This is a genomic window from Streptomyces sp. GbtcB6, assembly GCF_019091475.1.
GTDB lineage: Bacteria > Actinomycetota > Actinomycetes > Streptomycetales > Streptomycetaceae > Streptomyces > Streptomyces hyaluromycini.
Window position 1 is genome coordinate 1 of sequence record NZ_JAGXJL010000040.1, and the last position, 57671, is coordinate 57671.

Below are 57671 nucleotides of genomic sequence, written 5' to 3' on the forward strand. Positions count from 1 at the left end.
GACGAGGGGTACGAGGACTTCGCGCGCCGCTGGAACCCGATCCTCGACGTCTTCGACGCCGAGGGCGTGCGCTTCGCCCACGAGGTCCACCCGTCCGAGATCGCCTACGACTACTGGACGAGCGAGCGCACCCTCGAAGCGATCGGCCGGCGTCCCGCCTTCGGCTTCAACTGGGACCCCTCGCACATGATCTGGCAGGGCGTCGACCCCGTCGGCTTCATCACGGACTTCGCCGACCGCATCTACCACGTGGACTGCAAGGACACCCGCGTCCGGCCGCCGTACGGGCGCGCCGGGATCCTCGGCTCGCACCTGCCCTGGGGCGACCCGCGCCGTCGCTGGGACTTCGTCTCCGTCGGCCACGGCGACATGCCCTGGGAGGACGCCTTCCGCGCCCTGGCCGCCATCGGCTACGACGGCCCGGTCTCGGTGGAGTGGGAGGACGCGGGCATGGACCGGCTGCACGGCGCGGCAGAGGCCGTCGGCCGGATCCGCGCCGCCCTCTGGCCGCTGCCGAAGGCAGCTTTCGACTCGGCGTTCAGCAACCAGTGACCCCACCCGGTCGCCCCCCGGCCCGGCGCCGGAGACGGATGCCTGGTGCGGGGTGCGATCGGCGGGTACTCGACGCCCTGCGCCTGGACGGCCCCTCCGCGCAGGCGGCGCCGGCCCGACGGACCATCAGCGCCTGAACGAACCGGCCGACGACGGGGCGCTGTCCCCGCTGACGGAGACGCGTGTTCCGCAACCGGCGTTCATCGCGTTCGCGGGCTTACTAGTTGATCCAATCAATATTGACAGTTATTCAGTCAATGATGGACAGTCGAATCATGTTCAAGGAGGAAAACGGAGGCAGGTCATGACCGTCAACAGGACCGGGTCGACCCTTGTCGAGGTGCCGCGCGGGCTCGCCGGTGTCGTCGTGACGGACACCGAGGTCGGCGACGTCCGGGGGAGCGAGGGCTTCTACCACTACCGCCAGTACTCGGCGGTCGAACTCGCCCGCACCCGTGGCTTCGAGGACGTCTGGCACCTCCTGATCCACGGTGAACTGCCGGACCCGGAGCGCGCGGCCGCCTTCGCCGCCGAGACCGCCGCGCTCCGGCGCCTGCCCGCCGAGGTCCGGACGGCCCTGCCCGCGGTGGCCGCGGCGAGCGGCACGTCAGGCCCGCTGGCCGGCCTGCGCACCGCCCTCTCGCTGCTCGGCGCGGCCAGGGGATTCCGGCCGGTGTACGACATCGCCGCGGACCGGCGCCGCGCCGACACGGTCGCCGCCTGCGCGGCCGTACCGACGCTGCTCACGGCGCTGTACCGGCTGGGGCAGGGGCTCGACCCGGTCGAACCGCGCGAGGACCTGTCGTACGCGGCCAACTACCTCTACATGTTGACGGGTGCGGAACCGGATCCGCGGCGGGCTCGTGCGGTCGAGCAATACTTGATCTCAACCATTGATCATGGATTCAATGCATCAACGTTCACCGCGCGCGTCATCGCGTCGACAGGCGCGGATGTCGCGGCCTGCCTCGTGGGTGCCGTCGGCGCCCTGTCCGGGCCACTGCACGGGGGTGCGCCGAGCCGCGCGCTGGACACCCTGGACGCTATCGCGACGCCGGACCGGATCGACCCGTGGATCCGCGCACGGGTCCTCGCCGGTGACCGCGTGATGGGCTTCGGGCACGCGGTCTACCGTACGGAGGACCCCCGTTCCCGGATGCTCCGCGAGATCGCCCAGGACTTCGGCGGCCCCCGGGTCGAGTTCGCCGTGGAGGTCGAACGCCACGTCGAGCGGATCCTCGCCGAGCTGAAGCCCGGCCGTGAACTCCACACCAACGTCGAGTTCTACGCGGGCGTGGTCATGGAACTGTGCGGCCTGCCCCGCGAGATGTTCACCCCCACGTTCGCGGCGGCCCGCGCGATCGGCTGGAGCGCCAACATCCTGGAACAGGCGACGGACTCGAAGATCATCCGACCGGTGGCACGGTATGTGGGGCCGGAGCCGGGGGCGGTCGACGCCGTCACCGCGTAGCCGGAACGGGTCGCGGTGTCCGGTCCGGCGGTTTCCTATCCTGGACCGGCCCGCCACCCCGCCCGCGCGAAAGAGGCCCCCGTTGGAGCACCACCCCACCCCCCGGCAGATCCCGGTAGTCGTCCTCGCCGGATTCCTGGGGTCCGGGAAGACCACGCTCCTCAACCACCTGCTGCACCGCAGCGGAGGCAGCCGGATCGGGGCGATCGTCAATGACTTCGGGGCCATCGAGATCGACGCGATGGCCGTGGCCGGGGCCCTCGGCGACTCGACCGTCTCGCTCGGCAACGGATGCCTGTGCTGTGCCGTCGACGCCAGTGAACTGGACGTCTACCTGGAGCGGCTCGCCAGCCCCGGCACCGGTGTCGACGTCGTAGTGATCGAGGCGAGCGGTATCGCCGAACCCCAGGAACTCGTCCGGATGCTGCTCGCCAGCGAGCATCCCGGGATCGTCTACGGCGGTCTCGTCGAGGTCGTCGACGCCGCCGAGTTCGACGGCACGCGCGCGAAGCACCCCGAGATCGACCGGCACCTCGCCCTGGCCGACCTGGTCGTCGTCAACAAACTGGACCGGGCCGGGGAGGGCGGCGAGCGCGTCCTCGGGCTCGTGCGGTCGCTCAGCGATCGGGGGGCCGCTGTCGTCCCGGCGACCTACGGCCGTATCGACCCCGGGTTCCTCTTCGACTGCCGGCCCGGCGAGGAGCGCATCGGACAGCTGTCCTTCGACGACCTCCACGACCGTCACGACGACGGCACGCACGAGGGACATCTGCACGCCGCCTACGACAGCCTGTCCTTCGCCGCCGCGCTGCCCCTCGACCCGCGTCGGCTGATGGCCTTCCTCGACAGCCGTCCCGAGGGGCTCTACCGGATCAAGGGGTACGTCGACCTCGGGCCGTACGACACGGCCAACCGGTACGCCGTGCATGCCGTGGGGCGGTTCCTGCGCTTCTACCCGGAAGCCTGGGGGAGCGGGGAGGAACGGCTCACTCAGCTCGTGCTGATCGGCTCCGGCATCGACACGGCCGCGCTGCGCAAGGAGCTGGAGGCGTGTACGAACGACGCCCCACACGCCGACGAGCACGGCATGTGGGGCGTCCTGCGCTATGTCCAGGGCCTGGCGGAGGACCCTGACGACGGCGTACAGGGCCTCGCGGAAGGCCCTGACGACGGGTACGAGGCCTAGACCGGGCCCGCCGTCACCGACACCGTCTTCGGCAGCGATACGCCGGAGCCGTCCCGGCGCGGGTCCAGCTCCGGGAGTTCGGCCGGGGAGCCGTCCTTCTGGGCCGCCTTCGCCGGGACCGGGCCCACCCAGGCGAAGGACAGGCAGTCCTCGCCCTTCAGGAACCGCTGGCAGCGCACGCCGCCGGTGGCGCGGCCCTTGCGCGGGTACTGGTCGAACGGGGTCACCTTGGCCGTCGTCTGGACCGAGTCGTCGAGCGTGCCGCGCGAGCCGGCCACCGTGAAGACCACCGCGTCGGCCGCCGGGTCGACCGCCGTGAAGGAGATGACCTTCGCGCCCTCCGTGAGTTTGACGCCCGCCATACCGCCCGCCGGACGGCCCTGCGGGCGCACCTGGGAGGCCTGGTAGCGCAGCAGCTGCGCGTCGTCCGTGACGAAGACCAGGTCCTCCTCGCCGGTGCGCAGCTCCACCGCGCCGACGATCCGGTCGCCCTCCTTGAGGGTGATGACCTCCAACTCGTCCTTGTTGGACGGGTAGTCGGGCACCACGCGCTTCACCACGCCCTGCTCGGTGCCGAGGGCGAGACCCGGCGAGGACTCGTCCAGCGTGGTCAGGCAGACCACCGACTCGCCGTCCTCCAGGGAGAGGAACTCGGAGAGGGGCGCGCCGCCCGCGAGGGTGGGGGCGGTCGCCGTCTCGGGGAGCTGGGGGAGGTCGACGACGTTGATGCGCAGCAGGCGGCCCGTCGAGGTCACCGCGCCGACCTCGCCGCGCGCGGTCGCGGGGACCGCAGAGACGATCACGTCGTGCTTGGCGCGCCTGCCGTCGGTGTCCGCAGGGAACGGCTCACCGTTCGTCGTGCGCGCCAGCAGGCCCGTCGAGGACAGCAGCACCCGGCACGGGTCGTCGGCGACCTGGAGCGGCACCACGGCCGCCTGCGCACCCGAGGCCTCCAGCAGGACCGTGCGTCGCTCGGTGCCGAACTTCTTGGCGACCGCGGCCAGTTCGGCCGAGACCAGCTTGCGGAGCTCCGCGTCCGAGTCCAGGATCCGGGTCAGCTCGGCGATCTCCGCCGTGAGCTTCTCCTTCTCCGCCTCCAGCTCGATGCGGTCGTACTTGGTGAGACGGCGGAGCGGGGTGTCCAGGATGTACTGGGTCTGGATCTCCGACAGCGAGAAGCGCTCCATCAGGCGCTGCTTGGCGTCCGCGCTGTTCTCGCTGGAGCGGATCAGACGGATGACCTCGTCGATGTCGACGAGGGCCGTGATCAGGCCCTCCACCAGGTGCAGGCGGTCGCGGCGCTTGGTGCGGCGGAACTCGCTGCGCCGGCGGACCACCTCGAAGCGGTGGTCCAGGTAGACCTCGAGGAGCTCCTTCAGGCCCAGCGTGAGCGGCTGGCCGTCCACCAGCGCCACGTTGTTGATGCCGAAGGACTCCTCCATCGGCGTCAGCTTGTAGAGCTGCTCCAGGACCGCCTCGGGCACGAAGCCGTTCTTGATCTCGACGACCAGACGCAGCCCGTGCTCGCGGTCGGTGAGGTCCTTGACGTCGGCGATGCCCTGGAGCTTCTTGGCGTTGACCAGGTCCTTGATCTTGGCGATGACCTTCTCGGGGCCGACCGTGAAGGGCAGTTCGGTGATGACCAGGCCCTTGCGGCGGGCCGTCACCGTCTCCACCGCCACCGTGGCCCGGATCTTGAAGGTGCCGCGGCCCGTCTCGTAGGCGTCCCGGACGCCCTCCAGGCCGACGATCCGGCCGCCGGTGGGCAGGTCGGGGCCCGGGACGTGCTTCATCAGCGTGTCCAGGTCCGCGTTCGGGTAGCGGATCAGGTGGCGGGCGGCCGAGATCACCTCGCCGAGGTTGTGCGGCGGCATGTTCGTCGCCATGCCGACGGCGATGCCCGACGAGCCGTTCACCAGCAGGTTCGGGAACGCGGCGGGCAGCGCCACCGGTTCCTGCTCCTGGCCGTCGTAGTTGGGCGAGAAGTCGACCGTGTCCTCGTCGATCGACTCGGTCATCAGGCTCGTCGCCTCGGCCATCCGGCACTCGGTGTACCGCATGGCGGCCGGCGGGTCGTCGTTGCCCAGCGAGCCGAAGTTGCCGTGGCCGTCGACCAGTGGGACGCGCATCGAGAACGGCTGGGCCATGCGGACCAGCGCGTCGTAGATCGACGCGTCGCCGTGCGGGTGCAGCTTGCCCATGACCTCGCCGACCACGCGCGCGCACTTCACATAGGCGCGGTCGGGGCGCACGCCCATCTCGTTCATCTGGTAGACGATGCGGCGGTGCACCGGCTTGAGGCCGTCGCGGGCGTCCGGCAGGGCGCGCGAGTAGATGACCGAGTACGCGTACTCGAGGTAGGAGCCGCGCATCTCGTCCACGACGTCGATGTCGAGGATTCTCTCCTCGAACGAGTCGTCGGGCGGCGGGGTCTTCGTGCTGCGGCGGGCCATCGCTGCCGGCTCCTTGCTCATGCGTGAACGGATCTGACGCTGACCATTGTGGACCGCGGTACTGACAACCCGGGCCAGGCCCCGGTCGCCGCGGCCCGCCCCGGTGCCGGTAGCCGTCACAGGGCGGGTGGGACGCAGGCTACGCGATCCGCTCTGGGCGTACGTCGTGCGGGAACTTCGCCGGGTCCCCGCGCGCTTGCATACAGTGGCAGGACCGGCAGAAAAACCGCGGTTCGAGACCGCTTCCGCGAGCGAAGGGACGTACATGCCCATGGGTCACACGACCACGGCCGAGACAGGCTCCGGAGGCCTGGCAGCGACCGAGCACCGCTTGGCCAACGGTCTGCGCGTGGTGCTCTCCGAGGACCACCTGACCCCGGTCGCGGCGGTCTGCCTCTGGTACGACGTCGGTTCAAGGCACGAAGTCAAGGGCCGTACCGGCCTGGCTCACCTTTTCGAGCACTTGATGTTCCAGGGCTCCGCCCAGGTGAAGGGCAACGGCCACTTCGAGCTCGTCCAGGGCGCCGGCGGCTCGCTCAACGGCACCACCAGCTTCGAGCGCACCAACTACTTCGAGACCATGCCCGCCCACCAGCTGGAGCTCGCCCTCTGGCTGGAGGCCGACCGGATGGGCTCGCTGCTCGCCGCCCTGGACGACGAGTCGATGGAGAACCAGCGGGACGTCGTCAAGAACGAGCGACGCCAGCGCTACGACAACGTCCCCTACGGCACGGCCTTCGAGAAGCTGACCGCGCTCGCCTACCCGGAGGGCCACCCCTACCACCACACGCCGATCGGCTCGATGGCGGACCTGGACGCGGCCACCCTGGAGGACGCGCGCGCGTTCTTCCGCACCTACTACGCGCCCAACAACGCCGTCCTGTCGGTCGTCGGCGACATCGACCCGGAGCAGACCCTCGCCTGGGTCGAGAAGTACTTCGGTTCCATCCCGGCGCACGACGGCAAGCCCGCCCCGCGCGACGGCTCGCTGCCCGACGTCATGGGCGAGCAGTTGCGCGAGGTCGTCGTGGAGGAGGTCCCCGCGCGGGCGCTGATGGCCGCCTACCGGCTCCCGGAGGACGGCACGCGCGTGTCCGACGCGGCCGACCTGGCGCTCACCGTCCTCGGCGGCGGCGAGTCCTCCCGCCTCTACAACCGCCTGGTACGGCGCGACCGTACGGCCGTCGCCGCCGGCTTCGGTCTGCTGCGGCTCGCCGGGGCGCCCTCCCTGGGCTGGCTGGACGTGAAGACCTCCGGTGACGTCGAGGTGCCGGTCATCGAGGCCGCCATCGACGAGGAGCTCGCCCGGTTCGCCGAGGAGGGCCCGACGCCCGAGGAGATGGAGCGCGCCCAGGCCCAGTTGGAGCGCGAGTGGCTGGACCGGCTCGGCACCGTCTCGGGCCGCGCGGACGAACTGTGCCGCTTCGCCGTCCTGTTCGGCGACCCGCAGCTCGCCCTGACCGCCGTCCAGCGGGTCCTCCAGGTCACCCCCGAGGAGGTCCAGGAGGTCGCCAAGGCCCGGCTGCGTCCCGACAACCGCGCGGTGCTCGTCTACGAGCCGCTGTCCGCGGAGTCCGCGGAGCACACCCAGGAGGCGGGGCGCGGCGAGGACCCGGAGCAGGAAGCCACCGTAGAGGCCGGCAACGAGAACGAGGAGACGGCCAAGTGACCGAGCTCGCCACCATGGACTTCCACCCTCAGCCGCAGCCGGGCGAGGCCAAGCCCTGGGCCTTCCCGGCCCCGGAGCGCGGCACCCTGGACAACGGTCTGACCGTGCTGCGCTGCCACCGCCCGGGCCAGCAGGTCGTCGCCGTCGAGGTGCTCCTGGACGCACCCCTGGACGCCGAGCCGGCCGGGCTGGACGGCGTCGCCACCATCATGGCGCGCGCCTTCTCCGAGGGCACCGACAAGCACTCCGCCGAGGAGTACGCCGCCGAACTGGAGCGGGCCGGCGCCACCCTCGACGCGCACGCCGACCACCCCGGCGTCCGCATCAGCCTGGAGGTCCCCGCCTCACGGCTCGCCAAGGGTCTCGGGCTGCTCTCCGACGCCCTCAGGGCGCCCGCCTTCGCCGAGAGCGAGGTCGAGCGGCTGGTCCGCAACCGCCTCGACGAGATCCCGCACGAGCTGGCCAACCCCAGCCGCCGGGCCGCCAAGGAGCTCTACAAGCAGCTGTTCCCGGCCACCGCGCGGATGTCCCGCCCGCGGCAGGGCACCGAGGACACCGTCGAGAAGATCGACGCGGCCGCCGTACGTGCCTTCTTCGACCGGCACGTCCGCCCCGCCACGGCCACCGCGGTCGTCGTCGGCGACCTGACCGGCATCGACCTGGACGAGCTGCTCGGCGAGACCCTGGGCGCCTGGCGCGCCGCCACCGGGCAGCCCCGCCCGGTCCCGTCCGTGACCGCCGACGACACCGGACGGGTCGTCATCGTGGACCGCCCCGGCGCCGTCCAGACCCAGTTGCTCATCGGCCGCGTCGGCTCCGACCGGCACGACCGCGTGTGGCCCGCCCAGGTGCTCGGCACCTACTGCCTGGGCGGCACCCTCACTTCCCGCCTGGACCGCGTCCTGCGCGAGGAGAAGGGCTACACCTACGGCGTCCGCTCGTTCGGGCAGGTCCTGCGGTCCGCCCCCGACGGCACCGGTGTCTCGATGCTCGCCATCAGCGGCTCCGTGGACACCCCGAACACCGGCCCGGCCCTCCAGGACCTGTGGACGGTGCTGCGTACGCTCGCCGCCGACGGCCTCACGGACACCGAGCGCGACGTGGCCGTGCAGAACCTCGTCGGGGTGGCGCCGCTCAAGTACGAGACGGCGGCGGCCGTCGCGGGCACCCTGGCCGACCAGGTCGAGCAGTACCTGCCCGACGACTTCCAGGCGACGCTGTACCGGCAACTGGCCGCCACCGGCACCGTGGAGGCCACCGCGGCGGTCGTGAACGCCTTCCCGGTGGACCGCCTGGTGACCGTCCTCGTCGGGGACGCGGCGCAGATCAAGGAGCCCGTCGAGGCCCTCGGCATCGGCGAAGTCACGGTCGTCGCCGCGGATTAGGGCACACGCGGATGAAGAGCCCTGGTGACCGTCGGGTCATCAGGGCTCTCGCATGTCCGAATTGAGGTGGAGGTTGCCTGTCTGCCCTGTGGGATGCGCTACAAAAACCGCGTTCCGTTTGGGCGGGGGAAGAGCGGCCTCGTAGGTTCTTCCGGGCTGTCCGTCAGGCAGTGCGCCGCATCCGCGGCACCGGACAGCCATCGCCGAGTCCCCGTACGGCGCGAGCCAGGGGAGCCGGGGACCCATGTAGTCCCTGGGGTGAATCGGGCGCCCGCGCGTGTCGCGAGGGGGCTCGTAGGAGACCTTCCTGCTCCGAACCCGTCAGCTAACCCGGTAGGCGAGAGGGAAGGAAAGGACCAGCCTCTACATGGCGTTCATGTGCGCCTCCGGGAAGCACCGTCGTCCCGGCCGGGTGAAGCGCACCACCGCGCAGGCCGCCGGTATCGCGGCCCTCACCACCACGGGTGTCGTCGGCACCGTCTCGGCCGCCCCGGCGCTCGCCGCCGAGAACTCCGTCGAGCAGACCGGCCTCACCCCGGTCATCACGATCAGTGACTCCGTCGCCGAGCAGATCGACGCCCAGGCCGCCGTGCAGAAGGCCGTCGCCGAGCGCAAGGCGGCCGAGGAGGCCGCCCGCAAGAAGGCCGCGGAGCAGGCCAAGAAGGAGCGCGCGGCCAAGGCGCGCGCCGCCCGCGAGGCCGAGCGCAAGCGCCTGAACACCTTCGTCGCGCCGATCAGCGACTCCTACGTCTCCACCGGCTACAAGACCGGCGGCTCCCTGTGGTCCTCCGGTGCCCACACCGGCATCGACTTCCATGCCGCCGGCGGCACGGTCGTGCACGCGGTCGGCACCGGCACGGTCGTCTCCACCGGCTGGGGCGGGGCGTACGGCAACGAGATCGTCATCAAGATGGCCGACGGCATGTACACCCAGTACGGCCACCTCTCGTCCATCGGCGTCTCGGTGGGCCAGAAGGTCACCCCGGGCCAGCAGATCGGCCTCTCGGGCTCGACCGGCAACACCACCGGCCCCCACCTCCACTTCGAGGCCCGCACCACCCCGGACTACGGCTCCGACGTCGATCCGGTCGCCTACCTCCGCAAGCACGGCGTGAACGTCTGACGCGAGCTGGACGCGGGCCCGCGCCGAGACCGACGTGGGGGTTGCGATGCGTGCGCCGGGCGCGGGTGCGTCGTGGCTGGTCGCGCAGTTCCCCGCGCCCCTGAAGGGGCGCTGCGCGTGACGCCCCTGAAAGGGGCGCGGGGAACTGCGCGAGCAACCCCCACGCACCCGCACCGACGACCAAGCGGCGACAACAACCCGTGAGATCTTCCGGAGCCCCGGCCCCCGTGCCGGGGCTTTCGTCGTTTTCGTGCACCTGGTGTCCAAAATATATCCCTGGATTCCGGCCCTCCGTCGGAAATTCCGGCTCATTGCAATAGAGTCACGGAACGGACGCCACTCGGCGGCGTTTCACGGGGATTAAGGCGGAGGTCGGTCATGCGTATTCCGGCGCACTCGGTATGCACAGCGATCCGGGACGACATCGTCGCGGGTGTCTACGAGCGCGGCAGCCGGCTCACCGAGGAACTCCTGGCCCGCCGCTACGGGGTCTCGCGCGTCCCCGTCCGTGAGGCCCTGCGCACCCTGGAGGCGGAGGGCTTCGTCGTGACGCGCCGGCACGCGGGCGCGTGCGTCGCCGAACCGACCGAGCAGGAGGCCGCCGACCTGCTGGAGATGCGCATGCTCCTGGAGCCGCTCGGCGCCTCCCGGGCCGCCCAGCGCCGCACCGAGGCGCACCTCAAGGTGCTGCGCGGACTGGTCCGGCTGGGGCAGGAGCGGGCCAGGCGGGGAAACAGTGAAGACCTGCGCTCCCTGGGCGGCTGGTTCCACGAGACGCTCGCCCAGGCCTCCGGCAGCCATGCCCTGACCTCCACGCTCACCCAGCTCCGGCACAAGATCGCCTGGATGTACACCGTGGAGACGCCCGCCAACCCCGTGGAGTCCTGGACGGAGCACGGCGCCATCGTGGACGCGGTGGCGCGCGGCGACGGCGAGCGGGCCCGGGCGGTCACGGCGCTGCACACCGAGCGCTCGATGGTCTCCCACCGGCTGCGCTTTTCCGGCAGCACGGAACGGGCGAACGGTGTGAGGACTTCGCAACACCCCGTAAACATGTCGGGCCTGCGGCATTAACACGCGCACCGTATACAAAGAGATGTTATTCGGCGGGGTCTGTTTTCGCTGCCCGAATTCACGCGCGCCGGGAATTCACGGTCGCGCTTCTTTCGTGTGCCCGCGGTAAAGCCGGGCGCCGGGGCCTTCGCAAACTCCCGGACGGGGCCGTCGTAAAACCGTGTGCGGCCCGGTCGTGAAGTCATGTGCGGCTGTCACGGAATTGCGGCACATGACGGGTGGCCCGGTCGGGTACGGGCCCCGGGTCGGGTGCGGCCCCCGGGTGGGGCGGCGGGGGAAACGGCGGGGCCGCGCCGACCCCCCGTGGGAGTGGCGCGGCCCCGGACGTGCGGGCGCCGGGCGCTCAGACGGTCTCGGGGAGCTCCTCGAGACCCTCGGCGACCAGCTTGGCCAGGCGGTCGAGGGCAGCGTCCGCGCCCTCGGCCTCGGAGGCGAGGACGATCTCCTCGCCGCCCTGGGCGCCCAGGCCCAGGACAGCCAGCATGGAGGCCGCGTTGACGGGGTTGCCCCCGGCCTTGGCGATCGTCATCGGGACGCCTGCGGCCGTGGCGGCTCGGACGAAGATGGAAGCGGGGCGGGCGTGGAGGCCCTCGGCCCAGCCGACGTTGACGCGGCGCTCAGCCATGTGATGCTGCCCTTCGGTGTTCAGGGTTGTCTAGACCAGTTTCCCATATCGTGAAGCATGCCCGGAGTGGACGTGAGTCCCCTCCGGGTGTGTCGTCGGACCGCGGCCTCGGCCCGACTTCCGTCCTCCACAGACTGCCTCGCGCCGTTGTCGGACGCGAGCCGTACTCTGGGGCCCATGCAGACCCCGGCGGACCCGCAGGACCGGCATGAGTACCCGTCCCACTGGGAGGCTGACGTGGTGCTGCGCGACGGGGGTACCGCGCGCATCCGGCCCATCACCGTTGATGACGCCGATCGCCTGGTCAGCTTCTACGAGCAGGTCTCGGACGAGTCGAAGTACTACCGCTTCTTCGCGCCCTACCCCAGGCTCTCCGCCAAGGACGTCCACCGCTTCACGCACCACGACTTTGTGGACAGGGTGGGACTCGCGGCCACCATCGGCGGCGAGTTCATCGCAACCGTACGCTATGACCGCATTGGCGCCGACGGGACGCCCGCCTCCGCGCCCGCGGACGAGGCCGAGGTCGCCTTCCTCGTCCAGGACGCCCACCAGGGCCGCGGCGTCGCCTCCGCCCTCCTGGAGCACATCGCGGCCGTCGCGCGCGAGCGCGGGATCCGTCGCTTCGCCGCCGAGGTGCTGCCCGCGAACAGCAAGATGATCAAGGTGTTCACGGACGCCGGCTACACCCAGCAGCGCAGCTTCGAGGACGGCGTCGTCCGTCTGGAGTTCGACCTGGAGCCCACGGACCGCTCGGTCGCCGTCCAGCGCGCGCGGGAGCAGCGCGCGGAGGCCCGCTCGGTACGACGGCTCCTCGCACCCGGTTCCGTGGCCGTGATCGGCGCCGGCCGCGCGCCCGGCGGGGTCGGCCGCAGCGTCCTCGACAACCTCCGGGGCGCCGGCTTCACCGGCCGCCTGCACGCCGTGAACCAGGCATTCCCGGACGACTTCAAGGAGATCGACGGGGTGCCGGCGCACCGCTCGGTGAGGGACATCGACGGCCCTGTCGACCTCGCGGTGGTCGCCGTACCCGCCGAGCACGTGCCCGAGGTCGTCACCGAGTGCGGCGAACACGGCGTCCAGGGGCTCGTCGTCCTCGCCGCCGGGTACGCGGAGAGCGGCCCCGACGGCCGTGAGAGCCAGCGCGCCCTCGTCCGGCAGGCGCGCACGTACGGCATGCGCATCATCGGCCCCAACGCCTTCGGGATCATCAACACCGCGGACGACGTCCGGCTGAACGCCTCCCTCGCACCCGAGATGCCCCGCCCCGGCCGGATCGGCCTGTTCGCCCAGTCCGGCGCCATCGGCATCGCCCTGCTGTCCCGGCTGCACCGGCGCGGCGGCGGCGTCACCGGCACCACGGGCGTCTCCACCTTCGTGTCGTCCGGCAACCGCGCGGACGTCTCCGGCAACGACGTCCTCCAGTACTGGTACGACGACCCCGAGACCGACGTCGTCCTCATGTACCTGGAGTCCATCGGCAACCCGCGCAAGTTCACGCGCCTCGCCCGGCGGACGGGGGCGGCGAAGCCGCTGGTCGTGGTGCAGGGCGCGGGCGCGCCGCCCGGCCACGCGGTACGGGCGACGCGGCTGCCGCACGCCACGGTGTCCGCGCTGCTGAGGCAGGCCGGGGTGATCCGCGTCGACACCATCACCGAGCTGGTCGACGCGGGGCTGCTGCTCGCGCGGCAGCCGCTGCCGGCCGGGCCGCGGGTGGCGATTCTCGGCAACTCGGAGTCGCTCGGGCTGCTCACGTACGACCGGTGCCTGGCCGAGGGGCTGCGGCCGGCCCGGCCGCTGGACCTGACGACGCGGGCGACCGCCGGGGACTTCCACCGGGCGCTGTCGCAGGCGCTGGCGGACGAGTCGTGCGACGCGGTGGTCGTCACGGCGATTCCGACCATCGGGGAGGGGGCCGTGGGGGACCCGGAGCTGGCGGAGGCGCTGCGGTCTGCCGCCGAAGAGGTTCCGGGGAAGCCGGTTCTCGTGGTGCACGTGGAGCTCGGGGGGCTGGCGGAGGCGCTCTCGGCTGCGGGCCGTACCGCACCTACGGCCGGTGCGATGGCACCCGGCGCTGGTGGCGGTGCCCACCCTCCCCCACTCTCGGCTTCGCTCGAGCGGGGGGACCCCCATCGCCCTGCGGAACGCCTGCCCACCCCAGTACAGACCGCAGTACAGGCGGCTGCCCAGCCCCCTAAGCCGCTCGCCCCTCAGGCCCCCCACCCTTACTCCCGTCTCATCCCCGCCTACCCCGCCGCCGAGCGGGCCGTCCGGGCGCTTGCCGAAGCGGTGAAGTACGGGCAGTGGCGGCGGGAGGCCGCCGATCCCGGGAAGGTGCCCGAGTACGACGACATCGACGAGCGGGGCGCCGCCGAGCTGATCGGCGGGCTGCTCGAACGCGGGGAGGGGCTCACCATCGGGGGCGAGGAGACCTGCCGGCTCCTCGGCAGGTACGGCATCGACGTGCACCGCGCGCTGCCCGCCCCCACCCCCGACGCCGCGGTCGGAGCCGCCCGCGACCTCGGCTATCCCGTCGCCCTCAAGGCCACCGCTCCCCATCTGCGCCACCGTGCCGACCTGGGCGGAGTGCGGCTCGACCTGGCGGACGAAGAGCAACTGCGCCGGGCGTACGACGAGTTGAGCGAGCTGTACGGGGCGCCCGAGGAGCTGCGGCCGGTGGTGCAGCGGATGGCGCCCCGGGGCGTGGACACCGTCGTACGGGCCGTGATCGACCCGGCCGCCGGGGCCGTGGTGTCCTTCGGCCTCGCGGGGGCCGCCTCGCAGCTGCTCGGGGACATGGCGCACCGGCTGGTTCCGGTCACCGACCGGGACGCCACCTCGCTGGTGCGTTCGATCCGGACCGCGCCCCTGCTGTTCGGCTGGCGCGGCTCCGCCCCCGTCGACACGCCCGCCCTGGAGGAGCTGCTGCTCAGGGTCTCCCGGCTGGTCGACGACCACCCCGAGGTCGTCGCGGTCACCCTGGAACCGGTCGTGGTCGCCCGGCAGGGCGTGAGCGTCCTGGGGGCCACCGTCCGCCTCGCGCCACCGCCGGCCCGTGACGATCTGGGCCCGCGCACACTGCCCGCCTACTGACCACCGGCCGACCGGGACGAACGCCCGCACCCGTCGGCGGCGTTCGACGCGGCCGCGCGCGACGGCGGCGGCGTCGGACGCGGCCGCGCGCGACTGGCCCGGGTCCCCTTGCCCACGGATTAGGATGGACGCCATGGCCAAGACCAGTACGACGACCCAGGGGCTGCGCGTCGCGATCGAGCGCAGCGGCTACTACCCGGCCCTCGTGGCCGAGGCGGTGGAGGCCGCCATCGGTGGTGAGCCGATCCGGTCGTACCTGGTCCACCAGGAGACGACGTTCGACCAGAACGAGGTGCGGCGGCATGTGACCGTGCTCGTCCTCACCGGCAACCGCTTCATCGTCAGCCACACCGACGAGCAGGCCGCCGACAGCACCTCCCCGACGCCGTACGCCACCACCTCGACCGAGTCGGTCAAGCTCGGCCGGATCTCGTCCGTCGTGGTCAGCCGGGTCGTGGCCAACCCGGAGCAGTACACGCCGGGCACCCTGCCCCGCGAGATCGTGCTGACCATCGGCTGGGGCGCCGTCTCCCGCATCGACCTGGAGCCCGCCGCCTGCGGCGACCCCAACTGCGAGGCCGACCACGGCTACACCGGCAACTCCACGGCGGACGACCTCAGCCTGCGGGTCAGCGAGGCCGGGGACGGCCCGGAGACGGTGCGCCAGGCGCTCGTCTTCGCACAGGCCATCTCCGAAGCGACCGCGGACGTCACCCGCTGATGGCTTACGCCGCCTGGGATCATCCGGAACCCCTCGCCCTCGGCTCCGCGCCGCTCCCCGAGTACGGCAGCGGCTCCCTCGCCGACCTGCTGCCCACCCTGGCCGCGGGCATGGCCGTGCCCGGAATGTCCGCGTCGATCACGGAGCTGACGCCCGCCGACCGCAACTGCGTCTTCCTGATCGACGGGCTCGGCTGGGAGCAGATCAAGGCCCATCCCGACGAGGCCCCCTTCCTCACCTCCCTGCTCGGCAGCTCGCGCGGCGGCACCGGACGGCCGATCACCGCCGGCTACCCGGCCACCACCGCGACCTCCCTCGCCTCCGTCGGCACCGGCCTGCCGCCCGGCGCCCACGGCCTGCCCGGCTACACGGTGCGCAATCCGGCCACCGGCCAGCTGATGAACCAGCTCCGCTGGCAGCCGTGGTCGGACCCGGCCGCCTGGCAGCCGTACCCCACCGTCTTCCAGCTCGCCGCCGACGCCGGGGTGCACTCCGCCCAGGTCTCCTCCCCGACCTTCCAGCACACCCCGCTCACCAAGGTCGCGCTGAGCGGCGGAACGTTTCACGGACGGCTGACCGGCGAGGAGCGCATGGACCTCGCGGCGGAGCAACTCGCCGCCGGCGACCGCTCCCTGGTCTACACGTACTACGCCGAGCTGGACGGCGCCGGGCACCGCTACGGCGTGGAGTCCGACACCTGGCGCGGCCAGCTGATGCATGTCGACCGGCTCGCCCAGCGCCTCGCCGAGCAGCTCCCGCCGCGCAGCGCCCTGTATGTCACCGCCGACCACGGCATGGTCGACATCCCGTTCGACGAGCAGCACCGCATCGACTTCGACGAGGACTGGGAGCTGAAGGCGGGCGTCGCCCTGCTCGGCGGCGAGGGCCGGGCCCGGCATGTCTACGCGGTGCCCGGCGCCTCGACCGACGTGCTGACCTGCTGGCGTGAGGTGCTCGGCGAACAGTTCTGGGTGGCCTCGCGGGACGAGGCGATCACGGCGGGCTGGTTCGGTCCGCCGGACCGGTTCGACGAGCGGGTGTACGACCGGATCGGCGACGTCGTCGCGGCCGCGCACGACGACGTCCTGATCATCGCCTCCGAGCGGGAGCCCAAGGAGTCGGCGATGGTCGGCAACCACGGCTCGATGACCCCCGCCGAGCAGCTTGTGCCGCTGCTCGAAGTACGCTCCTAGCGCCCTCGATCCCACCGCCCCCGAAAGGTGCTCAACTCCCCATGCCCGAGCTGGTGTTCTTCTCCGGAACGATGGACTGCGGGAAGTCGACGCTTGCTCTGCAGCGAATCTACAACCGGTCCGCAAGGGGTCTGCAGGGCGTGATCTTCACGCGCGACGACCGGGCGGGGGAGGGGAAGCTGTCCTCGCGGCTCGGTCTGGTGACGGATGCTGTCGAGGCGGCGCCGGAGATGGATCTGTACGCCTATGTCGTGGGTCGGATGTCGCAGGGCGACAAGGTCGACTATCTGATTGTGGACGAGGCGCAGTTTCTGGCGCCGGAGCAGATCGACCAGCTGGCGCGGGCCGTGGACGACCTGGGCCTCGATGTCTTCGCCTTCGGTATCACGACCGACTTTCGGACCAGGCTTTTCCCGGGCTCGCAGCGGCTGATCGAGCTGGCGGACCGGATCGAGACCCTTCAGGTCGAGGCGATGTGCTGGTGCGGGGCGCGTGCCACGCACAACGCCCGCACGGTGGGCGGCGAGATGGTCATGGAGGGTGAGCAGGTCGTCGTCGGTGACGTGAATCACCCCACCGCGGAAGTCGGCTACGAGGTGTTGTGCCGACGTCATCACCGCCGCCGCATGACGAGCGCTGCTGCGCGCGCCGGCGCGCTCTCGCCGGACGTCCTGCCGTTTGCCCCCTCCTGAGGCTCGGACCTGCCCGCAGCGCCGTTGACCGCGGCCATGGTGACCTGCACGGCTGCTGACAGCCGCGGTCCGGCGCCCGCCACCGCTGGAAGCGGCCTGTGCGCGGTCCGGGACCGGTGCCCGGCCGGCCGGGTCGCGGATGTGATCGGCTCAGCCGCCGCTCTTGCGCCGGAACGACCGCTGGTTCGCAGCCGGGCCGTGCGTCCCACGGACCTTCGACGCGTCGACGTTCGCAGCAAGGTCGGCGGCGTCCGCCTGCACACCGCGCTTGCGCGCCAGGGCTTCCCGGAACTTGCGCTTCAGGTCGTCCTGGCCGTCGCTGTCGGGCACCAGGGCGGACGTCTCGGGGTCGGTCGGCTCCGAACCTTCTTTGGATGCAGACTCTGCGGTCACGGCGACCTCCTGGGTTCGGGCAGTGGGAAGCACAGCTTGTCATGCCGGGCGCAGTGAGGTGCGCAAGCAACATCATCCTGTGCCGCCGCCACCTCCGCCGGATGACTGCCGCTTCAGCCCGTTGTTGCGCTGCCGGGCGGGCAGGCGTGGTTTCAAGCCATCTCTGAAGCGCTTGACCCTTCCGCCCAACAGGTGGCTTGACCTGTCTTCGTGCCGGTCGGGTAGGCCGGGGGGCGCACCCCGGCCTACCCGACCAAGTGGAGTTCACCCTGTTCGAGTCGGCGGACCGTGGTCTCACCTACGTGCTGCCGGTTCGAGACCTGGGCGCGGGCGCGAGGTTTCTGCCGCCTACACCGCCCGCGCCGTGAAGAAGCCGGTCATGGCAGTCGTCCCTGCCGCCGGAACGTCCTCGGGCGAGAGCCAGTCCGTGGCACCCGTCGTGGTCTCCCAGGCCGAGTGGCGGTCGGCGAGGGCTCCGATGAAGTCCTGGGCGAGCAGCGACGCTTCGTGGAGATCCTGGTCGGGGGTCTGGGCGCTGGCGCCGACTATCAGGCCGCGGACCTCGGCGGAGTGGCCGTAGCGGAAGGCGCCGTCGCCGCAGAGGTGGGGATCGGTGTGGACGGCCTCGCCGTAGTTGCGGCCGAGGCGGCGGTGGCCGGCGGCCTTCGCCGCCGCGTTCGGCAGGAAGCGATGGCCCTCGTCGCCGATGGTGATCGCGCCGAGTACGGCGTCCTCGTGCCGGACCCAGGGGTCGGCCGTCGGGTCCAACAGGACGAAGGCCATGGCCAGTCGGGGGTAAGGGTCCCGGGGCGCGGCGGCGGGGGAGGAGTGGTGGTGGCGCCAGATGCTCGCCGCGCGTCGCAGGCCGAGTTCGAGGAGGAGGGCGTCGAGGTCGGAGCCGGACAGCAGATAGCCGTAAGGGTTGTGGTGGTGGCGGGCGCGGACGTTGAGGCCGTCCGGGGATTCGGCCTCGGCGGGCCGTCCGAGAGGGCTGCGGGCGGGGGCGGGCGCGGTCACATGAACTCCTTCAACAGTATGACAAGTACGGGTAATTCGGGCCATGGGTCTGCTGTCCCGCCGGCGGGACAGCAGACCGCCCGAGCCCTCCGGGTCCGGAGCGCCGGAGGCCGAATCGGTGCGGTGGTATAGACCTTGCTGTGAGGCGGGGTCATGGTCAACATGGGCGGTGCCGGGCTCGTGAGAGCCGTGTCGATCGCTGGAGGTGGGGGATCCGTGGGTCGCAATGGGGCAGGGGTCAGGCTGAGCGGTGCGGTGATGGCGCACCCGAAGCGCTTGGAGGAGGCCCGTCGGCTGGCCGAGGCCGATCCGCAGGGACGCATCGTGGTGACCACGGACCCGGAGCCGGACGGACGGCCGACGGCACTGCGTACCGCCCTCGAGTCGTGGGGCTGTGTCGCGCCGGACGCCACGCACCACCTGGTGCTGCAGGACGACGTGGTGCTCGCCGAGGGCTTCTACCAGCACGCCGAACAGGCCGCGGCCGCCGCCCCCGCCGGTGAGGCGATCTCCTTCTACGGCGGCTGGGAGGCCCGCAACGGGGCGGTCGCCCGGCTCGCGGCGCTGACCGGGGCCACCTGGGCGTACACCCTCCAGGAGCATGTGCCGTGCCAGGCGCTGATGCTGCCCGCCGAACTGGCCCGGGAATACGGGGAGTTCCAGGAGAAGCACGGCGGCGGCTGGCCGTACGACGTGGTCGTGCAGCGGTTCCTGAACGAGCGCGGGGTGCCGGTCCGCTTCTGCACGCCGAGCACGGTGCAGCACGACGCGCTGCCGAGCCTCGCGGGCAACAGCTATCACGGCTTCCGGCAGGCGACCTGGTTCGACGCGGCGGTTCCCGAGGACGTCGGTGCGGGGGACTGCCCGCGGTTCGACGTGGTGCCGTTCTACCAGTACGGGGACGCGCGGTGTGCCGTGCGGAGAGCGGACACCGGCACCTGGGAGTACCTGGAGACCGAGCGCTGGCTGCGGCGGGCCGGGGCCCTCGACAGCGCTCTCGCGGCGTACGAGGGTGACGCGATCCGCGGCGTACGGGAGGAGCTCGGCGAGCGGATCGCCCGTGCCGTGTGGCTGACCGGATATGCGCTCGGGGTCGTGCTCGCGGACGCGGCCGAGCCCGACCGGCGCACCGCGGCAGCCGTGATGGAGACGCTGGGCCCCGGCGGGTTGTGCGAGGAGTACACCGCCGAGGAGCTCCTGGCGATGGCACCCGCCATCAGGGACCTCGCGCTCGCGGCGATGGACGAGGGGCGCCGGGCCGAGCACACGGGGCCGGTCGAAACCTCCGGCCCCTCGGTGCAACTGACCGGCGGGGACGGCGGGTTCGGGCGGCAGCTGGCCGGGACCCTCGGCGATCTGGGGCTCCGGGCGCGGTACGGAGACGGCGGTACGGACACGCGCGCGGAGTGCGCCGTCCACCTCGGCAGCGGCGACGGAACGGGGCTCGACGAGGCGCTGCGTGCGGCGCATGCGGCGGCGGCGGAGCGGTTCGTGTACGTCGGGTCCGCCGCCGTCTACCGGGGCAGCGGCCCCGGCGAGCAGACCGAGGACGCGGTGGGACCCGAGGCCCCCGAGGACGCCCTCGCCCGCGGCTGGTGGGAGGAGGAGCGGCGCTGCCGGGCGTGGGGCGAGGATGCCTCGATTCCCGTGCAGGTGCTGCGGATCGCCGATCCCGTCGGGCCGTACGCGCCCGCATCCACGGCCTGTGTGCGCTGGGTGGACCTGGCCTGGACGCGCCGCCCGCTACTGCTCGACTCGCACGGCGTGCACCAGATCCTGGACCACCGCGACCTCGCGGACGCCCTGCGTGTCGTGCTCGCCGCGCCGGCCGCCGAGGCCGTCCTCAACGTGGCCTCCGCCCGGCACGGCGAGGTGGAGCTCGCCGGGCTGCTCGCCGACGTGTCACGGCGTACGCCCTGGGAGTGGAGCCAGCAGCCGCTCTCCCCGCGCTGGTCCATGGCCACGGGCCTGATCGAGCGCGAGCTCGGTTGGCGGCCCACGGCCCCCGTCGTGGAAGCGATGCGCGCGCTCGCCCAGTGGTACGCCTGCGACATCCACGGCGACTACGATGAGACCGCCCTTACGGCCACCGGCTCCTGACCCTCCTCAACTCGCCAGCCGAAAGGTCTACTTGCATGTCTGCGATAGCCGGATGGGTCGACTTCGCCCGCACCTCCGGGGCCCACGACCCCATAGGCGTCATGACCTCGGCGCTCGCCGGGCGCGGTCCGGGCGGCGAAGGGGTGTGGCGGTCTGACCGTGCCGCACTCGGGCACCGGAGCACCTCGCCCGGCGGCGCACAGCCCCTGGCGAGCGGTGATGCCGCGGGCGGCCGCATCGTCGTCACGTACGCCGGACGCATCAGCAACAAGCAGGCTCTGCTCTCCCAACTGCCCTCTCTGGGGCGGGATTTCACCTCCGTTGATGATGCGGAGGCAGTGCTGCACGCATACCGGCAGTGGGGTGCGGGCTGCGTCGAGCGGATCGAGGGGACGTACGCCTTCGCCGTGTGGGACGAGCGGCGCGAGGAACTGCTGCTCGTACGCGACAGGATGGGTGTCAAACCGCTGTTCTACGCGCCGACCGCGCACGGCGTGCTGTTCGGCTCCGAGCCCAAGGCGATTCTCGCGCACCCCGAGTTCGCACCCGCCGTCGATGCCGGCGGGCTCCGCGACATCCTCTCCATCGCCCGCGTGCCGGGGCACGCCGTGTTCCGAGGCATGCGCGAGGTGCGGCCCGGCTGTGTGGTGCGGGTCGGGCGCGAGGGCGGGCCGAGCGAGCGGACGTACTGGGCACTGCGTGCCGGAGAGCACACCGACGGCCTGGACAAGACCGTCGCCACGGTGCGCGAGCTCCTGGAGACCGTCATCGGGGAACAGTTCGGGCCCGACGGCGAGCCGCCCGCCTCGCTGCTGTCCGGAGGGCTCGACTCCAGTTCGCTGACAGCGCTCGCCGCACGGACGGCGGGCACGCTCGGGACCGGTCCGGTCCGCAGCCTCGCGGTCAATGACCAGGCCGCGGACGGCACTTCGGGCAATGAGGACCACCTCTACGCCCGAGTGATGGCCGAGCACGCCGGTACGGACCACCACGAGATCTCCCTCGCCGGCCTCGACCTGCTCGACCCGCGGCTGCGCTCCGACGTCCTGGCCGCCTACGACATCCCGATCAACAAGGGCGACCAGTACGCCTCGCTGCTCAGCCTGTTCCGGGCCGCCCGCGCGCACGCGCCCGTCGCGCTCTCCGGAGAACTCGGCGACGACGTGTTCGCGGGCTACAACTGGCAGCGCTTCGACCGCTGGGTGCACTCCGACACCTTCCCCTGGGTGGCGGAAGGCCGCGCCCGCTTCGACGGCATGGACACCGTCTTCGACGCCGGACTGCTCGCGACCCTGGACCTGGCCACGTACGAGAAGGACTGCCACCGCGACGCGATCGCCGAGCTCGGCGCCCGGGAGGTCGTCGCCGACCCGGCAGAGGCACGGCACCGCGAGGTCACCTACCTCGCCCTGACCCGGCACTCGCGTGTGCTCTTCGACCGGCTCGACCGGCTCGGCATGGCCGCGGGCCTGGACATCCGGGTGCCGTTCGCCGACCCCCGGCTGCTCGCGTACGCCTTCGACATCCCCTGGTCGATGAAGTCGCACGACGGCCGTGAGAAGAGCGTGCTGCGCGCCGCCCTGCGCGACGTACTGCCCGAAGAGGTCGCGATGCGCGTCAAGACGCCCTACCCGAATCTGCGGGATGCCGCCTACGACCGTGTCCTTCGGGAGCGGCTCGCCGCCGTCGTACGCGCCGGGGACAGCCCGGTCCTGCCGCTGCTGTCGGACGGCCTGCGGCAGTCGCCCGACCTGACCGGGGTCGGCCGGGCCGTCCTGGAGACGGCGCTGCAGCTGGACGACTGGCTGCGGACGTACGGCGTCCGGGTGGAGGTCTGAGATGACCGACGTCGCGGCCACCGCGTCGGCCGCCCGACCACCGCTGTGGACCCGCAACTTCACGTTCTACTTCACGGCCCGGATCGCCTCGCTGCTCGGCGACGCGATGCTGCCCGTCGCGCTGTCGGTCGCGATGCTGGCGCTCGGGTACGGAGTGAGCGCCGTCGGGTACGCCCTGGGCGCCTGGATGGGCGCGTTCGCGCTGTTCGTGGTGTTCGGCGGCGTCCTCGCCGACCAGATCCACCCCCGGCCGCTGATGATCACGGCGGACGCCGTCCGGTGCGGCCTGATCGGTGCGACGGCCTTCGCCTTCGCGACCGGGCGGCCCGAACTGTGGTTCATCATCGGGGTGACGGCGCTCGGCGGGCTCGCCACCGCGATGTTCCAGCCGGGTGTGAACGGCCTGGTCCCGCAGGTCGCCGCCGACCCCCAGAAGGCCAACGGCGTCCTGCGGGTCGCCCAGGGCATCTCCACCATGGCGGGGCCCGCCCTCGCCGGACTGCTGGTCGCGGCGGCCTCGCCGGCCTGGGCGTTCGCGGCGACCGCCGGCACCTTCGCGGCCAGCGGTCTGAGCCTGTTCGCACTGCGCCTCGGCACCTACGCCATCGACCGTTCGGCCTCCACGCTGCAGAACCTCAAGACCGGATGGCACGAGTTCCGGTCCAGGTCCTGGCTGTGGTCGGTCATCCTGATCTGGTGGGTGCTCGGCGTGTTCGTCTGGGGCCCGGTGGTGCCGCTCGGCGCTGCCTCGGTCACCGGGGCCCACGGGAGCGCCGCGTTCGGTTACGCGGAGGGCGCGTTCGGTGCCGGGTGTGTGCTCGGTGGCCTTGTCGCGATCCTGATCCGGCCGGCCCGCCCGCTGTTCGGCGGGGCGGTCGCGATGTTCCTGTTCCCGGTGATGCCGCTTGCCGCGGGCCTCGCCCCGGACCTCCCACTGCCGGTGCTGCTCCTCGGCTACGCGGTCAGCGGCACCGGCTGGGCGTTCTGGGGTGTGCAGTGGGCGACCACCGTGCAGACCCAGATCCCGCAGGACCGGCTCAACCGGGTCTCCGCGTACGAGATCGCCGGCTCGATCCTCGCCGTCCCGCTCGGCCAGGTGATCGCCGGGCCGGCCAGCTCGGTCGCGGGCGTCCATGAACTGCTGCTGCTCGCCGCCCTGGTCAGCACGGGGTGTGCTGCGGCGCTCATCGCCACGGCCCCGATCCGGCGGCTGCGGCGTGTGACGTCCGGGGCTGGCGTCGAGTCCGCCCCGGTTCTGGAGCAGCCCGCCGAATCCCGGTAAGGCATTTCGCACTGCCGTCCGCCCCGTTCCGCAGCACGCGGGGGGGCGCACTCGGCACGGCCTTCCGCGGCCGCCAGTCCAGTTACGAGTCCAACGACCCTTCCAGCCACCACCGAAGGACAGGAACATGCCCCAGCTGTACCGCATGACGGTGATCGGGAGCGGATACCTCGGCATCACCCATGCCGCCTGTATGGCCGAGATGGGACACCAGGTCCTCGCCCTCGACATCGACAAGGAGAAGGTCGCCCGTCTGAATGCGGCCGAACTCCCCATCCATGAAAAGGATCTGGGCGACCTTCTGGAGCGCGGCGTGGCATCGGGCCGGCTTCGCTTCACCACCTCCTACGAGGAGGCCGGGGCATTCGGCGACGTGCACTTCCTGTGCCTCGGCACGCCGCAGCGTGCCGACGGCTTCGCGGCCGATCTGTCGCAACTCGATGCGGCGGTCGATTCCCTCGCCCCCCATCTCGTACGGGAATGTCTCGTCGTCGGGAAATCCACCGTGCCCGTGGGCACCGCGGAAAGGCTCGCCGCCCGCATCGCGCAGAAGGCGCCCGTGGGCGCCGGGGCGGAGCTCGCCTGGAATCCGGAATTCCTGCGCGAGGGATTCGCGGTGGCGGACACGCTGCGCCCCGACCGCATCGTGCTCGGCGTAAGGAGCGGGCAGGCCGAACGCATACTCCGCGAGGTGTACGCGCCCCTGGACTCGAATTCCCCGGAGCGGGAAATCCCTTACGTCGTAGCGGATTTCGCGACCGCGGAACTGGTGAAGAGCGCCGCCAACGCCTTTCTCGCCACCAAGATCTCGTACATCAACGCCATGGCGGAGCTCTGCGAATCGGCGGGCGCGGACGTCGTCCCGCTCGCCGCGGCGCTCGGCCTCGACGAGCGGATCGGCGGACGGTTCCTGCGGCCCGGGCTCGGCTTCGGCGGGGGGTGCCTGCCGAAGGACATCCGGGCGCTGTGGACGCGGGCCGAGGAGTTGGGCGCCGGGCAGGCCCTGGGCTTTCTGCGCGAGGTGGACGCGATCAATCTGCGCCGCCGGGAACGGGTGGTGGAGCTCGCCCGGGAGCTGGCCGGGGGCACCCTCGACGGGCGCAAGGTGGCGGTGCTCGGTGCGGCGTTCAAGCCGGACTCCGACGACATCCGGGACTCGCCCGCGCTGGCCGTGGCGCTCGCCCTGGAGCGGCAGGGCGCGGAGGTGTCCGTGCACGACCCGGTCGCGCTCGACCATGTGCGCAAGGCGTACCCCACACTGAACTGCGCCGCTTCGGCGCCGACGGCAGCGCAGGACGCGCAGGTGGTGCTACTGCTCACGGAGTGGCATCAGTACGCGCGGCTGCGGCCCGACGACCTGGACGCGGTCGTCGCCGAGCGGCGGATCGTGGACGCCCGGCATGCCCTCGACGGGGACGCGTGGCGCGCGGCCGGGTGGGCGTACCGGGCCCTGGGGCGGCCTTGAGCGCAAGGACCCGGCCCGGGCGAGGGTTTCACCGGATCGACCGCGCCCAGTTGGTCCATACCTTGTTGCGAGGCGGCGCGGACACCATGATCGGAACGAGTCGATCAAGGAGGTTGAATGCGAAGCCCTGCTGATCTCAGGCGCGTTGAGGAAGTCCCCGGCCGACCGGCGAGGGGGTCTTCGCCCGCCCGCCCCACACCCACCGCCATGACCGGAATCCGCCAGGGCCGCGCCCCGGCCGGTGCTCCGCCGCTGGGCACGGACCGGACCTCGCTGCGATTGCCCGCCCGGCTGCCCCTGGACGACTGGCTGCACATCGGCCACACCCTCAGGGAGGCTGCCGACTCCGCGGCCTGGTGGCTGGGCGACTGGCTGGTCTACGGCCAGGACCGTTTCCCCGAGCGGTACCGGCACGCCATCGACGGCACCGCCCTCGACTACCAGACCCTGCGCAACTACGCCTGGATTGCGCGCAAGTTCCCGCCGGGCCGCCGCCGGGCGGGCCTGAGCATGCAGCACCACGCGGAAGTCGCCGCCCTGCCGTCGGCTCTCCAGGATCTCTGGCTCGACCGTGCCGCGGCGATGACCTGGTCCCGCAACGAACTGCGCCGTCGTATCCGGGCCGGGGCCGTTTCCCCGTCCCCTGCCCGGAAATCCGCGCCGGAGGGGGAGGCGGAAAAGTCGGAACCGGCGGAATTGCGGCTCCCGGTCTCCGTGGAACGCCACCGCCGATGGGAGGCCGCCGCCGAGCGCGCCGAGCGCGACCTCTCCGACTGGATATTCGGGGCTCTCGATGCCGCTGCCGATCTCAACCGGCCGGCAGACCAAGGTCATTGACCATATCGAGGCCCTCTCACTACGTTTTCACCATCCTCTGAAGCAGCCAGTGGCAGCTCCCGCCGCATCCGCGGCCCCAACTGTCATTGCTCTGCCATGTCGGAAAGCAATGTTGGTTCACGCTCGAATGAGAGGCAGGTGTTACACGGTGACGACGGACACCGGAAACGATCGGGCACGAGTATTCAAGGAGGACGGTTTCACGGCGGTCGGCCGACTTCTCACCGGGGACGAGGTCGAGACGTACCGCGAGATCTACGACCGGTTCCTCAACGGCGAGATCGAGAGCGGCGACAAGCGCTCCGACCTCGGCAGCCATGTGGGGGAGCGGGACGGTGGCGGGGAGAACATCACCCAGATCATGTGGCCGTCCGCCCTCCATCCGGCGCTGCGCGAGATGCCGCTGCACGAGCGCGCCCTGGCGATGGCCCGCGAACTCATCGGCCAGGACGCGGTGCTGGACTTCGACATGCTGATCCACAAGGACCCGCACTCCGGCGTCGCCACACCATGGCATCAGGACATGGCGTACTGGGTCGATCTTCCGGACACCCGCGCCGTGTCGATCTGGATCGCCCTCGACGATGCCACGCTCGACAACGGCTGCATGTGGTACGTCCGCGGCTCCCACGAGCTCCCGCTGCGAACGCACCGCCCCACCAGCGACGGGCGCAACATCGAGTGCGACTGCTCGGAGGACGAGCCCGGCGCGACCGCTGTGCCACTGCCCGCCGGACACGGCGTCGCGCATGCCGGCGGCACGCTGCACTCCTCCCGCGGCAACACGACGGACCACACCCGGCGCGCGTACATCCTCAACTACCGCCCGGCCGCGATGGTCGAGTTCGAGCGGGCTCAGGGCGCCGACCACGGGCTGAACGAGAACGTCCGCAAGGTCCGCAACTCGGATGCGGCGACGGCCTGAGCGCATGGTCTGAGCGCGTGACCCGAGGTTCCATGCCCGGCGTGAACGCGGGGCATGGAACCCGGCGTTTCCCACAACGCCCGCACGGTCGACGGCGAGATGGTCGTCGAGGGTGCCGAGCGCTACGACGCGGGCGGCTGCCCTGTCGCCCGACGTTCTGCCGGTCACGCGGGGCCGCCCGCCGGCCACCGACGGCGTTTCGCGTGCCGCCAACCACCTCTGCGTTCCCTGGATTTAACCCACGACATCTTGGCGATCCGGCATCTACACGCGTAACTTGAGCCCGCCTCCCCCCACACGCCCGGTTCAAGCGCCGCCCGTCCGCGGTGTGTTGAAGCATCCGACGTCCGAGGAGACCGCCAGCGTGTCCAGACCCGCAGGGAGCAGATCCCGTATGCGCCGCGCCGCCTACCCGCTGATTTCCGTGAGCGTGGCGAGCGCCTTCGCGATGACCGCCCTTCCCGCCGCGTACGCCACGCCGTCCGCCACGGCGGTGATCGCCGAGGTGTACGGCGGTGGCGGCAACTCCGGCGCGACCCTGACCCGGGACTTCGTCGAGCTCGGCAACGCCGGGTCCGCGGCCTACGACCTGGCCGGCTACAGCGTGCAGTACCTGCCCGGTTCGCCGTCGGCGTCCTCGCAGTGGCAGGTGACCGCGCTCAGCGGCTCGGTCGCGCCGGGCGGCCGATTCCTGGTCGCCGAGTCGCAGGGCAGCGGCGGTACGACGGCCCTGCCGACCCCGGACGCGACCGGCACGATCGCGATGAGCGCGACCACCGGCACCCTCGCCCTCGTCTCCGGTACCACCGCGCTGACCTGCAAGACCGCCGCCGACTGCGCGGCCGACAGCCGCATCGTCGATCTGGTCGGCTACGGCACCGCGGTGGTCCGCGAGGGCAGCGGCCCGGTCACCGGCGCCTCCAACACCGCCTCCGTGGCGCGGGCCGGCGCCCTGGCCGACACCGACGACAACGCGGCGGACCTCACCGCCGGCACCCCTTCCCCGGTCAACTCGGCCGGTCAGAACCCGGGTTCGGGCGACGGGGACGGCGGGGGCGGCGACGACCCGACCCAGCCGGGCACCGTGCGCATCCACGACATCCAGGGCACCACCCGCAAGTCCCCGCTCGCCGGGCAGACCGTCGCCAAGGTGCCGGGCATCGTCACCGGCGTCCGTACGACCGGCTCCAAGGGCTACTGGATCCAGGACCCGACGCCCGACGCCGACCCGCGCACCAGCGAGGGCGTCTTCGTCTACACCGGCTCGGCCACCCCCACCGTGGCGGTCGGCGACTCGGTACTGGTCAGCGGCAAGGTCAGCGAGTACTACCCGAGCAGCACCAGCCAGTCGGTCACCGAGCTCGACGGCCCGACCGCGACCGTACTCTCCGGCGGCAACGCGCTGCCCGCCCCCGTCGCCCTGGACGCGGCCTCCGTACCGGACGCGTACATCCCCACCGCCGACGGCGGCAGCATCGAGTCGCTCGCACTCCAGCCGACCGTCTACGCCCAGGACTTCTACGAGTCCCTGGAAGGCATGCGGACGACGTTCGCCGACGCCCGCGTGGTCGGCGCGAGCGACGCGTACGGCGAACTCTGGGTGACCGTCAAGCCCGACGAGAACCCGACCACCCGCGGCGGCACCCTCTACTCCTCCTACGACCAGCCCAACACCGGCCGTATCGAGGTGATGTCCCTCGACACCACCAGTGCCTTCCCGGCGGCCGATGTGGGTGACGAACTGTCCGGCACCACCACCGGCCCGCTCGACTACTCCACCTACGGCGGCTACAACGTCCAGGCCACCCAGCTCGGCACGCTGGTCGCGGGCGGCCTGAAGCGGGAGGTGACCCGCAGGCAGAAGGGCGACGAGCTCGCGGTCGCCACGTACAACGTGGAGAACCTGGACGCGCTGGACGACCAGGAGAAGTTCGACCGGCTCGCCGAGGGCGTCGCGGTCAACCTCAACTCGCCCGACATCGTCGCCCTGGAGGAGATCCAGGACGACAACGGCGCGACGGACGACGGCACCGTCACCTCCGAGGCGACCCTGAAGCGGTTCACCGACGCCATCCGCGCGGCCGGCGGCCCGCGTTACTCCTGGCGCTACATCGCGCCCGAGAACGACCAGGACGGCGGCGAGCCCGGCGGCAACATCCGCCAGGTCTTCCTCTTCAACCCCAAGCGGGTCTCCTTCACCGACCGGTCCGGCGGCGACGCCACCACGGGCACGAGTGTCGTCAAGACCCGCAAGGGCGCCCGACTCACCTACTCGCCGGGCCGGATCGACCCGACCAGCGACGCCTGGGACGACAGCCGCAAGCCGCTGGTGGGCGAGTTCGTCTTCCAGGGCCAGACCGTCTTCGTCGTCGCCAACCACTTCGTCTCCAAGGGCGGCGACCAGCCCCTGCACGGCCGCTACCAGCCGCCGGCCCGCAGCTCGGAGACCCAGCGCGCGGCCCAGGCCACCGAGGTCAACACGTTCGTCAAGTCGCTGCTCGCGGCGGACAAGGACGCCAAGGCCGTCGTCCTCGGCGACCTGAACGACTACGAGTTCTCGCAGACGGTGACCGGGATGACGGACGGCGGTGTCCTGACCCCGCTGATCACCACCCTTCCGGCCGCCGAGCGCTACACCTACGTGTACGACGGCAACTCGCAGACCCTGGACCACATCCTGACCAGCCCGGCGGTGACCCGCTTCGACTACGACGTGGTGCACATCAACGCCGAGTTCGCCGACCAGGCCAGCGACCACGACCCGCAGATCGTACGGATCGACGTCAGCAAGTGCCGTAAGCACTGACCGGCACCCAGCCGCGTGGGACGGCGCGCCACCCGCACCGTCCCACGCCGAAGCCCGGCGACGGGTCAGTGCGGGCTCTGGATCACCGAGAAGACCGCGCCCTCCGGGTCGGCCACCGTCGCGACCCGCCCGTGTGCGCTGTCCCGGGCCGGCTTCAGCACCTGCCCGCCCAGCTCTGCGACCTCCCGCAGGGCCGCCTCCGCGTCGGCCACCTCGAAGTACGTCAGCCAGTGCGGCCCCCGGTCCCGGGGCAGCGAGAGGCCGACGCCGTGGATGCCGGCCACCGGGCGGCCCCCGACGTGCAGGGTCACGTAGTCGAAGTCGGCGGACATCACCGGCTCCTCCTCGTAACCGAACACCGTCTCGTAGAACTTCGCGACGCTCGAAGTCTCGAAGGTGAGCAGCTCGTCCCAGACGGGCGTGCCGGGGACACCGGTCAGGGCCGTGCCGAGGTGGGCCGATCCCTGCCAGATCCCGAACACCGCGCCCGAGGGGTCGGAGGCGATGGCCATCCGCCCGGCCTCCGCCGCGTCCAGCGGGCCCACGCCCACCGTGCCGCCGCACAGCCGGGCCGTCTCGGCCGTCAGGTCCACGTCGTCCGAGGCGAAGTACGGCGTCCAGGCGATCGGCAGATGCAGGTCCGGCGGCAACTGCCCGATGCCCGCGACCTCCCGCCCGTCGAGCAGGGCCCGGACATAGGGGCCGAGCTGCTGGGGTCCGGGCTCGAACTCCCAACCGAACAGGGCTTCGTAGAACTCCTCGGTCGTGGTCAAGCCGTGCACCATCAGACTCACCCAGCAGGGGGTGCCGGGCGCGCGCCGAGCGTGCGTGTCGCCGTTCGGGCCGGCCGCTCCCCGTACCTCGGTCATCGTCTCTCTCTCCTCGGCCCCTCGCGGTGGCCGTGTCGCTTCCGCTCTCCGGACCGGTTGTGCCGCAGCCGCGGACACGCCCCGTGCCGATGCTCGCACCCTCCGTGTCGCCTTGCGTCCACGGCCGTGGGGCGGCTTCGCCGCGAGGATGCCTGATCTGCCGTTTCTGGCCCGTTTCCGGTCGATTGCCGTCGGGTGTCCATCAGCTGTACAGCATGTGCCCGATCCCGTACGCCCGGTGATCGAGCCTGTCCGGCCGAGCAGAGTAGTCGTACCTGGACGATGCGGCCACCCCTGGCGTAAGGATGGGGCCATGGAAGCCATCATCACCGCAACCGAACTCGCCGACGACCTGAGCGGGTCGACCCCGCCCGTCCTGCTGGACGTCCGCTGGCAGCTGACCCCGCCCGGCACACCGCCCTTCGACGGCCGGGCGGCCTACGCGGCCGGGCATCTGCCGGGCGCCGTCTATGTGCACCTCGACGGCGAACTGGCCTCGCCGCCCGGCGAGAACGGCCGGCATCCGCTGCCCGACCTGGCCGTCTTCGGTGCGGCGATGCGCCGCGCGGGGGTGTCGGCGGGCCGGCCGGTCGTCGTGTACGACGGCGGACAGGGCTGGGCGGCGGCGCGCGCCTGGTGGCTGCTGCGCTGGACGGGTCACCCGGACGTGCGGGTCCTCGACGGCGGGTTGCCGTCCTGGGAGGGCGCTCTTTCGACTGACGTGACCGAACCGGCCGAGGGCGACTTCGAACCGGCCGCGGGTGCGGGGCAGTTGCTCGACGCGGACGGGGCGGCGGCGCTGGCCCGCTCGGGTGTGCTGTTCGACGCCCGCGCGGGGGAGCGGTACCGGGGTGACGTGGAGCCGATCGACCGGGTCGGCGGCCACATCCCGGGCGCCGTGTCGGCGCCGACCACCGAGAACGTCGGCCCGGACGGCCGCTTCCTGTCCGGCGCCGAACTCCGCGACCGCTTCAAGGGCCTGGGCGCCTCCGAGGGGGCCGAGGTGGGCGTGTACTGCGGTTCGGGCGTCTCCGGTGCTCACGAGGTGCTGGCGCTGGCCGTCGCGGGCATTCCGGCGGCGCTGTACGTCGGTTCGTGGTCGGAGTGGTCCGCCGATCCGTCCCGTCCGGTGGCGGTCGGCCCGGACCCGCAGTAGCGCAGCGGCGGGCATCGGACGGAGGGGACACGCACGCGTGTCCCCTCCGTCCGATGCCCGCTTCGGCCGCTTACTCCTGCTTCTTGCGCCGCGTCCCGAAGACGATCTCGTCCCAGCTCGGTACGGCGGCCCGGCGGCCGGGGCGGACGCCGTCGGCCTCGGCCTGGCGGTCGGTGGCGCCGATCAGCCGGTCGCGGTGGCTGCCGACGGAGCGGGGCATGAGGACGTCCGCGTAGGCGGAGCCGGCCGAGGCCGCCGGGGCCGGGGGCTCCTCCGCCGCCGGTTCCGGGGCGGGCTCCTCCGGGACCTCCACAGGGCGCTCCGGGACCACCATGTCGCCCCGGAAGCTCGGCACCGCCTCCAGCAGGCTGGTCAGCGAGTCCCGTTCGCCGGTGCTCTCCTCGGCCGGTTCGGACGACTGCGCGGGCAGGCTCGGCCGCTCGCGGTCCCGGTCGCCGGAACGGTCCAGCGGGCGGTCGCGCGGCAGCCGCGCGATGCGCGGCACGAACGGAAAGCTGGGCTCCGGTACGGCGAGGTCGTCGGACTCGCCGATCAGCGAGCGCGCCTCGTCGTCGACCGCCTGGACGAGCCGCCGGGGCGGGTCGTAGGTCCAGCTCGCCGAGTGCGGTTCGCCCGCGACCCGGTAGACGAGCAGGACCTCCCAGGTGCCGTCGTCGCGGCGCCAGGAGTCCCACTGGACGGTGTCCTTCTCGGCGCCGCGCAGCACCAGCCGCTCCTGCACGGCCTCGCCGAGCAGCGGTCCGGAGTTCTCGCCGGGCCGGCGGACGGGCGTCTTGCGGGCCCGCTCGGCCATGAAGGCGCGCTCGGCCAGTACCGGACCCTCGAAGCGCCGCACCCGGTCGACGGGGATCCCGGCGAGCTGGGCGACCTCTTCCGCGGTCGCGCCCGCCCGTATCCGCGCCTGGATGTCTCGCGGCCGGAGATGGCTCTCGACCTCGATCTCGATCTGGCCGAGCCGGGGCCGGTCGCCGCGCACGGCGGCACGGAGCCGTTCGTCGATCGGAAGGGTGTACTCCGTAGAGTCGGCAGCCTTGAGCACCAGCCGTGTGCCGTCATTGGAGACGGCCACGACACGCAGTTCGGGCATGGGGACCTCCCGGGTGGTGCCTGCCGACGTCACGTGCGTCGCTGCTTCCGCTAGTCGAGTGTGGCCTGCCCGGGTGCAGCCTGCCACAACCTTGCCGAGTTGCCCGGCGTGTCGGGCGTGAGCCCGGGGCCGCCGTTATGGCACGGTTACCTATTCGCAACGCTAAGTGACCAAAGCTGTCACCCTGTGCAACTAGCCCCCTCCCGGCGGTCCTGCAAGGCCTCGGACACCCCGGCGGGAGACCGGACCCAGGGCTCGCAACAGTACTCCATTCGGGCCACGTGCGTGGATTGGCGCGCCGCCCAACTTCTGGCAACAACCACTCCCCGGCCGTTGTTTGCCCATCTCGGGCGATCTTGAACGTGGCGTACTTCACGCAATCCTCGGAAACGGAACTAATGGTTTCGTCCGTACGTCCCTTTCCTGTGCAGTCGATCGAACAAGTGCGGGAAGGGTGGGCGGGGTTGGGAATGCGCGAAAGGCCCGGTTCTGGTGACCGGGCCGGTGCGGGGCAGCAGGCGAAGGGGAGTTCGGAGCCGGGCGGCTCCTCGGCTACTGACCCAGAACCCTTCGCAGGTAGTCGTTCTGGAACAGCCGGTCCGGATCGAGCCGGTCCCGCAGCGCCGTGAACTCACCGAAGCGCGGGTAGACCTCGGCGAAGTAGCCGGCGTCCCGGGTGTGCACCTTGCCCCAGTGCGGGCGGCCCTCGTGCGCGGTGAAGATGCGCTCGGCGGCGGTGAAGTACGCCTGGTACGGCGTGCCCCGGAACATGTGCACGGCGATGTACGCGCTGTCCCGGGCGGACGCGGTGGACAGGGCGATGTCGTCGGCGGGGGCGGTGCGGACCTCGACCGGGTAGCTGATCCTGAGGTCCGAACGGTCGACCATGGCCTTGAGTTCCCGCAACGTGTCCGCCAGGGCCGCGCGCGGGACGGCGTACTCCATCTCGACGAACCGCACCCGGCGGGGCGAGGTGAAGACCTTGTAAGGGATGTCCGTGTAGGTCCGTGCGGACCAGGCCCGGGTGGATATCCGGGCGATGGACGGAATGGTCGCGGGCACCGCGCGGCCGAGCATGTTCACCGCCTGCCAGAGGCCGTTGGCGACGAACTCGTCGTCGAACCAGCCGGACAGCTGGCCGACCGGCTGGGCCGGTCCGGCGCTGCGGTTGTTGCGCTTGGTGTTGGTCGACGTGGTGTGCGGGAACCAGTAGAACTCGAAGTGCTCGTTCTCCGTGCTGTGTTGGTCGAACTCGGACAACACCCGGTCGAAGGTCATCGGTTCCTCGCGGGCCGTGAGGAGGAAGACCGGTTCCACCGCGAAGGTGATCGCGGTGACGATGCCCAGGGCGCCCAGGCCGACCCGCGCGGCCGCGAAGACCTCCGGGTTCTCCTTCTCCGAGCAGGTGAGCACCGAGCCGTCGGCGGTGACCAGTTCGAGTTCCCTGATCTGTGCGGCGAGCGAGGCGGACTCGCGGCCGGTGCCGTGGGTACCGGTGCTGGTGGCTCCGGAGACCGTCTGCTCCATGATGTCGCCCATGTTGGTCAGCGACAGGCCCTCGCGGGCCAGGGCCACATTGAGTCTCTTGAGCGGGGTGCCGGCCTCGACCGTGACGGTCATGGCTTTGCGGTCGATGTTGCGGATGCCCGTCAACAGTTGAGGGCGGATCGAGACACCGTCGGTCGCGGCGATCGCGGTGAAGGAGTGGCCGCTGCCGACGGCCTTCACCTTCAGGCCGTCCTCCGCCGCCTGTCGTACGGCTGCCGCCAGCTCGTCCACGGAGGCGGGCGTGACCTCCCGCGCGGGGCGGACGGTGACATTCCCTCCCCAGTTACGCCACGTGCCGCTCTTCCCGCTCGCTGTACTGCTCAACGGTGCCTCCCCGACCCGTGACCGGCCTGCTGAGCCGGCGGTACCCGAGGAAACCGACCGCGACCGCGACGGCCCCGGCAACGGCCGGAACCCCGTACCCCGCACGGGCGCCGGCCGCGTCGATCACCCAGCCGGCGACCGAGGAGCCGAGCGCCACCCCGACCGCGAGGCCGGTGCTCACCCAGGTCATGCCCTCGGTGAGTTTCGCGCGAGGTACGTGCTTTTCGATGAGGGACATCGTCGTGATCATCGTCGGCGCGATGGACAGGCCCGCAACGAACAGCGCCACGGCCAGAAGCGGCAAGTTTCCGACCAGTAGGAGGGGGATCATACTCACGGCCATCGCGCATATGCCCAGCAGCCACCTGCGTTCCGGCTTCCCCCCGAAACGCATGAGCCCGAAGACCGCTCCGGCGACGCAGGAACCCGCCGCGTACAGCGCCAGAACGACGCTGGAGGCGGCCTTGTGGCCCTGTTCGTCGGCGAAGGCGACGGTCACCACGTCGACCGCCCCGAAGATGGCTCCGGTGGCCACGAAGGTCGCCACCAGCACCTGGAGACCGGGCGCGCGCAGCGCCGAACCGCCGCCGTGGTGACCGCGCGGGTGCGGCTCGGGCTCGGTGGCCCGCTGGGCGGTCAGCCAGAAGACGCCGGCGGCGAGGAAGCCGGCGGCCAGCAGCGGGCCCGCCTCCGGGAACCAGGTCGTGGACAGGCCGATGGAGAGGATCGGCCCGAAGATGAAGCACACCTCGTCGACGACGGACTCGAACGAGTAGGCGGTGTGCAGCTGCGGGGTACCCCGGTAGAGGGCGGCCCAGCGGGCCCGGATCATCGCGCCCAGGCTCGGCACCGCGCCGATCCCGGCGGCGCACCCGAACAGCACCCAGTCCGGCCCCCCGAGGTGCGCGGCCAGCAGCAGCCCGGCCGCCGCGGCGAGCGCGAGCAGGGTCGCGGGGCGCAGGACGCGGCGCTGGCCGTGCCGGTCGACCAGCCGGGACACCTGCGGCCCGATCGCCGCGGCGGACAGCGCCATGGTGGCCGACAGCGCGCCCGCGAGCCCGTACCGCCCGCTGAGCTGGGAGATCATCGTGACCACGCCGATGCCCATCATGGACAGCGGCATCCGGCCGACGAAGCCCGCGGCGGAGAAGCCCTTGCTGCCGGGGGCGGCGAACAGGGCGCGATAGGGGCTGGGCACGGGGGTCTCCGACGGCTGTGCTGGGTAAGGCGCGATTGCGGCTGATACAGCTTACGAGTGAGGTAGCCGTGTTGCACCCGCTGGGTACCGGGGATAAACCTCCCGAATCCGACTCTTCATGCTCCTGTTTCCGGGCTGTCAGCGCCGGGTGGCAGGATCGGCTCATGTCAGACGCGCTCGATGCCACCCCCTACGACGCCCTGCTCCTGCTCTCCTTCGGCGGCCCGGAAGGCCCGGACGACGTGGTTCCGTTCCTGGAGAACGTGACGCGCGGGCGCGGTATCCCGACCGAACGTCTCAAGGAGGTCGGGCAGCACTACTTCCTGTTCGGCGGGGTCAGCCCGATCAACGACCAGAACCGCGCCCTGCTGGACGCCCTGCGCAAGGACTTCGCCGAGCACGGCCTGGACCTGCCGATCTACTGGGGCAACCGCAACTGGGCGCCGTACCTGACGGACACCCTGCGCGAGATGGTCGCCGACGGCCGCCGCCGCGTCCTGGTGCTCGCCACCAGCGCCTACGCCTCCTACTCGGGCTGCCGCCAGTACCGCGAGAACCTCGCGGACTCGCTGGCCGCGCTGGAGGCCGAGGGCCTCGAACTCCCGAAGATCGACAAGCTGCGGCACTACTTCAACCACCCCGGCTTCCTCGACCCGATGATCGACGGGGTCCTCCAGTCCCTCGCCGACCTCCCCGAGGACGTCCGCGCGGGCGCCCACATCGCGTTCACCACCCACTCCATCCCGACCGCGAGCGCCGACACCTCCGGGCCGGTCGAGACGCACGGCGAGGGCGGCGCGTACGTCGAGGAGCACCTGGACGTGGCCCAGCTGATCGCCGACGCGGTCCGCGAGCGCACCGGCATCGACCACCCCTGGCGGCTCGTCTACCAGTCCCGCTCGGGCGCCCCGCACATCCCGTGGCTTGAGCCCGACATCTGCGACCACCTGGAGGAGCTGCACGGCGCCGGGGTCCCGGCCGTCGTCATGGCCCCCATCGGCTTCGTCTCCGACCACATGGAGGTCCTCTACGACCTCGACACGGAGGCCAGGGCCAAGGCCGAGGAGCTGGGTCTGCCGGTACGGCGGTCCGCGACCGTGGGGGACGACCCCAGGTTCGCCGCCGCGATCCGCGAGCTGGTGCTGGAGCGCGCGGCCGTGGAGAACGGGCGGGAGGTCACGCCGTGCGCCCTGGGCGCGCTCGGTGCGAGCCACAACCTCTGCCCGGTCGGCTGCTGCCCGGCCCGCGCACTCCGCCCCGCCGCGGCCGGCGCCGACAGCCCCTACGCGTGAGGAGCCCTGTGACCGACGCCCTGCACACGGACCTGCTGGACCTCGCCCGGGAGGCGGCCGCCCGCGCGGGCGAGCTGCTGCGGGACGGCCGCCCGGCCGGCCTCTCCGTGGCCCGGACCAAGTCCAGTCCGATCGATGTCGTGACCGAGATGGACATCGCGGCGGAGAAACTGATCACAGACCTGATCGGCGGTCACCGTCCCGACGACGGCTTCCTCGGCGAGGAGGGCGCGTCCACGGAGGGCACGAGCGGCGTCCGCTGGGTCATCGACCCGCTCGACGGCACGGTCAACTACCTGTACGGACTGCCGACCTGGGCGGTCTCCATCGCCGCCGAGCAGGACGGGGAGACCGTGGCCGGCGTCGTGGCGGCCCCGATGCGCGGCGAGACGTACCACGCGGTGCGGGGCGGCGGGGCCTGGGCGACCGGGGCGTGGGAGGGCGAGCGGGAGCTGCGCTGCCGACCGGCACCGCCGCTGGACCAGGCACTGGTGTCGACCGGCTTCAACTACGTCACCGACGTCCGCACCCACCAGGCCGAGGTCGCGGCCCGGCTGATCCCGCTGCTCCGCGACATCAGGCGCAGCGGGTCGGCGGCGATCGACCTGTGCGACGTGGCCTGCGGCCGGCTGGACGGGTACTACGAGCGCGGGCTGAACGCGTGGGACTGGGGAGCGGGGGACCTGATCGCCCGCGAGGCCGGCGCCCGCACCGGTGGACGCCCCGGAGAGCCCCTGTCGCGCGACCTGACGATCGCCGGCACCCCGGGTGTCTTCGAGCCCCTCCAGCGCCTCCTGGAGGACTTCGGCGCCTGGCACGACTGAGGGGCGCCGCCCGCGTGGGCTGAGGGGCTTCGGCACCGCCGGAGACCGCCGTGTCGGCCGGGCGCCGTCGCGGCGGGGAGCGACCACTGGTGGGGAGCCCGATTCGGCAGCGGGGAAGTCGGCGGCGGCGAACGGTCCGCCGGGCACCGCCGGAGACCGCCGTCGTGGCTCGGCGCCGTGGCGGCGGGAAAGGATTCCGGGCGGCGTTGCGAGAACTGCGGGCGCCGTCGCTCCGGGCGCCCGCAGCCGGTCTCGCGAAAAAGATCTCGCGCCTTGCCGGCCGGCAGGAATCGAACGCTGTTGCGGTGGGAAAGGATCAGGTACGAGCAGGGCCCCGGCGCTGGATTCGCCGGGGCCCTGTTCTCGCGGTGTCGTGCTGCGGGACTGTCAGACGCTGGTCGCGCCGACTTCCACACCGTGTTCGGCTGCGAGGCGGCGCAGGTCGTCGAGCTCGGCCTGTTCCACTTCGACGAGGAAGTCGTCACCCTCGTCACGAGCCCTCGTGATGTCGGACTCGGTCGCCTTTATGCGCTGCAGTAGTCCTGCGGTGAATGCGTCCATGCTGCGCCCCCTCGTCCTGGGTCGTGGGTCGGTGGCACGGGGGTGTGCCGTTCAGAAGGGGCGATCACGTCTCTTGCGGGTGCCCAGCGCTGCCCTGCTGGGCGGCGACGGTGCCGGACACCCCCATCGTCCACTCTGCTGTAGCGGCGGTGTACGTACCGCATGGTGCTGCGGCACATGCAGAGCGTGATCGCGGGGTGTACATGCCGTCCTCCCCCCGCTCCCCTCCGTGGAAACCTCAACCGCAGGAGAAAATCTCGCATTCCCGCCCGGCGGCCTTCGATCCCGCTGCCCAGGCCCCCGTCTTACTGCCGACTTATGGCCGAAAAGGGCAGGATGGAGGTCACACACCCCATGGAGCCCCCTGCCCGCGTGCGCCGGTGCGCGCTACGCGAGTGGACAGAGGAAGGACAAGCGACGTGCGCGTACTCGTCGTCGAGGACGAGCAACTGCTCGCCGATGCGGTGGCCACCGGACTGCGCCGGGAGGCCATGGCCGTCGACGTCGTGTACGACGGTGCGGCCGCCCTGGAGCGCATCGGCGTCAACGACTACGACGTGGTCGTTCTCGACCGCGACCTCCCCCTCGTGCACGGCGACGACGTCTGCCGCAAGGTCGTCGAGCTCGGCATGCCCACCCGCGTGCTGATGCTGACCGCGTCCGGTGACGTCAGCGACCGCGTCGAGGGCCTGGAGATCGGCGCCGACGACTACCTCCCCAAACCCTTCGCGTTCAGCGAGCTCATCGCGCGCGTGCGGGCGCTCGGCCGCCGTACCAGCGTGCCGCTGCCGCCCGTCCTGGAGCGCGCCGGCATCAAGCTCGACCCGAACCGCCGCGAGGTCTTCCGCGACGGCAAGGAGGTCCAGCTCGCGCCGAAGGAGTTCGCCGTCCTGGAGGTGCTGATGCGCAGCGAGGGGGCGGTGGTCAGCGCCGAGCAGCTCCTGGAGAAGGCGTGGGACGAGAACACCGACCCCTTCACCAACGTCGTGCGCGTGACCGTGATGACCCTGCGCCGCAAGCTGGGCGAGCCCCCGGTGATCGTCACCGTCCCCGGCTCGGGTTACCGGATCTGATGACCGTGGCCGCTACTCCCGCACCCCCACAGGCACCCCCCAAGCCCACCTGGGACCCCCGAAGGCCGCAGCCGGTCCTGCCCTGGCTGCGCCCGACCATCCGCATAAGGCTCACCCTGCTGTACGGCGGCATGTTCCTGATCGCCGGCATCCTGCTGCTGTCGATCATCTACCTGCTCGCCGCCCAGGCGATCAGCACCGGCAACCAGCCGCTGTTCAAGATCATCGAGGGCGTGAACATCAAGGTCTCCAGCGACAACTGTCCGGCGATCACCAGCGCCAGCGCCGGCACCCAGATTCAGATCCCGGACTTCAACGCCGCGATCGCCCAGTGCGTGGACCGCCAGCGCCAGGCGGCCCTGGACGACCTGCTCAGCCGCTCGCTCCTCGCCCTGCTGGGCCTGGCCGTGATCGCCTTCGCGTTCGGTTACGCGATGGCCGGCCGGGTGCTGTCCCCGCTCGGCCGGATCACCCGCACCGCCCGCGCGGTGGCCGGCTCGGACCTGTCCCGCCGGATCGAGCTGGACGGCCCGGACGACGAGCTCAAGGAGCTCGCGGACACCTTCGACGACATGCTGGAGCGGCTGCAACGGGCCTTCACTGCCCAGCAGCGCTTCGTCGGCAACGCCTCCCACGAGCTGCGCACGCCCCTGGCGATCAACCGCACGCTCCTGGAGGTGCACCTCTCGGACCCGGGCGCGCCCGTGGAGCTGCAGCAGCTCGGCAAGACGCTGCTGGCCACCAACGAGCGCAGCGAGCAGCTCGTGGAGGGCCTGCTGCTGCTCGCTCGCAGCGACAACCAGATCGTCGAGCGCAAACCGGTCGACCTGGCCGAGGTGGCCTCCCAGGCCGTCGACCAGGTGCACGCCGAGGCGGAGGCCAAGGGCGTGACGATCCGGGGCGTGCGGAAACCGGCGGTGGTGCAGGGCAACGGAGTGCTCCTGGAGCGGATCGCCCTGAACCTGCTCCAGAACGCGGTGCGCTACAACGTGATCGAGGACGGCTGGGTCGAGGTCAACACGGAGATCCAGCACGGACAGGCGGTGCTGTACGTTGCGAACACCGGGCCGGTGGTGCCGGCGTACGAGATCGACAACCTCTTCGAGCCCTTCAGACGGCTCCGTACCGAGCGCACGGGCAGCGACAAGGGTGTCGGCCTCGGCCTGTCCATCGTGCGGTCGGTGGCCCGGGCGCACGGCGGGTACATCGCGGCCCAGCCCCGTGAGGGCGGCGGTCTCGTGATGCGGGTCACGCTGCCGGTCTGACGCCGTTACAAGATCGCGACACACGCGGGGGATGTTCGCTTTGCGCTGAATTTTCCAGCGGCGCGGCACATTCCCCCGTGTGTGATCGATCACAAGGGCGGATTTCCGGCCATCTACTCTCCGTGATCATGGCTAGGGGAATAAAGCCGGGAAAATCCCTGTTTTCAGGGGTCTTGATCACGGGAAGTACAGGGTGAGGCGCCTTTGAAGTGCCTCGACAGGACCGTGTACGGTCCCCATCGCCATTCAACCTGATCACTCTCGAGGGGTCCGGTTGGGTGTCGATTGAGTAACAGACCTTGATGTGAGGCAAAATCTCCGCCTCGGGTCGGGCACAAGTCCGGCCTCTCACGCGTTACGTGCGCTGGAGACACCGCAGACACCCAGAGGGGGAGAGCGACATGGCAACCGATTACGACACTCCACGCAAGACCGACGACGACGTCGACTCGGACAGCCTTGAAGAGCTGAAGGCCAGGAGGAACGACAAGTCAACGTCCTCGGTGGACGTCGACGAATTCGAGGCCGCCGAAGGCCTGGAGCTGCCCGGCGCGGACCTCTCGAACGAGGAGCTGGCCGTCCGGGTGCTGCCCAAGCAGCAGGACGAGTTCACCTGCATGAGCTGCTTCCTGGTGCACCACCGCAGCCAGCTGGCCCGCGAGAAGAACGGTCAGCCGATCTGCCGCGACTGCGACTGAGGACGGGTCGGGCATGACTGGCTCGACCCCACCTCGGAAGCGCCGTTTCCCGCTGCCGGGAGCGGACTCGGGGCCGTCCGACGGCCCACGTGCGCGTGACGACGAGCGGGGCTCATCCGAACCGGGAGCCTCGCTCGAACCGGCGGTCGGCCGGGGTGACCTCCCGGCGCCGGCGGACCAGCCCGCGCCCGTCGCCCGGCGACGGGCCGCGGTCATTCGCGACAGGGCCGTGGACATGGCCCGGGAAGGGGCCCGTAGGGGCGGCAGCCGCGCGAAAGCGGGGCTGGCGTACCTCGCGGACCGAATCATCGAGATCGCCCCGCGTGTCCCCGTACGCGACCTCGGGGCCCTGCGCCGGCAGTTCCCGGGCCTCGGGCCCGAGCAGCTCGCCGACAAGCTGGTGGCGGGCGCTGCGGGCGCGACCTCGGCGGTCGGGGCCGGTGTCGGGGCGGCCGCGATGCTGCCGGTGCCGCCGGCCATGCCGACCGAGCTGGCCGCCGAGATCACCGGGGTCGCGGCGATCGAGCTGAAGCTGATCGCCGAGCTCCACGAGGTGTACGGGGTGCGGCCGCCGGGGAACCTGAAAGCCCGCAGTACCGCGTATCTGTCCTCCTGGTCGGGGGAGCGCGGGATCGACGTGATGAAGCCGTCGACGATCAACACGGCCCTCGGGGGCCAGATGAAGCGCGAGCTGCGCCAGCAGATCATGAAGCGGATGGTGCGGGACCTGCCCAACCTGATGCCGTTCATGGTGGGCGCCGCGGTGGGAGCGGTCATGAACCGCCGGGACACCAGAAAACTCGCGGCGCGGATCCGGGCGGACCTGAGAAAGATCCAGGTGCCGTGGGACGAACTGCCGGAGCTGCCGCCGCTGGAGAAGCCGGCGGAACCGCTGCCGATCGCGGAGCTCCCGGAGGACTTCGGCGGCTGACGGCTGTCCCGGGTGTGCGGGAGGCCGGCACCCCCGGACTCCGCCGCCGTGGCCGAGCGCCGTCGCGGCTGGAGGACGAGCCGGGTGGCGCAGGGAAAACCCGGAAAGACCGGCTAGGCGGGTCCCTCGAAGTCCGCTGCGGTTCGGCAGCGCCCCAGGGGCGCTGGGGGTACCCCCGGCCGAAGGCCGGGGGAGGAACTGCGCGACCAGCCACGACGGCGCCGCAGGCGGCAGACGGCACATCGCGGCACTTCCAGCGGAGCGCTCAGGCAGAAGGCGGCAAGCCGTCTCGAAGGGGCGCCGAGGGCGCGGGCAGGGCCCGGATGACTCCAGAGGCCGTGTGCCGGAGCGCTACGCCTTCGTGCTGCTCTTCGCCGCCTCGATCGCCGCCGCCAGGGCTTCCGGCTCCCGTGTCGACAGGTACAGGTACGGCGTAGGGTCCTCCGGGTCCGTGACCTCCACGCGCAGGGCCCTCGGGATGTAGGAGCGCAGCAGCAGGAAGGCGCGGACGTCGGCCTTGTACGTGCGCCAGGCGCGCGCCTCGTCCGGGTCCAGGATCTCCGACGAGCCCAGGGCCGACACCGGGATCCTCGCCTCGCCCGCGATCAGCGAGTCGCCGACGACCCGGATGCGCGGGGAGCCGTACGAGCTTGCCACCACCGCCGCGGCCGCGGTGCCGCCGACCAGGCCGCCCAGCATCGGCAGGGTGCCGAACGGCAGCAGGATCAGGGCGAACGAGACGCCGACCAGGAAGCTGATGAACCACCACGACCGGGGGGCGGTCAGGCGTTCTTCGTACGGGGTCGCGGAGAGCTGCATGGAGCCAAGCTTGGCACGGTGTCCGGATTCACTGGACGCGCGGGTAAGGTCTGCGGCTGTGAGTGGTAGTTCCGCAGCTCTTCAGCCCCCCGCCAGTGCCCGGAAACCGGAGCGGCACCCCGACGCGCCCGCGCCCGGTGAGCTCATCGGTGCACACTACGAACACTGTTTCGGGTGTGGCCATGGGCAGTCCCACGGGCTGCATCTGGAGGCACGGGCCGGCGAGGGCGTCTCCCTCACCGCCGAGTTCACCGTACGCCCCGCCCACCAGGGCGCCCCGGGCCTCGCGCACGGCGGGGTGCTCGCCACCGCCCTCGACGAGACGCTGGGCTCGCTCAACTGGCTGCTGCGGAAGATCGCCGTGACGGGACGGCTGGAGACCGACTTCGTGCGGCCCGTGCCCGTCGGCACCACGCTCCATCTGGCGGCCGAGGTGGTCGCCGTGGCCGGCCGGAAGATCTACTCGACCGCCACCGGACGCATGGACGGCCCCACCGGGCCCGTCGCCGTCCGCGCCGACGCCCTCTTCGTCGAGGTCCCGGTCGAGCACTTTGTCGACAACGGCCGTCAGGAAGAGATCCAGGCCGCCATGAAGGACCCTGACCAGGCCCGGCGCGCACGCGCCTTCGAGGTGAATCCGTGAACTCCGCAAACCCCGTGCTCCCGGCCCGTCCGGCGAGCCCGCTCGGCGTCCTCGTCCGGCGCGTCGACCCCGACGTACCGCTTCCGGCTTACGAGCACCCCGGTGACGCGGGAGCCGATCTGCGCACCACCGAGGCGTGCGAGCTGAAGCCGGGAGAACGGGCCGTACTGCCCACGGGAGTGTCGATCGCCCTCCCGGAGGGGTACGCGGCCTTCGTGCACCCTCGTTCGGGGCTCGCCGCCCGATGCGGTGTGGCCCTCGTGAATGCCCCGGGGACGATTGATGCCGGGTACCGTGGGGAGATCAAGGTGATCGTGGTGAATCTCGACCCGTGCCAGGCGGTGCGGTTCGAGCGCTTCGACCGGATCGCCCAACTGGTCGTCCAGCAGGTCGAGAGGGTCCGCTTCCAGGAGGTGGCGGAACTTCCCGACTCGGCGCGGGCCGAGGGGGGCTTCGGGTCCACCGGCGGTCATGCCGCGGTGGGCGATGTGAGCGGCACAAGCGGTCAGGCCGCCGAGGGCGGTCGGACGGGTGGGAATCGATACGCTTCGGTCGTATCCGACCGGGAAGGACAGTGACGTGTTCGGACGTCGCAAGAAGAAGGGTGCCGCCGAGGACGCGGCCGGCGAGGCCGAGCAGGTCGTCGACAGCGTCGACACCGAGGCGGACGAGGAAGAGGGCGGGCGCGAGCGCGTTCGTCTGGAGCCGGAGCCCCGGCCCGACGGGCCGTGGGACGACACCGAGGTGCGCGAGCCCGGCGAGGGCCGGGTGGACCTGGGCGGTCTGTTCGTGCCCGGCGTGGACGGCATGGAGCTCCGGGTGGAGGTCGCGGGCGACGCGATCGTCGCGGCGACCGTCGTGCTGCGCGACAGTGCCGTCCAGCTGCAGGCCTTCGCCGCGCCCAAGCGCGAGGGCATCTGGGGCGAGGTCCGTGAGGAGATCGCGACCGGCATCACCCAGCAGGGCGGCATCGTCGACGAGGTCGAGGGACCGCTGGGCTGGGAGCTGCGCGCCCAGGTGCCGGTGCAGCTGCCGGACGGCACGGGCGGCTTCCAGGTCGTGCGGTTCGTCGGTGTGGACGGTCCGCGCTGGTTCCTGCGCGGTGTGATCTCCGGGCAGGGCGCGGTGCAGCCGCAGGCGGCCGGGCTCCTCGAGCAGATCTTCCGGGACACCGTCGTGGTCCGTGGCGAGGGCCCGATGGCCCCCCGCGACCCGATCGTCCTGAAGCTGCCCAACGACGCCCAGATGGTCCCCGAGGGCGTCCAGCAGGAGGAGTCCTCGCGCTTCTCCGGCGGCATGGGCCAGCTCCAGCGCGGACCGGAGATCACCGAGGTCCGCTAGCGGAGCCGAGAGCGACAGGGCCGTACCCCGCACCCGGGGTGCGGCCCTTTCACATGCGCGGGCGGTCCGGTGTGAATGGCTCGGGCTTACTTCACACCTTGACGGAAGTCTGGTCCGTACCTACGGTCTCCGTTCAACGCCTATGTTCACAGAGGCGCCCCATGTTCACATACAAGAACGTGAGAACGGAGTCGCTGTGCGTCGCATCCCCCTGCTCGCGGCCGTGGGAGCCCTGCTCCTGGGCGCCTTCACGGCCCCCGCCGCCCACTCCGCCCCCAGCACCTTCGTGCACCCGGGAGTCACCGTCTCCAAGGCCCAGCTGGACTTCGCCCGCACCGAGGTGCTGGCCGGCGCCCAGCCCTGGAAAGCGGCCTACGACCAGATGTTGGCGAGCAAGTACGCCGACCTGAACCGCACCCCCACACCCTGGGCGACGGTCGAGTGCGGCTCGTACTCGAACCCCAACTACGGCTGCACCGACGAGCGCGAGGACGCGATCGCCGCCTACACCGACGCCCTCGCCTGGTACATCACCAAGGACGCGCGCTACGCCCAGAAGGCCATCCAGATCATGGACGCCTGGTCGGCCACCATCACCAGTCACACCAACAGCAACGCGCCTCTCCAGACGGGCTGGGCGGGCTCCTCCTGGCCCAAGGCCGCCGAGATCATCAGGTACACGTACACCGGCACCTGGGCGAACGAGGCCCGCTTCGCCACCATGCTGCGCAACGTCTACCTCCCCACCGTCATCAAGGGCTCCAACTCCAACGGCAACTGGGAGCTGTCGATGATGGAGGCCGCCGTCGGCATCTCCGTCTTCCTGGAGGACAAGACGTCGTACGACACGGCCATGGCGAAGTTCCGCACCCGCACGGCCGCCTACGTCTACCTGGCCTCCGACGGCTCGGTCCCCAAGACCGTGCCCAGCCAGAACCTGGACACCACCGCCAAGATCGTCTCCTACTGGCAGGGCCAGTCCACCTTCGTCACCGGCCTCACCCAGGAGACCTGCCGGGACTTCACGCACACCGGGTACGGCATCTCCGCGATCTCGCACGTCGCCGAGACCAGCCGGATCCAGGGCGAGGACCTGTACGGCACGGACGTCGGCGAGCGGCTGCGGCAGGCGCTCGGCTTCCAGGCCAAGTACCAGCTGGGCACCGCCGTCCCCAGCTGGCTCTGCGGCGGCTCCCTGACCCTCGGCCTCGGGCCCGTCACCGAGGTCGGCTACAACGCCCTCCACAACCGGCTGGGCATCGCCATGACCAACACCCAGACGCTCACCCAGAACAACCGTCCCGCGGGCAGCAACAACCTCTTCGTCGCCTGGGAGACCCTCACCCACGGCGACAACCCCAACTGAGTGCACGGTGATGGGCGCCGGAGCCGCGGCACCGGCGCCCATCAGGGTTGCGTCAAAGATGCCCGCTGCCGTGGTCCCTGCACCATTCGCCCGGATTGTTGGCCGTAAGGTCGACGCTGCGTAGGCGGCAGTTGCAGGAAGACAATAGGACCATGGCACGCGGCAAGCTTCGGATCTATCTCGGTGCGGCACCGGGCGTGGGCAAGACCTACGCCATGCTCTCCGAGGCACACCGGCGGGTGGAGCGGGGCACCGACTGTGTGGTCGCCTTCGTCGAGCACCACGACCGGCAGCGCACCGAGGTGATGCTGCACGGCCTGGAGCAGATCCAGCGCAAGGAGCTGGAGTACCGGGGCGCCGTGTTCACGGAGATGGACGTGGACGCCGTACTGCGCCGGGCTCCCGCCGTCGCGCTGGTGGACGAACTCGCCCACACCAACATCCCCGGCTCCCGCAACGCCAAGCGCTGGCAGGACGTCGAGGAACTGCTGGCCGCCGGGATCGACGTCATCTCCACCGTCAACATCCAGCACCTGGAGTCGCTGGGCGACGTGGTCGAGTCCATCACGGGGGTGCGCCAGCGCGAGACCGTGCCCGACGAGGTGGTACGGCGCGCGGACCAGATCGAGCTGGTCGACATGTCGCCCCAGGCGCTGCGCCGGCGCATGGCGCACGGCAACATCTACCAGTCGGACAAGGTCGACGCGGCCCTGTCCAACTACTTCCGGCCGGGCAACCTCACCGCCCTGCGCGAGCTGGCGCTGCTGTGGGTGGCCGACCGGGTCGACGAGTACCTGAAGCAGTACCGCAGCGAGCACCGGGTCTCGGCGATCTGGGGTTCGCGCGAGCGGATCGTCGTCGGGCTCACCGGCGGGCCGGAGGGACGGACGCTGATCCGGCGGGCCGCCCGGCTCGCCGAGAAGGGCGCGGGCGGCGAGGTGCTCGCCGTCTACATCTCCCGCAGCGACGGCCTGACCTCGGCCTCCCCGAAGGAACTCGCCGTCCAGCGCACCCTGGTCGAGGACCTCGGCGGCACCTTCCACCAAGTCGTCGGCGAGGACATCCCCGCGGCCCTGCTCGACTTCGCACGCGGGGTCAACGCCACCCAGATCGTGCTCGGCTCCTCGCGCCGCAAGGCCTGGCAGTACGTCCTCGGACCCGGCGTCGGCGCCACGGTCGCCCGCGAGTCGGGACCCGACCTGGACGTCCACATCGTCACCCACGGCGAGGTCGCCAAGGGCCGCGGACTGCCGGTGGCCCGGGGCGCGCGGCTCGGCCGGGGCCGGATCATCGCGGGCTGGCTGGTCGGGCTGGCCGGCCCCGTCGTCATGGCGGTGCTGCTGAACACCGTCGACCTCGGCCTCGCCAACGACATGCTGCTCTTCCTGACCCTCACGGTCGCGGCCGCGCTGCTCGGCGGGCTCTTCCCGGCGCTGGCCTCGGCGGCCTTCGGGTCGCTGCTGCTCAACTACTTCTACACCCCGCCCCTGCACCGGCTGACCATCGCCGACCCGAAGAACATCGTGGCCATCGTGATCTTCTTCGGGGTCGCGCTGTCCGTCGCCTCGGTCGTGGACCTCGCGGCCCGCCGCACCCACCAGGCGGCCCGGCTGCGCGCCGAGTCGGAGATCCTCTCCTTCCTGGCCGGCAACGTGCTGCGCGGTGAGACCAGCCTGGAGGAACTCCTGGAACGCGTCCGGGAGACCTTCGGCATGGAGTCCGCCGCCCTCCTGGAGCGGGCGGGCGACGTCGAGCCGTGGAGCTGCGCGGGCCGCGCCGGGTTCGGGCCCGCCCTGCAGCGGCCCGAGGACGCCGACGTCGACATGCCGATAGGCGACCACATGGCCCTCGCGCTGACCGGCCGGGTGCTGCCCGCCGAGGACCGCCGGGTGCTCGCCGCCTTCGCCGCCCAGGCGGTCGTCGTCCTGGACCGCAGGCGCCTCCAGGAGGAGGCCGAGCAGGCCCGCGCGCTCGCCGAGGGCAACCGGATCCGTACCGCCCTGCTGGCCGCCGTCAGCCACGATCTGCGCACCCCGCTGGCCGGCATCAAGGCGGCGGTGTCGTCGCTGCGCTCGGACGACGTGGACTGGTCCGAGGAGGACCGGGCGGAGCTCCTCGAAGGCATCGAGGAGGGCGCCGACCGCCTGGACCACCTCGTCGGCAACCTGCTCGACATGTCCCGGCTGCAGACCGGCACCGTCACCCCGATCGTCCACGAGACCGACCTCGACGAGGTGGTCCCGATGGCGCTGGTCGGGGTACCGGACGGCAGCGTGGACCTGGATGTCCCCGAGACCCTGCCGATGGTCGAGGCCGACGCCGGACTCCTTGAGCGGTCGGTGGCCAACCTGGTCGAGAACGCCGTCAAGTACAGCCCGTCCGACCGGCCCGTGCTGGTCTCCGCCAGCGCCATCGCGGACCGGGTGGAGGTACGGATCGTGGACCGCGGGCCCGGCGTGCCCGACGAGGCCAAGGAACGCATATTCGAGCCTTTCCAGCGCTACGGTGACGCTCCGCGCGGCGCCGGGGTCGGACTCGGGCTCGCGGTCGCCCGGGGCTTCGCGGAGGCGATGGGCGGCACCCTGAACGCCGAGGACACGCCCGGCGGCGGGCTCACCATGGTCCTCAGCCTCCGCGCGGCAGGATCGGTCACTGCAGCGGCAGCAGCACTGGCAGAACCGGAAAGGCAGGCCTCATGACCCGTGTGCTCGTGGTCGACGACGAGCCGCAGATCGTGCGCGCCCTCGTGATCAACCTCAAGGCGCGCAAGTACGAGGTCGACGCGGCCCCCGACGGCCGTACCGCCCTCGAACTGGCCGCCTCCCGCCACCCCGACGTGGTCGTCCTCGACCTCGGCCTGCCCGACATGGACGGCGTCGAGGTGATCAAGGGACTGCGCGGCTGGACCCGGGTGCCGATCCTGGTCCTCTCCGCCCGCCACTCCTCCGACGAGAAGGTCGAGGCGCTCGACGCCGGCGCCGACGACTACGTCACCAAGCCCTTCGGTATGGACGAGCTGCTGGCCCGGCTGCGGGCCGCCGTACGCCGCGCCGAGCCCCTCGCCGGGGGCGGCGAGGACGACGTCCTGGTGGAGACCGAGGGCTTCACCGTCGACCTGGCCGCGAAGAAGGTCAACCGGGCCGGCCGGGACGTCCGGCTCACCCCGACCGAGTGGCACCTGCTGGAGGTACTGGTGCGCAACACCGGGCGGCTGGTCAGCCAGAAGCAGCTGCTCCAGGAGGTGTGGGGGCCGTCGTACGGGACGGAGACCAACTACCTGCGCGTGTACATGGCACAGCTGCGCCGCAAGCTGGAGGCGGATCCCTCACACCCGAAGCACTTCATCACGGAGCCGGGCATGGGTTACCGGTTCGAGAAGTGAGCCGCGGGTCGGCCGGGGGTCCGGGGGTCGCCTCCCGGGGGGATGCGGCATCACGGAGCCGGGCATGGGCTACCGGTTCGAGAAGTGAGCTGGTTCGAGAAGTGAGCTGGACTACGGCGGTGTCGGTGGGCCCCGGTACGCTTCAGACATGAGTGCTGTTCCTCGTTCCGAAAAGCCGGCCGGCCGGTTCCGGCGCATGCTCGACCGGCTCTCCTCGTCCCAGGAGGACCTGGAGTCGGAGGAGCTGCGGGAGGACGCCGACACCACGGGCTGCATCCGGATCGGCGACTGCCACGACCGGCAGATCGTCACGGTTACTGGTACCTTGCGCACGGTCACCCTGCGCCCGCGCGCCGGAGTCCCGGCCCTGGAGGCCGAGCTGTTCGACGGCTCCGCCGCGCTGGACGTGGTGTGGCTCGGCAGGCGTTCCATCGTGGGCATAGAACCGGGGCGCAGGCTGATCGCATCGGGCCGGATCTCGCTGAGCCGGGGCCGCCGGGTGCTGTTCAATCCCAAGTACGAACTGAGACCCCTCGGTAGGGAGTAGCCGGTGACGTCGCTCGACAAGCCGACCGAAGACACGCAGGCGGAGGACGCCCGGGCGGAAGACGCGCGGGCGGTGACCGAGGCCGCGCTCTTCGAGGCGTTCGGCGGTGTCCGGGGCATGGTCGAGACGGTCCTGCCCGGACTGCTCTTCGTCACGATCTTCACCATCAACAAGGACCTGCACTGGTCGGCGATCGCCGCCCTCGCGGTCTCCGTGGTGCTGGTCGTGGTCCGCCTCGCCATGAGGGACACCGTCAAGCACGCCTTCAGCGGTGTCTTCGGCGTCGCCTTCGGTGTCGTCTTCGCGATGATGACCGGCAACGCCAAGGACTTCTACCTCCCCGGCATGCTCTACACGCTGGGCCTGGCGCTGGCGTACATCATCACGACCCTGTGCGGGGTCCCGCTGATCGGCCTGATCCTCGGCCCGGTCTTCAAGGAGAACCTCTCCTGGCGCACCCGCAACCCCGGCCGCAAGAAGGCGTACGCCAAGGCCAGCTGGGCATGGGGCCTGATCCTGCTCGCCAAGTGCGCGATCCTCTTCCCGCTCTACTGGTGGGCGAACACGGCCCAACTCGGCTGGGTGCTCGTCGCGTTGAAGATCCCGCCGTTCCTGCTGGCGGTCTGGCTCACCTGGGTCTTCCTGGCGAAGGCGCCGGCGCCGATCGACGTGTTCGCGGAGATGGAGGCGGCGGAGAAGGCCGAGGAGGAGCGCAAGGCGGCGCAGGCGCAGGCGCAGGCGCAGGCCGCGGAGAGCGGTGAGGCGGCCTCGGGCGGACGCCACCGCAAGTAGACCGGTACGAGAGAAGGGCGCCCTCCGCAGCGGAGGGTGCCCTTCTCTCTTTCCTGCGCAAGCTGCGTCAGCTGTCTTCCCGCCGTACCGACAGCAGGTCCTCCAGCTGCTCCTCGCGGGCCTGGGCCGCCACGAAGAGGAGTTCGTCGCCCGCCTCCAGGGAGTCCTCGCGGGAGGGGGTGAGGACCCGGGTGCCGCGGATGATCGTGACCAGGGAGGTGTCCTCGGGCCACTCCACGTCGCCGACCTGGGTGCCGGCCAGGGCCGACTCCTCGGGCAGCGTCAGCTCCACCAGGTTCGCGTCGCCGTGACTGAAGCGCAGCAGCCGGACCAGGTCGCCGACCGACACCGCCTCCTCCACCAGGGCCGACATCAGGCGCGGCGTCGAGACGGCGACGTCCACGCCCCAGGACTCGTTGAACAGCCACTCGTTCTTGGGGTTGTTGACCCGGGCGACGACGCGCGGAACGCCGTACTCCGTCTTAGCGAGCAGCGAGACGACCAGGTTCACCTTGTCGTCGCCGGTCGCGGCGATCACGACGTTGCAGCGCTGCAGCGCCGCCTCGTCGAGGGAGGTGATCTCACAGGCGTCGGCCAGCAGCCACTCCGCCTGCGGCACCCGCTCGACCGAGATGGCGGTCGGGGCCTTGTCGATCAGCAGGACCTCGTGGCCGTTCTCCAGCAGCTCGCCCGCGATCGAGCGGCCGACGGCACCGGCCCCGGCAATGGCGACCCTCATCAGTGACCGCCCTCCTCTTCCGGACCCCCGGCGAAGGCGGCCTCGACCTTGTCGACGTCGTCCGTCCGCATCATCACGTGCACCAGGTCGCCCTCCTGCAGGACCGTCTGCGAGGTAGGCAGCATCGCCTCGCCGAGCCGGGTCAGGAACGCGACCCGGACACCGGTCTCCTCCTGGAGCTTGCTGATCTTGTGGCCGACCCACTTCGGGGAGGCGTGCACCTCGGCCAGCTGGACCCCGCCGGTGGGGTCGCGCCACAGCGGCTCGGCGCCCGAGGGCAGCAGCCGGCGCAGCATCTGGTCGGCGGTCCAGCGGACCGTGGCGACGGTCGGGATGCCGAGGCGCTGGTAGACCTCGGCGCGCCGGGGGTCGTAGATCCGGGCCGCGACGTTCTCCACCCCGAACATCTCGCGGGCGACCCGCGCGGAGATGATGTTCGAGTTGTCGCCGCTGGAGACGGCGGCGAAGGCGCCGGCCTCCTCGATGCCCGCCTCGCGCAGGGTGTCCTGGTCGAAGCCGACACCGGTGACCCGGCGGCCGCCGAATCCCGGGCCCAGCCTGCGGAAGGCGGTGGGGTCCTGGTCGATCACGGCGACCGTGTGCCCCTGTTGCTCCAGGGTCTGGGCGAGAGCGGAACCCACTCTGCCGCAGCCCATGATGACGATGTGCACGACCGTCCTTCCGGTGTCCAAAAGTTACTGCTCAGCCCCATCAGGGTCTCAGACCGTGGCCCAAGCTACACACGCACCGTCCAGGCCGGGCACCCCTGTGCCGCACTCATCGCCGAGTGATGCTGCGCACGCTCCAGGCGGTGAGGATTCCGAGGCCGACGAGGGCGACCGTGGCACCGATCAGCTCTGCGGTCGCGGGCATAGGACCTCCGAAGTGCGAAGACAGGCGGGGTCTGCCATCTAGGCACGGATCGGGCGAAGGCCGCGGAATCCGCAGTTCCAGCAGTCACCTTTTTCACTCTGGAGGCAGATCGTGTACTGCGGCTGGAGGACTGCCAGGTCGAAGGCCTACGATCCTCTCTCGTGTCCAAACTGACCGACGTGCCCAAACGGATCCTGATCGGGCGCGCTCTGCGCAGTGACCGGCTGGGTGAAACGCTCCTGCCGAAGCGCATCGCACTCCCCGTCTTCGCCTCCGACCCGCTGTCCTCCGTCGCCTACGCGCCGGGGGAGGTCCTGCTGGTCCTGTCCATCGCGGGCGTGTCGGCGTACCACTTCAGCCCCTGGATCGCCGTCGCGGTCGTCGTGCTGATGTTCACGGTGGTCGCCTCCTACCGGCAGAACGTCCACGCCTACCCGAGCGGCGGCGGCGACTACGAGGTCGCCACCACCAACCTCGGCCCCAAGGCCGGCCTGACCGTCGCCAGCGCGCTGCTCGTCGACTACGTCCTGACCGTCGCCGTCTCCATCGCCTCCGGCATCGAGAACCTCGGCTCCGCGATCCCCTTCGTCGTCGAGCACAAGGTGTTCTGCGCGGTCACCGTGATCGTGCTGCTGACGCTGATGAACCTGCGCGGCGTGAAGGAGTCCGGCAAGCTCTTCGCGATCCCGACGTACGTGTTCGTCGGCGGCGTCTTCATCATGATCGCGTGGGGTGCGTTCCGGGGCCTGGTCCTCGGCGACACGATGCGCGCCCCGACCGCCACCTACCACATCAAGGCCGAACACCAGGGCCTGGCGGGCTTCGCCCTGGTGTTCCTCCTTCTCCGCGCCTTCTCCTCCGGCTGTGCCGCGCTCACCGGCGTCGAGGCGATCTCCAACGGCGTCCCGGCCTTCCGCAAGCCCAAGTCGAAGAACGCGGCGACCACGCTGGCCGCGATGGGTCTGCTGGCGGTCACCATGTTCTGCGGCATCATCGCGCTCGCCATGGTCACCAAGGTCCGCATGGCCGAGAACCCGGCCACCGACCTGATCCACAACGGCGTCGCGCTCGGCTCCGGCTACGTCCAGAACCCGGTGATCTCCCAGGTCGCCGAGGCGGTCTTCGGCAAGGGCAGCTTCCTGTTCATCGTGCTCGCCGCGGCCACCGCCCTGGTCCTCTTCCTGGCGGCGAACACGGCGTACAACGGCTTCCCGCTCCTCGGCTCGATCCTCGCCCAGGACCGCTACCTGCCGCGCCAGCTGCACACCCGCGGCGACCGGCTGGCCTTCTCGAACGGCATCGTGCTCCTTGCCGGCGCCGCCGCCCTGCTGACGGTCATCTACGGCGCCGACTCGACCCGTCTCATCCAGCTGTACATCGTCGGCGTGTTCGTGTCCTTCACGCTCAGCCAGACCGGCATGGTCCGGCACTGGAACCGCCACCTGGCCACCGAGAACGACCCGGCCAAGCGCAGCCACATGATCCGCTCCCGCGCGATCAACGCGTTCGGCGCGTTCTTCACCGGTCTGGTGCTGGTCGTCGTCCTGGTCACGAAGTTCACCCACGGCGCCTGGGTGGCGCTGCTCGGCATGTGCATCTTCTACGCCACGATGACCGCGATCCGTAAGCACTACGACCGCGTCTCCGAGGAGATCTCGGCCCCCGAGGAGCCGGACGACGACCTGGTACGGCCGTCCCGCGTCCACTCGGTCGTCCTCATCTCCAAGATCCACCGCCCCACGCTGCGCGCCTTGGCCTACGCCAAGCTCATGCGCTCGGACACCCTGGAGGCGCTCACCGTCAACGTCGACCCGGCCGAGACGAAGGCGCTGCGCGAGGAGTGGGAGCGGCGCGGGATAGACGTACCGCTGAAGGTCCTCGACTCGCCGTACCGTGAGATCACCCGGCCGATCATCGAGTACGTGAAGGGCCTGCGCGCCCAGTCCCCGCGGGACGCGGTCTCCGTGATCATCCCGGAGTACGTGGTCGGCCACTGGTACGAGCACATCCTGCACAACCAGAGCGCGCTGCGGCTGAAGGGCCGGCTGCTGTTCACGCCCGGCGTGATGGTGACCTCCGTGCCCTACCAGCTGGAGTCCTCCGAAGTGGCCAGGAACCGGGCCCGCAAGCGGCAGGAGTGGAACGCACCGGGCGCGGTCCGCCGCGGTCCGGCGGAGCACCGGCCCAAGGAGCACAGCGGGGGCTGACCGGGGTGGGGGAGCACCGGTGACCGCGTGGGCGTGGGGGACGGGCGGGGGGGCGGAGACGGCCGTCCCTCTCCGTACACACGCGGCAGGCGGCGGCTCGGCGACCACGTAGACTGGTGGGCTGTCGTCGGCCCTCGCCCGGGCCGTTTCCCTCCCCCTTGATCTGGAGTCACCCCGCCATGCAGGCAGAACCGAAGAAGTCGCTGGTGGGGACGGAGTACGAGGTCGAGGTCGGCCCGGTCGCGCACGGCGGGCACTGCATCGCCAGGACCGCCGAGGGCCAGGTGCTGTTCGTCCGGCACGCGCTGCCCGGTGAGCGGGTCGTGGCCCGGGTGACCGAGGGCGAGGAGGGGGCCCGCTTCCTGCGCGCGGACGCGGTGGACATCCTGGACGCGTCCAAGGACCGCGTGGCGGCCCCTTGTCCCTACGCCGGCCCCGGTCGCTGCGGCGGCTGCGACTGGCAGCACGCGAAGCCGGGAGCCCAGCGCCGGCTGAAGGGCGAGGTGATCGCCGAACAGCTGCAGCGGCTGGCCGGTCTCACGCCGGAGGACGTCGGCTGGGACGGCACGGTGATGCCCGCCGAGGGCGACAAGCTGCCGGCGGGCGAGGTGCCGCAGTGGCGGACCCGGGTGCAGTACGCCGTCGACGCCGACGGCAACGCGGGACTGCGCCGGCACCGCTCGCACGAGGTGGAGCCGATCGAGCACTGCATGATCGCGGCGCCGGGCGTCAGCGAACTGGGCATCGAGGAACGGGACTGGTCGGGCATGGCCTCGGTGGAGGCGATCGCCGCGACGGGCTCCCAGGACCGCATGGTCATCCTGGAGCCGCGCCCGGGCGCCCGTCTCCCCCTGGTCGAACTCGACAGGCCCGTCTCGGTGATGCGCGTCGACGAGCACGACGGGGGCATCCACCGCGTCCACGGCCGCGCCTTCGTCCGCGAACGCGCCGACGGCCGCACCCACCGGGTCGGCAGCGGCGGCTTCTGGCAGGTCCACCCGAAGGCGGCCGACACCCTGGTCACCGCGGTCATGCAGGGCCTGCTGCCGCGCAAGGGCGAGATGGCGCTGGACCTCTACTGCGGGGTGGGCCTCTTCGCCGGGGCCCTCGCCGACCGCCTCGGCGAGAAGGGCGCGGTCCTCGGCATCGAGTCCGGCAAGCGCGCGGTGGAGGACGCCCGCCACAACCTCGCCGACTTCCCCCGGGTCCGCGTCGAACAGGGCAAGGTCGAGTCGGTCCTCCCGCGCACGGGCATCACGGAGGTGGACCTCATCGTCCTCGACCCCCCGCGCGCGGGAGCGGGCCGCAGGACGGTAGAGCACCTCTCCTCCCTGGGCGCCCGCCGCATCGCCTACGTGGCCTGCGACCCGGCAGCCCTGGCCCGCGACCTCGCGTACTTCCGGGACGGGGGGTACCGGGTGCGGACACTGCGGGCGTTCGACCTGTTTCCTATGACCCACCACGTGGAGTGCGTGGCGATCCTTGAACCGGCCGCAAAGGCCGCCTGACCTGCGGGTTTGGGTGATGCGCATTATGTGCGGTGTGGGCGTTACGGGCGATATCTTGACGCTGAAATGACGCTCTCCGAGGTATCTTGACGCTCATTTGACGCTCGTTCTGATGGGCTGTCAGGCGCGGGTGGGGCCTCTTGACGCAGCACGTCGACGAGTGCTTCGCAGAGACTCTTGGCGTCGTGCAGGCGGTCCATTCCGGCGTCCAGCGCACGGTTGACTTCCCCGTCCGCCCGCCCGGCCACGCGCTGAGCCTTCCGGACAGCCCACGCGAACAGGTACCCGACCGCGATCTCGATGCCCGTCACCGCACCCCACATGGCCAGTGCTGACCCCGCATCAGACGGTGCCGCCAACTGGGCGGCGAATCACGCTAATTGCTCGGAAAACACGTCTTGCAACTGGGTACGTAGTGAGGGGAGAAGTCCGTACGCGGACAACGGCGACACGATCGTCATCCGCACCCACAACGGATCGGCGCTGGTGCACCACACGTCCATTCACGAGATCATGGTCTATGAGGCCGACCACCTTGATCGGCTCACCCGGGCCGGCTGGAGCGTCATGGTCACCTGGCGGGCCACTGCAGTCGCCTCACCGCTGGAGAGGGGCGGCTATTGCGACCTCCTCATCCCCTGTATGGACCGGGACCTCATCAGATCGTTCGCGTACGAGCCGCGCTGCTCGCCGGCTACCGTCTCACC

The 57671-nt window shown here is 71.3% G+C and carries 48 protein-coding genes and 1 riboswitch (1 of these 49 running past the window's edge); of the genes, 36 read left to right on the top strand and 12 right to left on the bottom strand.

The features are described 5' to 3' along the window. The 3 genes from KVT45_RS41525 to KVT45_RS41535 all read left to right on the top strand — a co-directional run. On the top strand, positions 1-552 hold a 552-nt coding region (locus KVT45_RS41525; RefSeq protein WP_217554627.1), incomplete at its 5' end, for a sugar phosphate isomerase/epimerase. Positions 553-856: 304 nt separating this feature from the next. Beyond that, the gene (locus tag KVT45_RS41530) at positions 857-2023 is read left to right on the top strand and encodes a citrate synthase/methylcitrate synthase (protein ID WP_217554628.1); all 1167 of its coding nucleotides are present in this window, start codon (positions 857-859) and stop codon (positions 2021-2023) included. A gap of 82 nt (positions 2024-2105) precedes the next feature. Next, positions 2106-3209 carry a GTP-binding protein gene (locus KVT45_RS41535; RefSeq protein ID WP_254648121.1) on the top strand — a complete coding sequence of 368 codons (1104 nt, stop codon included), beginning with the start codon at positions 2106-2108 and terminating at the stop codon, positions 3207-3209. On the opposite strand, the gene KVT45_RS41540 is transcribed toward KVT45_RS41535, so the two are convergent. Next, the gene (locus tag KVT45_RS41540; protein ID WP_217554631.1) at positions 3206-5662 is read right to left on the bottom strand and encodes a DNA topoisomerase (ATP-hydrolyzing) subunit A; all 2457 of its coding nucleotides are present in this window, start codon (positions 5660-5662) and stop codon (positions 3206-3208) included. The two genes, KVT45_RS41535 and KVT45_RS41540, sit on opposite strands and share 4 nt — an antisense overlap. 265 nt (positions 5663-5927) lie before the next feature. Between KVT45_RS41540 and KVT45_RS41545 the strand changes: the two genes are divergently transcribed. The 4 genes from KVT45_RS41545 to KVT45_RS41560 all read left to right on the top strand — a co-directional run bounded on the left by KVT45_RS41545 (position 5928) and on the right by KVT45_RS41560 (position 10913). Then, positions 5928-7331, top strand: a complete 1404-nt coding sequence (locus KVT45_RS41545) for a pitrilysin family protein (RefSeq protein ID WP_217554632.1) — start codon at positions 5928-5930, stop codon at positions 7329-7331. After that, positions 7328-8716, top strand: coding sequence for a pitrilysin family protein (locus KVT45_RS41550; RefSeq protein ID WP_217554633.1), 1389 nt, complete (start codon positions 7328-7330; stop codon positions 8714-8716). Before KVT45_RS41545 ends, KVT45_RS41550 begins: the two co-directional genes overlap by 4 nt. Before the next feature lie 191 nt (positions 8717-8907). Further along, positions 8908-9071, top strand: a riboswitch (cyclic di-AMP (ydaO/yuaA leader). A 12-nt stretch (positions 9072-9083) separates the two neighbouring features. After that, positions 9084-9839 carry a M23 family metallopeptidase gene (locus tag KVT45_RS41555; RefSeq protein WP_217554634.1) on the top strand — a complete coding sequence of 252 codons (756 nt, stop codon included), beginning with the start codon at positions 9084-9086 and terminating at the stop codon, positions 9837-9839. Between the two features lie 378 nt (positions 9840-10217). Further along, a complete protein-coding gene (locus KVT45_RS41560; protein ID WP_217554635.1) occupies positions 10218-10913 on the top strand; it encodes a GntR family transcriptional regulator in 696 nt (231 codons plus the stop codon). A gap of 343 nt (positions 10914-11256) precedes the next feature. Here the strand turns inward: KVT45_RS41560 and KVT45_RS41565 are convergent, their stop codons facing one another. Continuing rightward, a complete protein-coding gene (locus KVT45_RS41565; protein ID WP_089104302.1) occupies positions 11257-11538 on the bottom strand; it encodes an HPr family phosphocarrier protein in 282 nt (93 codons plus the stop codon). Positions 11539-11715: 177 nt separating this feature from the next. Here KVT45_RS41565 and KVT45_RS41570 point away from each other — a divergent pair, with 177 nt between their 5' ends. The 4 genes from KVT45_RS41570 (at position 11716) to KVT45_RS41585 (ending at position 17237) form a co-directional block, all read left to right on the top strand. Beyond that, complete coding sequence (locus tag KVT45_RS41570) at positions 11716-14631, top strand: bifunctional GNAT family N-acetyltransferase/acetate--CoA ligase family protein (protein ID WP_217554636.1); 2916 nt, start codon at positions 11716-11718, stop codon at positions 14629-14631. 133 nt (positions 14632-14764) lie between these two features. Then, positions 14765-15352, top strand: a complete 588-nt coding sequence (locus tag KVT45_RS41575) for a DUF5998 family protein (RefSeq protein ID WP_089104457.1) — start codon at positions 14765-14767, stop codon at positions 15350-15352. Next, positions 15352-16545, top strand: a complete 1194-nt coding sequence (locus KVT45_RS41580; RefSeq protein ID WP_254648122.1) for an alkaline phosphatase family protein — start codon at positions 15352-15354, stop codon at positions 16543-16545. The genes KVT45_RS41575 and KVT45_RS41580 overlap by 1 nt, the downstream gene beginning before the upstream one ends. Before the next feature lie 41 nt (positions 16546-16586). Beyond that, positions 16587-17237, top strand: a complete 651-nt coding sequence (locus KVT45_RS41585; RefSeq protein ID WP_217554638.1) for a thymidine kinase — start codon at positions 16587-16589, stop codon at positions 17235-17237. A gap of 150 nt (positions 17238-17387) precedes the next feature. On the opposite strand, the gene KVT45_RS41590 is transcribed toward KVT45_RS41585, so the two are convergent. Together KVT45_RS41590 and KVT45_RS41595 are read right to left on the bottom strand one after the other, a co-directional pair. Then, positions 17388-17630 (bottom strand): DUF5302 domain-containing protein, encoded by a 243-nt coding sequence (locus KVT45_RS41590; protein ID WP_217554640.1) that lies wholly within the window; start codon positions 17628-17630, stop codon positions 17388-17390. A 348-nt stretch (positions 17631-17978) separates the two neighbouring features. Next, the gene (locus tag KVT45_RS41595; RefSeq protein ID WP_217554642.1) at positions 17979-18647 is read right to left on the bottom strand and encodes a hypothetical protein; all 669 of its coding nucleotides are present in this window, start codon (positions 18645-18647) and stop codon (positions 17979-17981) included. 258 nt (positions 18648-18905) lie between these two features. Between KVT45_RS41595 and KVT45_RS41600 the strand changes: the two genes are divergently transcribed. The 7 genes from KVT45_RS41600 to KVT45_RS41630 all read left to right on the top strand — a co-directional run bounded on the left by KVT45_RS41600 (position 18906) and on the right by KVT45_RS41630 (position 29900). Continuing rightward, positions 18906-20747, top strand: coding sequence for an NAD(P)-dependent oxidoreductase (locus KVT45_RS41600; protein WP_217554644.1), 1842 nt, complete (start codon positions 18906-18908; stop codon positions 20745-20747). A 35-nt stretch (positions 20748-20782) separates the two neighbouring features. Further along, positions 20783-22585 (top strand): asparagine synthase (glutamine-hydrolyzing), encoded by a 1803-nt coding sequence (asnB, locus tag KVT45_RS41605; protein WP_217554646.1) that lies wholly within the window; start codon positions 20783-20785, stop codon positions 22583-22585. 1 nt (position 22586) lies between these two features. Beyond that, positions 22587-23867 carry an MFS transporter gene (locus tag KVT45_RS41610; RefSeq protein ID WP_217554647.1) on the top strand — a complete coding sequence of 427 codons (1281 nt, stop codon included), beginning with the start codon at positions 22587-22589 and terminating at the stop codon, positions 23865-23867. A 127-nt stretch (positions 23868-23994) separates the two neighbouring features. Then, positions 23995-25332 carry a UDP-glucose/GDP-mannose dehydrogenase family protein gene (locus KVT45_RS41615; protein ID WP_217554648.1) on the top strand — a complete coding sequence of 446 codons (1338 nt, stop codon included), beginning with the start codon at positions 23995-23997 and terminating at the stop codon, positions 25330-25332. A 207-nt stretch (positions 25333-25539) separates the two neighbouring features. Then, a complete protein-coding gene (locus KVT45_RS41620; RefSeq protein WP_217554649.1) occupies positions 25540-26169 on the top strand; it encodes an LmbU family transcriptional regulator in 630 nt (209 codons plus the stop codon). A gap of 148 nt (positions 26170-26317) precedes the next feature. After that, positions 26318-27094: a phytanoyl-CoA dioxygenase family protein gene (locus tag KVT45_RS41625; protein ID WP_308311024.1), complete on the top strand. Its 777-nt coding sequence runs from the start codon at positions 26318-26320 to the stop codon at positions 27092-27094. 394 nt (positions 27095-27488) lie between these two features. Next, the gene (locus KVT45_RS41630) at positions 27489-29900 is read left to right on the top strand and encodes an endonuclease/exonuclease/phosphatase family protein (protein WP_217554701.1); all 2412 of its coding nucleotides are present in this window, start codon (positions 27489-27491) and stop codon (positions 29898-29900) included. A gap of 65 nt (positions 29901-29965) precedes the next feature. On the opposite strand, the gene KVT45_RS41635 is transcribed toward KVT45_RS41630, so the two are convergent. Further along, positions 29966-30769: a VOC family protein gene (locus tag KVT45_RS41635; protein ID WP_217554651.1), complete on the bottom strand. Its 804-nt coding sequence runs from the start codon at positions 30767-30769 to the stop codon at positions 29966-29968. A gap of 313 nt (positions 30770-31082) precedes the next feature. Here KVT45_RS41635 and KVT45_RS41640 point away from each other — a divergent pair, with 313 nt between their 5' ends. After that, positions 31083-31925: a sulfurtransferase gene (locus KVT45_RS41640; RefSeq protein ID WP_217554652.1), complete on the top strand. Its 843-nt coding sequence runs from the start codon at positions 31083-31085 to the stop codon at positions 31923-31925. Positions 31926-31995: 70 nt separating this feature from the next. On the opposite strand, the gene sepH is transcribed toward KVT45_RS41640, so the two are convergent. The 3 genes from sepH to KVT45_RS41655 all read right to left on the bottom strand — a co-directional run bounded on the left by sepH (position 31996) and on the right by KVT45_RS41655 (position 36103). Then, positions 31996-33033: a septation protein SepH gene (gene sepH, locus KVT45_RS41645; protein WP_217554653.1), complete on the bottom strand. Its 1038-nt coding sequence runs from the start codon at positions 33031-33033 to the stop codon at positions 31996-31998. A gap of 552 nt (positions 33034-33585) precedes the next feature. Then, complete coding sequence (locus tag KVT45_RS41650; RefSeq protein ID WP_217554654.1) at positions 33586-34905, bottom strand: D-arabinono-1,4-lactone oxidase; 1320 nt, start codon at positions 34903-34905, stop codon at positions 33586-33588. Then, positions 34865-36103, bottom strand: a complete 1239-nt coding sequence (locus tag KVT45_RS41655) for an MFS transporter (protein WP_217554655.1) — start codon at positions 36101-36103, stop codon at positions 34865-34867. Before KVT45_RS41655 ends, KVT45_RS41650 begins: the two co-directional genes overlap by 41 nt. Positions 36104-36267: 164 nt before the next feature. Here KVT45_RS41655 and KVT45_RS41660 point away from each other — a divergent pair, with 164 nt between their 5' ends. Both KVT45_RS41660 and KVT45_RS41665 read left to right on the top strand, forming a co-directional pair. Beyond that, entirely contained in the window at positions 36268-37395 is a 1128-nt protein-coding gene (locus tag KVT45_RS41660; protein ID WP_217554657.1) for a ferrochelatase, read from the top strand. 8 nt (positions 37396-37403) lie between these two features. After that, positions 37404-38219: an inositol monophosphatase family protein gene (locus tag KVT45_RS41665; protein ID WP_217554659.1), complete on the top strand. Its 816-nt coding sequence runs from the start codon at positions 37404-37406 to the stop codon at positions 38217-38219. 387 nt (positions 38220-38606) lie between these two features. Here the strand turns inward: KVT45_RS41665 and KVT45_RS41670 are convergent, their stop codons facing one another. Next, positions 38607-38780, bottom strand: a complete 174-nt coding sequence (locus tag KVT45_RS41670; protein ID WP_167450044.1) for a hypothetical protein — start codon at positions 38778-38780, stop codon at positions 38607-38609. A gap of 419 nt (positions 38781-39199) precedes the next feature. On the opposite strand from KVT45_RS41670, the gene KVT45_RS41675 reads away from it, so the two are divergent. From KVT45_RS41675 to KVT45_RS41690, 4 genes are all read left to right on the top strand, one after another. Beyond that, positions 39200-39853 (top strand): response regulator transcription factor, encoded by a 654-nt coding sequence (locus tag KVT45_RS41675; protein WP_004924460.1) that lies wholly within the window; start codon positions 39200-39202, stop codon positions 39851-39853. A 5-nt stretch (positions 39854-39858) separates the two neighbouring features. Then, positions 39859-41118 (top strand): HAMP domain-containing sensor histidine kinase, encoded by a 1260-nt coding sequence (locus tag KVT45_RS41680; RefSeq protein WP_217554702.1) that lies wholly within the window; start codon positions 39859-39861, stop codon positions 41116-41118. 401 nt (positions 41119-41519) lie between these two features. Next, the gene (locus tag KVT45_RS41685) at positions 41520-41816 is read left to right on the top strand and encodes a DUF4193 domain-containing protein (RefSeq protein ID WP_003997302.1); all 297 of its coding nucleotides are present in this window, start codon (positions 41520-41522) and stop codon (positions 41814-41816) included. Between the two features lie 13 nt (positions 41817-41829). Beyond that, positions 41830-42747, top strand: coding sequence for a hypothetical protein (locus tag KVT45_RS41690; RefSeq protein ID WP_217554660.1), 918 nt, complete (start codon positions 41830-41832; stop codon positions 42745-42747). Positions 42748-43098: 351 nt separating this feature from the next. Here the strand turns inward: KVT45_RS41690 and KVT45_RS41695 are convergent, their stop codons facing one another. Next, positions 43099-43566, bottom strand: coding sequence for a DUF3093 domain-containing protein (locus tag KVT45_RS41695; RefSeq protein ID WP_217554661.1), 468 nt, complete (start codon positions 43564-43566; stop codon positions 43099-43101). Between the two features lie 58 nt (positions 43567-43624). Between KVT45_RS41695 and KVT45_RS41700 the strand changes: the two genes are divergently transcribed. The 8 genes from KVT45_RS41700 (at position 43625) to KVT45_RS41735 (ending at position 51637) form a co-directional block, all read left to right on the top strand. Beyond that, a complete protein-coding gene (locus tag KVT45_RS41700) occupies positions 43625-44209 on the top strand; it encodes a PaaI family thioesterase (RefSeq protein WP_217554662.1) in 585 nt (194 codons plus the stop codon). A gap of 14 nt (positions 44210-44223) precedes the next feature. Beyond that, positions 44224-44787 carry a dUTP diphosphatase gene (dut, locus tag KVT45_RS41705; protein ID WP_217554703.1) on the top strand — a complete coding sequence of 188 codons (564 nt, stop codon included), beginning with the start codon at positions 44224-44226 and terminating at the stop codon, positions 44785-44787. Position 44788: 1 nt separating this feature from the next. Continuing rightward, entirely contained in the window at positions 44789-45550 is a 762-nt protein-coding gene (locus KVT45_RS41710) for a DUF3710 domain-containing protein (protein ID WP_217554663.1), read from the top strand. A gap of 196 nt (positions 45551-45746) precedes the next feature. After that, a complete protein-coding gene (locus KVT45_RS41715; RefSeq protein WP_308311025.1) occupies positions 45747-46916 on the top strand; it encodes an alginate lyase family protein in 1170 nt (389 codons plus the stop codon). Positions 46917-47068: 152 nt separating this feature from the next. Continuing rightward, positions 47069-49615 (top strand): sensor histidine kinase KdpD, encoded by a 2547-nt coding sequence (locus tag KVT45_RS41720; protein ID WP_217554665.1) that lies wholly within the window; start codon positions 47069-47071, stop codon positions 49613-49615. Then, positions 49612-50298, top strand: coding sequence for a response regulator (locus KVT45_RS41725; RefSeq protein WP_217554666.1), 687 nt, complete (start codon positions 49612-49614; stop codon positions 50296-50298). Before KVT45_RS41720 ends, KVT45_RS41725 begins: the two co-directional genes overlap by 4 nt. Before the next feature lie 148 nt (positions 50299-50446). Further along, complete coding sequence (locus KVT45_RS41730; RefSeq protein ID WP_089104283.1) at positions 50447-50845, top strand: OB-fold nucleic acid binding domain-containing protein; 399 nt, start codon at positions 50447-50449, stop codon at positions 50843-50845. A 3-nt stretch (positions 50846-50848) separates the two neighbouring features. Next, positions 50849-51637: a DUF3159 domain-containing protein gene (locus tag KVT45_RS41735; protein WP_217554667.1), complete on the top strand. Its 789-nt coding sequence runs from the start codon at positions 50849-50851 to the stop codon at positions 51635-51637. A 67-nt stretch (positions 51638-51704) separates the two neighbouring features. Here the strand turns inward: KVT45_RS41735 and KVT45_RS41740 are convergent, their stop codons facing one another. Both KVT45_RS41740 and KVT45_RS41745 read right to left on the bottom strand, forming a co-directional pair. Then, complete coding sequence (locus KVT45_RS41740; RefSeq protein ID WP_089104281.1) at positions 51705-52376, bottom strand: TrkA family potassium uptake protein; 672 nt, start codon at positions 52374-52376, stop codon at positions 51705-51707. Further along, positions 52376-53047 (bottom strand): TrkA family potassium uptake protein, encoded by a 672-nt coding sequence (locus KVT45_RS41745; RefSeq protein WP_089104280.1) that lies wholly within the window; start codon positions 53045-53047, stop codon positions 52376-52378. The genes KVT45_RS41740 and KVT45_RS41745 overlap by 1 nt, the downstream gene beginning before the upstream one ends. A 363-nt stretch (positions 53048-53410) precedes the next feature. On the opposite strand from KVT45_RS41745, the gene KVT45_RS41750 reads away from it, so the two are divergent. From KVT45_RS41750 to KVT45_RS41760, 3 genes are all read left to right on the top strand, one after another. Further along, positions 53411-55456, top strand: a complete 2046-nt coding sequence (locus KVT45_RS41750; RefSeq protein ID WP_217554668.1) for an APC family permease — start codon at positions 53411-53413, stop codon at positions 55454-55456. Between the two features lie 179 nt (positions 55457-55635). After that, entirely contained in the window at positions 55636-56964 is a 1329-nt protein-coding gene (locus KVT45_RS41755; RefSeq protein WP_217554669.1) for a class I SAM-dependent RNA methyltransferase, read from the top strand. Between the two features lie 321 nt (positions 56965-57285). After that, positions 57286-57671 carry the 5' portion of a pyridoxamine 5'-phosphate oxidase family protein gene (locus KVT45_RS41760; RefSeq protein WP_217554670.1) on the top strand. It continues 31 nt past the right edge of the window, so the window shows 386 of its 417 coding nt (coding positions 1-386); it begins with the start codon at positions 57286-57288; the stop codon falls past the right edge of the window.

Coding starts and splice junctions, on each gene's coding strand:
- KVT45_RS41530 (WP_217554628.1), top strand. CDS start 857: ATGACCGTCAACAGGACCGGGTCGACCCTTGTCGAGGTGCCGCGCGGG.
- KVT45_RS41540 (WP_217554631.1), bottom strand. CDS start 5,662: ATGGCCCGCCGCAGCACGAAGACCCCGCCGCCCGACGACTCGTTCGAG.
- KVT45_RS41545 (WP_217554632.1), top strand. CDS start 5,928: ATGCCCATGGGTCACACGACCACGGCCGAGACAGGCTCCGGAGGCCTG.
- KVT45_RS41555 (WP_217554634.1), top strand. CDS start 9,084: ATGGCGTTCATGTGCGCCTCCGGGAAGCACCGTCGTCCCGGCCGGGTG.
- KVT45_RS41560 (WP_217554635.1), top strand. CDS start 10,218: ATGCGTATTCCGGCGCACTCGGTATGCACAGCGATCCGGGACGACATC.
- KVT45_RS41565 (WP_089104302.1), bottom strand. CDS start 11,538: ATGGCTGAGCGCCGCGTCAACGTCGGCTGGGCCGAGGGCCTCCACGCC.
- KVT45_RS41570 (WP_217554636.1), top strand. CDS start 11,716: ATGCAGACCCCGGCGGACCCGCAGGACCGGCATGAGTACCCGTCCCAC.
- KVT45_RS41575 (WP_089104457.1), top strand. CDS start 14,765: ATGGCCAAGACCAGTACGACGACCCAGGGGCTGCGCGTCGCGATCGAG.
- KVT45_RS41580 (WP_254648122.1), top strand. CDS start 15,352: ATGGCTTACGCCGCCTGGGATCATCCGGAACCCCTCGCCCTCGGCTCC.
- KVT45_RS41585 (WP_217554638.1), top strand. CDS start 16,587: ATGCCCGAGCTGGTGTTCTTCTCCGGAACGATGGACTGCGGGAAGTCG.
- KVT45_RS41600 (WP_217554644.1), top strand. CDS start 18,906: ATGGCGCACCCGAAGCGCTTGGAGGAGGCCCGTCGGCTGGCCGAGGCC.
- asnB (WP_217554646.1), top strand. CDS start 20,783: ATGTCTGCGATAGCCGGATGGGTCGACTTCGCCCGCACCTCCGGGGCC.
- KVT45_RS41610 (WP_217554647.1), top strand. CDS start 22,587: ATGACCGACGTCGCGGCCACCGCGTCGGCCGCCCGACCACCGCTGTGG.
- KVT45_RS41615 (WP_217554648.1), top strand. CDS start 23,995: ATGCCCCAGCTGTACCGCATGACGGTGATCGGGAGCGGATACCTCGGC.
- KVT45_RS41620 (WP_217554649.1), top strand. CDS start 25,540: ATGACCGGAATCCGCCAGGGCCGCGCCCCGGCCGGTGCTCCGCCGCTG.
- KVT45_RS41630 (WP_217554701.1), top strand. CDS start 27,489: ATGCGCCGCGCCGCCTACCCGCTGATTTCCGTGAGCGTGGCGAGCGCC.
- KVT45_RS41635 (WP_217554651.1), bottom strand. CDS start 30,769: ATGACCGAGGTACGGGGAGCGGCCGGCCCGAACGGCGACACGCACGCT.
- KVT45_RS41640 (WP_217554652.1), top strand. CDS start 31,083: ATGGAAGCCATCATCACCGCAACCGAACTCGCCGACGACCTGAGCGGG.
- sepH (WP_217554653.1), bottom strand. CDS start 33,033: ATGCCCGAACTGCGTGTCGTGGCCGTCTCCAATGACGGCACACGGCTG.
- KVT45_RS41660 (WP_217554657.1), top strand. CDS start 36,268: ATGTCAGACGCGCTCGATGCCACCCCCTACGACGCCCTGCTCCTGCTC.
- KVT45_RS41670 (WP_167450044.1), bottom strand. CDS start 38,780: ATGGACGCATTCACCGCAGGACTACTGCAGCGCATAAAGGCGACCGAG.
- KVT45_RS41685 (WP_003997302.1), top strand. CDS start 41,520: ATGGCAACCGATTACGACACTCCACGCAAGACCGACGACGACGTCGAC.
- KVT45_RS41690 (WP_217554660.1), top strand. CDS start 41,830: ATGACTGGCTCGACCCCACCTCGGAAGCGCCGTTTCCCGCTGCCGGGA.
- KVT45_RS41695 (WP_217554661.1), bottom strand. CDS start 43,566: ATGCAGCTCTCCGCGACCCCGTACGAAGAACGCCTGACCGCCCCCCGG.
- KVT45_RS41720 (WP_217554665.1), top strand. CDS start 47,069: ATGGCACGCGGCAAGCTTCGGATCTATCTCGGTGCGGCACCGGGCGTG.
- KVT45_RS41725 (WP_217554666.1), top strand. CDS start 49,612: ATGACCCGTGTGCTCGTGGTCGACGACGAGCCGCAGATCGTGCGCGCC.
- KVT45_RS41730 (WP_089104283.1), top strand. CDS start 50,447: ATGAGTGCTGTTCCTCGTTCCGAAAAGCCGGCCGGCCGGTTCCGGCGC.
- KVT45_RS41740 (WP_089104281.1), bottom strand. CDS start 52,376: ATGAGGGTCGCCATTGCCGGGGCCGGTGCCGTCGGCCGCTCGATCGCG.
- KVT45_RS41755 (WP_217554669.1), top strand. CDS start 55,636: ATGCAGGCAGAACCGAAGAAGTCGCTGGTGGGGACGGAGTACGAGGTC.